Source organism: Okeania sp. SIO2F5 (assembly GCF_010692685.1).
In the GTDB taxonomy this organism is placed as follows: domain Bacteria; phylum Cyanobacteriota; class Cyanobacteriia; order Cyanobacteriales; family Microcoleaceae; genus Okeania; species Okeania hirsuta.
This window is the reverse complement of record NZ_JAAHGU010000003.1, coordinates 1-57,671: the sequence shown is the minus strand read 5'-3', so window position 1 is coordinate 57,671 and position 57,671 is coordinate 1. Positions and strand designations below refer to the sequence as shown.

At 38.1% G+C, this 57,671-nt stretch carries 57 protein-coding genes and 7 pseudogenes (1 of these 64 running past the window's edge); 30 read left to right on the top strand and 34 right to left on the bottom strand.

Going from position 1 to position 57,671, the window contains the following annotated elements; translation table 11 throughout:
* From F6K27_RS01320 to F6K27_RS01310, 3 genes are all read right to left on the bottom strand, one after another.
* On the bottom strand, positions 1 to 346 hold the 5' portion of the coding sequence (locus F6K27_RS01320) for a hypothetical protein (protein ID WP_287276911.1). Its footprint begins 278 nt before the window's first position; the window shows 346 of its 624 coding nt (coding positions 1–346); it begins with the start codon at positions 344 to 346; the stop codon falls past the left edge of the window.
* 293 nt (positions 347 to 639) lie between these two features.
* Positions 640 to 981: an MgPME-cyclase complex family protein gene (locus tag F6K27_RS01315; RefSeq protein WP_124143846.1), complete on the bottom strand. Its 342-nt coding sequence runs from the start codon at positions 979 to 981 to the stop codon at positions 640 to 642.
* 188 nt (positions 982 to 1,169) lie between these two features.
* Positions 1,170 to 1,892 (bottom strand): pyridoxine 5'-phosphate synthase, encoded by a 723-nt coding sequence (locus F6K27_RS01310; protein WP_287276913.1) that lies wholly within the window; start codon positions 1,890 to 1,892, stop codon positions 1,170 to 1,172.
* A gap of 716 nt (positions 1,893 to 2,608) precedes the next feature.
* On the opposite strand from F6K27_RS01310, the gene F6K27_RS01305 reads away from it, so the two are divergent.
* The 7 genes and pseudogenes from F6K27_RS01305 (at position 2,609) to F6K27_RS01275 (ending at position 9,219) form a co-directional block, all read left to right on the top strand.
* The gene (locus F6K27_RS01305) at positions 2,609 to 2,935 is read left to right on the top strand and encodes a lysozyme (protein WP_205127271.1); all 327 of its coding nucleotides are present in this window, start codon (positions 2,609 to 2,611) and stop codon (positions 2,933 to 2,935) included.
* Between the two features lie 35 nt (positions 2,936 to 2,970).
* The gene (locus tag F6K27_RS01300; protein ID WP_205127272.1) at positions 2,971 to 3,261 is read left to right on the top strand and encodes a hypothetical protein; all 291 of its coding nucleotides are present in this window, start codon (positions 2,971 to 2,973) and stop codon (positions 3,259 to 3,261) included.
* A 305-nt stretch (positions 3,262 to 3,566) separates the two neighbouring features.
* Complete coding sequence (ureC, locus tag F6K27_RS01295) at positions 3,567 to 5,276, top strand: urease subunit alpha (RefSeq protein ID WP_287276915.1); 1,710 nt, start codon at positions 3,567 to 3,569, stop codon at positions 5,274 to 5,276.
* A 573-nt stretch (positions 5,277 to 5,849) separates the two neighbouring features.
* A complete protein-coding gene (locus tag F6K27_RS01290) occupies positions 5,850 to 6,590 on the top strand; it encodes an IS5 family transposase (RefSeq protein WP_375339644.1) in 741 nt (246 codons plus the stop codon).
* 41 nt (positions 6,591 to 6,631) lie between these two features.
* Positions 6,632 to 7,662: pseudogene (locus F6K27_RS01285) on the top strand (IS5 family transposase).
* A 30-nt stretch (positions 7,663 to 7,692) separates the two neighbouring features.
* The gene (locus tag F6K27_RS01280; protein WP_287276917.1) at positions 7,693 to 7,911 is read left to right on the top strand and encodes a hypothetical protein; all 219 of its coding nucleotides are present in this window, start codon (positions 7,693 to 7,695) and stop codon (positions 7,909 to 7,911) included.
* Between the two features lie 396 nt (positions 7,912 to 8,307).
* On the top strand, positions 8,308 to 9,219 hold the full coding sequence (locus F6K27_RS01275; protein ID WP_287276919.1) for a spondin domain-containing protein: 912 nt from the start codon (positions 8,308 to 8,310) through the stop codon (positions 9,217 to 9,219).
* A gap of 70 nt (positions 9,220 to 9,289) precedes the next feature.
* Here the strand turns inward: F6K27_RS01275 and F6K27_RS01270 are convergent, their stop codons facing one another.
* Entirely contained in the window at positions 9,290 to 9,433 is a 144-nt protein-coding gene (locus F6K27_RS01270; protein WP_192901066.1) for a hypothetical protein, read from the bottom strand.
* Positions 9,434 to 9,504: 71 nt separating this feature from the next.
* Here F6K27_RS01270 and F6K27_RS01265 point away from each other — a divergent pair.
* Positions 9,505 to 9,861, top strand: a pseudogene (locus tag F6K27_RS01265) (hypothetical protein); the annotation flags it as partial.
* Between the two features lie 37 nt (positions 9,862 to 9,898).
* Here the strand turns inward: F6K27_RS01265 and F6K27_RS01260 are convergent.
* Both F6K27_RS01260 and F6K27_RS01255 read right to left on the bottom strand, forming a co-directional pair.
* On the bottom strand, positions 9,899 to 10,573 hold the full coding sequence (locus F6K27_RS01260; protein ID WP_287276921.1) for a DUF1295 domain-containing protein: 675 nt from the start codon (positions 10,571 to 10,573) through the stop codon (positions 9,899 to 9,901).
* A 187-nt stretch (positions 10,574 to 10,760) separates the two neighbouring features.
* Positions 10,761 to 12,161, bottom strand: coding sequence for a serine/threonine-protein kinase (locus F6K27_RS01255; protein WP_287276923.1), 1,401 nt, complete (start codon positions 12,159 to 12,161; stop codon positions 10,761 to 10,763).
* A gap of 110 nt (positions 12,162 to 12,271) precedes the next feature.
* Between F6K27_RS01255 and F6K27_RS01250 the strand changes: the two genes are divergently transcribed.
* Entirely contained in the window at positions 12,272 to 12,445 is a 174-nt protein-coding gene (locus F6K27_RS01250) for a hypothetical protein (RefSeq protein ID WP_161564384.1), read from the top strand.
* A gap of 456 nt (positions 12,446 to 12,901) precedes the next feature.
* Here the strand turns inward: F6K27_RS01250 and F6K27_RS01245 are convergent, their stop codons facing one another.
* The 3 genes from F6K27_RS01245 to F6K27_RS01235 all read right to left on the bottom strand — a co-directional run bounded on the left by F6K27_RS01245 (position 12,902) and on the right by F6K27_RS01235 (position 13,954).
* Positions 12,902 to 13,096 carry a hypothetical protein gene (locus F6K27_RS01245; protein ID WP_287276925.1) on the bottom strand — a complete coding sequence of 65 codons (195 nt, stop codon included), beginning with the start codon at positions 13,094 to 13,096 and terminating at the stop codon, positions 12,902 to 12,904.
* A gap of 437 nt (positions 13,097 to 13,533) precedes the next feature.
* Complete coding sequence (locus F6K27_RS01240) at positions 13,534 to 13,704, bottom strand: hypothetical protein (protein WP_161564385.1); 171 nt, start codon at positions 13,702 to 13,704, stop codon at positions 13,534 to 13,536.
* 82 nt (positions 13,705 to 13,786) lie between these two features.
* Positions 13,787 to 13,954, bottom strand: coding sequence for a hypothetical protein (locus F6K27_RS01235; RefSeq protein ID WP_353735910.1), 168 nt, complete (start codon positions 13,952 to 13,954; stop codon positions 13,787 to 13,789).
* 1,352 nt (positions 13,955 to 15,306) lie between these two features.
* On the opposite strand from F6K27_RS01235, the gene psbE reads away from it, so the two are divergent.
* From psbE to F6K27_RS01205, 6 genes and pseudogenes are all read left to right on the top strand, one after another.
* Entirely contained in the window at positions 15,307 to 15,591 is a 285-nt protein-coding gene (psbE, locus tag F6K27_RS01230; RefSeq protein WP_287276927.1) for a cytochrome b559 subunit alpha, read from the top strand.
* Positions 15,592 to 15,613: 22 nt separating this feature from the next.
* A pseudogene (gene psbF, locus F6K27_RS01225) lies at positions 15,614 to 15,757 on the top strand (cytochrome b559 subunit beta); the annotation flags it as partial.
* Positions 15,740 to 15,907, top strand: coding sequence for a photosystem II protein Y (locus F6K27_RS01220; RefSeq protein ID WP_287276973.1), 168 nt, complete (start codon positions 15,740 to 15,742; stop codon positions 15,905 to 15,907). The pseudogene psbF and the gene F6K27_RS01220, both read left to right, overlap by 18 nt.
* A 529-nt stretch (positions 15,908 to 16,436) precedes the next feature.
* The gene (locus tag F6K27_RS01215) at positions 16,437 to 16,910 is read left to right on the top strand and encodes a hypothetical protein (protein ID WP_124143852.1); all 474 of its coding nucleotides are present in this window, start codon (positions 16,437 to 16,439) and stop codon (positions 16,908 to 16,910) included.
* Positions 16,911 to 16,939: 29 nt separating this feature from the next.
* A complete protein-coding gene (locus tag F6K27_RS01210) occupies positions 16,940 to 17,683 on the top strand; it encodes a tetratricopeptide repeat protein (protein ID WP_124143853.1) in 744 nt (247 codons plus the stop codon).
* Positions 17,684 to 18,063: 380 nt separating this feature from the next.
* Positions 18,064 to 19,402, top strand: a pseudogene (locus tag F6K27_RS01205) (IS701 family transposase).
* Positions 19,403 to 19,418: 16 nt separating this feature from the next.
* Here the strand turns inward: F6K27_RS01205 and F6K27_RS01200 are convergent.
* From F6K27_RS01200 to F6K27_RS01160, 9 genes and pseudogenes are all read right to left on the bottom strand, one after another.
* Positions 19,419 to 19,607, bottom strand: a pseudogene (locus F6K27_RS01200) (IS1634 family transposase); the annotation flags it as partial.
* A gap of 182 nt (positions 19,608 to 19,789) precedes the next feature.
* Positions 19,790 to 22,132, bottom strand: coding sequence for a TIGR03032 family protein (locus F6K27_RS01195; RefSeq protein ID WP_287276928.1), 2,343 nt, complete (start codon positions 22,130 to 22,132; stop codon positions 19,790 to 19,792).
* Between the two features lie 633 nt (positions 22,133 to 22,765).
* Complete coding sequence (locus F6K27_RS01190; RefSeq protein WP_124143855.1) at positions 22,766 to 23,659, bottom strand: SUMF1/EgtB/PvdO family nonheme iron enzyme; 894 nt, start codon at positions 23,657 to 23,659, stop codon at positions 22,766 to 22,768.
* Positions 23,656 to 23,877 carry a hypothetical protein gene (locus F6K27_RS01185; RefSeq protein WP_287276929.1) on the bottom strand — a complete coding sequence of 74 codons (222 nt, stop codon included), beginning with the start codon at positions 23,875 to 23,877 and terminating at the stop codon, positions 23,656 to 23,658. The genes F6K27_RS01190 and F6K27_RS01185 overlap by 4 nt, the downstream gene beginning before the upstream one ends.
* A 308-nt stretch (positions 23,878 to 24,185) precedes the next feature.
* Positions 24,186 to 25,060, bottom strand: a pseudogene (locus tag F6K27_RS01180) (Uma2 family endonuclease).
* A 150-nt stretch (positions 25,061 to 25,210) separates the two neighbouring features.
* Positions 25,211 to 25,765: a GNAT family N-acetyltransferase gene (locus F6K27_RS01175; RefSeq protein ID WP_287276931.1), complete on the bottom strand. Its 555-nt coding sequence runs from the start codon at positions 25,763 to 25,765 to the stop codon at positions 25,211 to 25,213.
* A 220-nt stretch (positions 25,766 to 25,985) separates the two neighbouring features.
* A complete protein-coding gene (locus F6K27_RS01170; protein WP_287276933.1) occupies positions 25,986 to 26,258 on the bottom strand; it encodes a hypothetical protein in 273 nt (90 codons plus the stop codon).
* Between the two features lie 212 nt (positions 26,259 to 26,470).
* Positions 26,471 to 26,701 carry a hypothetical protein gene (locus tag F6K27_RS01165; RefSeq protein WP_287276934.1) on the bottom strand — a complete coding sequence of 77 codons (231 nt, stop codon included), beginning with the start codon at positions 26,699 to 26,701 and terminating at the stop codon, positions 26,471 to 26,473.
* Between the two features lie 153 nt (positions 26,702 to 26,854).
* Positions 26,855 to 27,130: a hypothetical protein gene (locus F6K27_RS01160; RefSeq protein WP_287276935.1), complete on the bottom strand. Its 276-nt coding sequence runs from the start codon at positions 27,128 to 27,130 to the stop codon at positions 26,855 to 26,857.
* Positions 27,131 to 27,515: 385 nt separating this feature from the next.
* Here F6K27_RS01160 and gvpN point away from each other — a divergent pair, with 385 nt between their 5' ends.
* Together gvpN and F6K27_RS01150 are read left to right on the top strand one after the other, a co-directional pair.
* Positions 27,516 to 28,379: a gas vesicle protein GvpN gene (gvpN, locus tag F6K27_RS01155; protein WP_287276937.1), complete on the top strand. Its 864-nt coding sequence runs from the start codon at positions 27,516 to 27,518 to the stop codon at positions 28,377 to 28,379.
* Positions 28,380 to 28,992: 613 nt separating this feature from the next.
* Positions 28,993 to 29,478 (top strand): gas vesicle protein K, encoded by a 486-nt coding sequence (locus F6K27_RS01150; RefSeq protein ID WP_287276939.1) that lies wholly within the window; start codon positions 28,993 to 28,995, stop codon positions 29,476 to 29,478.
* Here the strand turns inward: F6K27_RS01150 and F6K27_RS01145 are convergent.
* On the bottom strand, positions 29,443 to 29,682 hold the full coding sequence (locus tag F6K27_RS01145; protein WP_124143858.1) for a hypothetical protein: 240 nt from the start codon (positions 29,680 to 29,682) through the stop codon (positions 29,443 to 29,445). The genes F6K27_RS01150 and F6K27_RS01145 overlap by 36 nt on opposite strands.
* Before the next feature lie 148 nt (positions 29,683 to 29,830).
* Positions 29,831 to 31,498 (bottom strand): hypothetical protein, encoded by a 1,668-nt coding sequence (locus tag F6K27_RS01140; RefSeq protein WP_287284010.1) that lies wholly within the window; start codon positions 31,496 to 31,498, stop codon positions 29,831 to 29,833.
* Between the two features lie 271 nt (positions 31,499 to 31,769).
* Between F6K27_RS01140 and F6K27_RS01135 the strand changes: the two genes are divergently transcribed.
* The 10 genes from F6K27_RS01135 (at position 31,770) to F6K27_RS01095 (ending at position 40,867) form a co-directional block, all read left to right on the top strand.
* Positions 31,770 to 32,792, top strand: coding sequence for an AraC family transcriptional regulator (locus tag F6K27_RS01135; RefSeq protein WP_287276943.1), 1,023 nt, complete (start codon positions 31,770 to 31,772; stop codon positions 32,790 to 32,792).
* 580 nt (positions 32,793 to 33,372) lie between these two features.
* Positions 33,373 to 33,834 (top strand): hydrogenase maturation protease, encoded by a 462-nt coding sequence (locus F6K27_RS01130; protein ID WP_287276946.1) that lies wholly within the window; start codon positions 33,373 to 33,375, stop codon positions 33,832 to 33,834.
* Positions 33,835 to 34,100: 266 nt separating this feature from the next.
* Positions 34,101 to 34,364: a hypothetical protein gene (locus F6K27_RS01125; protein ID WP_287276948.1), complete on the top strand. Its 264-nt coding sequence runs from the start codon at positions 34,101 to 34,103 to the stop codon at positions 34,362 to 34,364.
* Between the two features lie 290 nt (positions 34,365 to 34,654).
* Complete coding sequence (locus F6K27_RS01120; RefSeq protein WP_287276950.1) at positions 34,655 to 34,981, top strand: hypothetical protein; 327 nt, start codon at positions 34,655 to 34,657, stop codon at positions 34,979 to 34,981.
* 517 nt (positions 34,982 to 35,498) lie between these two features.
* Positions 35,499 to 37,145, top strand: coding sequence for a hydroxylamine reductase (gene hcp, locus F6K27_RS01115; RefSeq protein WP_287276975.1), 1,647 nt, complete (start codon positions 35,499 to 35,501; stop codon positions 37,143 to 37,145).
* A 510-nt stretch (positions 37,146 to 37,655) separates the two neighbouring features.
* Entirely contained in the window at positions 37,656 to 38,657 is a 1,002-nt protein-coding gene (locus tag F6K27_RS01110) for a hypothetical protein (protein ID WP_287276952.1), read from the top strand.
* Between the two features lie 78 nt (positions 38,658 to 38,735).
* The gene (locus F6K27_RS01105; RefSeq protein WP_124143864.1) at positions 38,736 to 39,026 is read left to right on the top strand and encodes a hypothetical protein; all 291 of its coding nucleotides are present in this window, start codon (positions 38,736 to 38,738) and stop codon (positions 39,024 to 39,026) included.
* Entirely contained in the window at positions 39,019 to 39,129 is a 111-nt protein-coding gene (locus F6K27_RS33435) for a zinc ribbon domain-containing protein (protein ID WP_124143865.1), read from the top strand. The genes F6K27_RS01105 and F6K27_RS33435 overlap by 8 nt, the downstream gene beginning before the upstream one ends.
* Positions 39,130 to 39,759: 630 nt before the next feature.
* The gene (locus F6K27_RS01100) at positions 39,760 to 39,984 is read left to right on the top strand and encodes a hypothetical protein (RefSeq protein WP_124143866.1); all 225 of its coding nucleotides are present in this window, start codon (positions 39,760 to 39,762) and stop codon (positions 39,982 to 39,984) included.
* Positions 39,985 to 40,000: 16 nt separating this feature from the next.
* The gene (locus F6K27_RS01095) at positions 40,001 to 40,867 is read left to right on the top strand and encodes a NifU family protein (RefSeq protein ID WP_287276953.1); all 867 of its coding nucleotides are present in this window, start codon (positions 40,001 to 40,003) and stop codon (positions 40,865 to 40,867) included.
* Positions 40,868 to 41,542: 675 nt separating this feature from the next.
* Here F6K27_RS01095 and F6K27_RS01090 read toward each other — a convergent pair.
* Together F6K27_RS01090 and F6K27_RS01085 are read right to left on the bottom strand one after the other, a co-directional pair.
* A complete protein-coding gene (locus F6K27_RS01090; protein WP_287276955.1) occupies positions 41,543 to 41,752 on the bottom strand; it encodes a hypothetical protein in 210 nt (69 codons plus the stop codon).
* A 31-nt stretch (positions 41,753 to 41,783) separates the two neighbouring features.
* Positions 41,784 to 42,142 (bottom strand): annotated as a pseudogene (locus F6K27_RS01085) (IS630 family transposase); the annotation flags it as partial.
* A gap of 56 nt (positions 42,143 to 42,198) precedes the next feature.
* Between F6K27_RS01085 and F6K27_RS01080 the strand changes: the two are divergent.
* Positions 42,199 to 42,345, top strand: a complete 147-nt coding sequence (locus tag F6K27_RS01080; RefSeq protein ID WP_287276957.1) for a hypothetical protein — start codon at positions 42,199 to 42,201, stop codon at positions 42,343 to 42,345.
* A gap of 491 nt (positions 42,346 to 42,836) precedes the next feature.
* Here F6K27_RS01080 and rimK read toward each other — a convergent pair whose 3' ends face one another.
* The 4 genes from rimK to F6K27_RS01060 all read right to left on the bottom strand — a co-directional run bounded on the left by rimK (position 42,837) and on the right by F6K27_RS01060 (position 47,082).
* Positions 42,837 to 43,742 carry a 30S ribosomal protein S6--L-glutamate ligase gene (gene rimK / locus F6K27_RS01075; protein ID WP_287276959.1) on the bottom strand — a complete coding sequence of 302 codons (906 nt, stop codon included), beginning with the start codon at positions 43,740 to 43,742 and terminating at the stop codon, positions 42,837 to 42,839.
* A gap of 27 nt (positions 43,743 to 43,769) precedes the next feature.
* Positions 43,770 to 44,222, bottom strand: coding sequence for an ATP-dependent zinc protease (locus F6K27_RS01070; RefSeq protein ID WP_287245261.1), 453 nt, complete (start codon positions 44,220 to 44,222; stop codon positions 43,770 to 43,772).
* Between the two features lie 788 nt (positions 44,223 to 45,010).
* Positions 45,011 to 46,165: a glycine cleavage system aminomethyltransferase GcvT gene (gene gcvT, locus F6K27_RS01065; RefSeq protein WP_287276961.1), complete on the bottom strand. Its 1,155-nt coding sequence runs from the start codon at positions 46,163 to 46,165 to the stop codon at positions 45,011 to 45,013.
* A gap of 389 nt (positions 46,166 to 46,554) precedes the next feature.
* Positions 46,555 to 47,082, bottom strand: a complete 528-nt coding sequence (locus tag F6K27_RS01060; RefSeq protein ID WP_287276963.1) for a hypothetical protein — start codon at positions 47,080 to 47,082, stop codon at positions 46,555 to 46,557.
* Between the two features lie 173 nt (positions 47,083 to 47,255).
* Here F6K27_RS01060 and F6K27_RS01055 point away from each other — a divergent pair, with 173 nt between their 5' ends.
* Positions 47,256 to 47,576, top strand: a complete 321-nt coding sequence (locus tag F6K27_RS01055; protein WP_287276965.1) for a hypothetical protein — start codon at positions 47,256 to 47,258, stop codon at positions 47,574 to 47,576.
* A 45-nt stretch (positions 47,577 to 47,621) separates the two neighbouring features.
* On the opposite strand, the gene F6K27_RS34270 is transcribed toward F6K27_RS01055, so the two are convergent.
* The 7 genes from F6K27_RS34270 to F6K27_RS01025 form a co-directional block, all read right to left on the bottom strand.
* Positions 47,622 to 48,116, bottom strand: coding sequence for an IS630 family transposase (locus F6K27_RS34270; RefSeq protein WP_375339721.1), 495 nt, complete (start codon positions 48,114 to 48,116; stop codon positions 47,622 to 47,624).
* A 3-nt stretch (positions 48,117 to 48,119) separates the two neighbouring features.
* Positions 48,120 to 48,503, bottom strand: coding sequence for an IS630 transposase-related protein (locus F6K27_RS34265; protein ID WP_375339720.1), 384 nt, complete (start codon positions 48,501 to 48,503; stop codon positions 48,120 to 48,122).
* A gap of 636 nt (positions 48,504 to 49,139) precedes the next feature.
* Positions 49,140 to 49,250, bottom strand: a complete 111-nt coding sequence (locus tag F6K27_RS01045) for a universal stress protein (RefSeq protein WP_287244737.1) — start codon at positions 49,248 to 49,250, stop codon at positions 49,140 to 49,142.
* Positions 49,246 to 49,605 carry a universal stress protein gene (locus F6K27_RS01040; RefSeq protein WP_287279744.1) on the bottom strand — a complete coding sequence of 120 codons (360 nt, stop codon included), beginning with the start codon at positions 49,603 to 49,605 and terminating at the stop codon, positions 49,246 to 49,248. Before F6K27_RS01040 ends, F6K27_RS01045 begins: the two co-directional genes overlap by 5 nt.
* Before the next feature lie 1,171 nt (positions 49,606 to 50,776).
* Positions 50,777 to 51,295: a hypothetical protein gene (locus F6K27_RS01035; RefSeq protein WP_287279743.1), complete on the bottom strand. Its 519-nt coding sequence runs from the start codon at positions 51,293 to 51,295 to the stop codon at positions 50,777 to 50,779.
* Between the two features lie 297 nt (positions 51,296 to 51,592).
* On the bottom strand, positions 51,593 to 52,783 hold the full coding sequence (gene petH / locus F6K27_RS01030; RefSeq protein ID WP_287279742.1) for a ferredoxin--NADP reductase: 1,191 nt from the start codon (positions 52,781 to 52,783) through the stop codon (positions 51,593 to 51,595).
* Between the two features lie 592 nt (positions 52,784 to 53,375).
* Positions 53,376 to 53,528 carry a hypothetical protein gene (locus tag F6K27_RS01025; RefSeq protein WP_287279741.1) on the bottom strand — a complete coding sequence of 51 codons (153 nt, stop codon included), beginning with the start codon at positions 53,526 to 53,528 and terminating at the stop codon, positions 53,376 to 53,378.
* 763 nt (positions 53,529 to 54,291) lie between these two features.
* On the opposite strand from F6K27_RS01025, the gene F6K27_RS01020 reads away from it, so the two are divergent.
* On the top strand, positions 54,292 to 55,308 hold the full coding sequence (locus tag F6K27_RS01020; protein WP_124147399.1) for a phosphoribulokinase: 1,017 nt from the start codon (positions 54,292 to 54,294) through the stop codon (positions 55,306 to 55,308).
* A 599-nt stretch (positions 55,309 to 55,907) separates the two neighbouring features.
* On the opposite strand, the gene F6K27_RS01015 is transcribed toward F6K27_RS01020, so the two are convergent.
* The gene (locus tag F6K27_RS01015; RefSeq protein WP_287279740.1) at positions 55,908 to 57,398 is read right to left on the bottom strand and encodes a CIA30 family protein; all 1,491 of its coding nucleotides are present in this window, start codon (positions 57,396 to 57,398) and stop codon (positions 55,908 to 55,910) included.
* Positions 57,399 to 57,671 lie beyond the last annotated feature (273 nt).

The window sequence follows — 57,671 nt, the reverse complement described above, 5'->3', positions numbered from 1 at the left end:
TTTCTGGAGGCGCTGGCAATGAAGTATCTGATGGAGTTGTTTCTTCACTAGGTCTCACCACATAAGCAGACAACCCTACAATGTCCTGAATATAACGCGCCCAATCACTAGCCACATCTTTGTCATCAAAACCTCGGATACTACTAACAGTCTGGTCGATGTAGCGACAGACTTCGATGATAATATCTGGCGGTAAACTCCGTCTAACTATATCTTGAGCTGCTGATGTCTCTGTAATTATTACCAGTAAGTATTCGTCATTAGCAGGGGGTTGACAAGTTTCTACACCAAAAGCATAGTTAGTATCAATTGTCAAGGATGACAAAAATAAAAAAGCTGAGGCCATAAAAGTTTTCAAGCCCCCCAAGCAGAATTTATTGAGTTGCATTTGAGTCTGATTCATGGCCAACAACAAATTAGGGAGTAGGGAATAGTAAAGACGTTGGATGCAATGTCCCTACAGAGGAGGGAATAATTTGATATATTCTCAAGATAGATGAAGATCATTTTTATATAATCCGGTTATATCGTATGTGTTGATAATTCTATAATTACTTCAATATTCAACCTCCCCGACTCCCCGACTCCCCGACTCCCCGACTCCCCGACTCCCCGACTCCCCGACTCCTAACTCTCTCTTCAAGAATCTTTCACAGAAGCATCCTCAACAGAAGCTAAAGGTTCTGGGATAGAATCTGAAGGTGCTTGAAATTCACCTGTAATTACAGATTCCAAACGTAACTTTAACCAAGTAATAAATTTAGGGTTAGTAGAAATAATCGCTGCAGCAGGTTGAGGACATTTAGCCTTAATATTAGCCATTTCTGGAGCTTCTAAAAAAACAGGTTGAGGAACCAACCAAAAATCTATTTCTTTTTCCTTTTCGTGATAATCTCTGGTGCGTTCTCTAAAAACCTCTTCCAGGGGTTCTTCCTCTAGTAAAAATTTTTTACTAGCTAAAACATAATAATAGGTTTGCATTTCAATCAATAAACAAAAATTAGTAATTACCGAATAATTAATAATTAAATAATTAAACAATTCAGCTTACTCTGCCTCCCCTTTCAAGGGGGAAAAAATAAACTTTTTCCTTATTGGTCAATCTTCTGACTTTTAAGGAGAGGTAATTATCCATTATCCATTATCCATTATCCATTATCCATTATCCATTAATGGTTTTCATTAATGGCTTGTTTCATCTCGCGGACAGCTCGCTCCATACCCACAAGTACCGCCCTAGAAATTATTGTATGACCAATGTTGAGTTCTTCCATACCTTCTAGACAAGCAACTGGATAAACATTCCCATAAGTGAGGCCATGTCCAGCATTAACTCGGAGTCCAGCAGCGATCGCTATTTTGCAGCCATCTGCCAAAATCGTCAATTCTTGATGGCGAGTGGCCTCATCAGTAGCTTCTGCATAACATCCTGTGTGGAGTTCTATAAACTTAGCCTGAATTTCTGCGGAAGCTTCAATCTGGGCTTTTTCTGCATCAATAAACATACTGACAGGAATATTTGCTCCTTGCAACTGAGCTACTACCTCTCTCATACGAGGGATATTACTAGCAACATCCAAACCACCTTCAGTTGTTACTTCTTCGCGACGTTCTGGTACAAGAGTAATATAATCAGGCTTAATATCCAGAGCGATCGCCACCATTTCTGTAGTAGGTGCCATCTCCAAATTCAAATGAGTCCGCACCGTTTGTCGCAGAATATGGACATCTCGTTCCTGAATATGGCGACGGTCTTCCCGCAGATGAACAGTAATACCATCAGCACCAGAAAGTTCAGCTAAAATTGCTGCTGCTACTGGATCTGGTTCTACAGTTCGTCGCGCTTGTCTAATTGTGGCAACGTGGTCAATGTTGACACCTAGAGTGGGCAATTTTTGATTCTCCTGATTATGTAAGTCAATTTGCCATATTAGTTTAGTTGGAAATGTTCACTTGAGCAACTGTTTCTCAGGAATCTTGCTGTCCAGGCACTTAAAAATTTTACATAGGTAAGTCAATTCATTACCTCCGGCAATAGGGATGCGAGAAGATACAGATTTTTTTTTCTCTTGGTTGATTGGATATGGCGAGGTTTCCTCGCCATCCCACCCTACGGGAAGCTACGCTAACGACCGCTTTTTATCCTTTTCAAAGAGGAGGCTTAAGACCTTATTTTTTTGGTCAAACTAATATATAAATAAAATAATTGTGATGAGGCTTAAATTTTTCTCCCACTTCACACCTATATCTTAGTTTTATATTGATTTATGCCTACTTATTAGAATCCCTGTAAATTTAATTCACAGAGCAGTCAATGATTAGTATTTAAATCAACTATAGACTAAAAAATGTGATTGATGTTTGCATATCAGTTAATTTATGGCTAGCTAAATCAATTTAAACATTGATGAAAATTTAGATTTTTTATGACTATATAAATCAAGATTCAAAAACTGTAAATTGAAAGCTTATATTCTATAGAAACTAATATATTAGTTTGGAATCAATGTATTAGTTATAAACTCAATAATTTGGTACTTAATTAAAATTGCAAACAGCTATAACTAACATAAAATATGACTGTTTAGTTGTAAATTGGAGCTGTAGCATGGAAATATTACAAAATAGTCTAAACTTAGTCAAAAAATGGGAAGGACTTTTTCTGAATGCTGATCTAGACCCAGTAGGAATACCAACCATTGGGTATGGAACCATTCGTTACCCCAATGGAAAAAAAGTTCAGCTAGGAGAAAGAATTACAGAAAGAAATGCAGAATTCTATTTAAAGTATGAATGCGACAAAGCAGCAGAAGTAGTTTTGAGGCTGGTTCAAGTTCCTCTGAATCAAAATCAGTTTGATGCTCTTGTATGCTTCTGTTATAACGTTGGAACTGGTGCTTTTGAAAGTAGTACCATGTTAAGAAAGCTCAACTAAGGAGACTATCAAGGAGCAGCAAATAAATTTCCACGTTGGGTAAATGGAGCAGTAAATGGTACGTTAACGATATTATCTGGGCTGATGGGAGAGATAATTATTATGGTAATATTTTTCAGAGTGGTATAGGTCCAGTAACTGTTCCGTTAGATTATTTAGAACCTGGTACTACAGAAAGAAGTGCAATCGAAATTCATATTGACTGGAATCGCAATTATGGCTCGCCTGGCACTGTGGGTTGTATCGCGACCTACAATATAGATGACTATAAAAGTTTCATTACTTGGCTCAGGGACACAGACCCTCGCGGTCTTTATGTTGACTGAAAATTAGGGACTTGCCCTAAACCTTAGATTAAATAAGCAATCAGCAATCAGCACTCAGCACTCAGCAGTAAATGTTTAGAAGGAGATTTCAACCCTTCCTCAACCTTCCGGTTTATAGAAACCGGGGATTTAAACCCAGAGCTGCTAAAAACGGAAATGCTAATAGCTAATAGCTAGTTAATTTTCCTTTTCTCAATTTTCTGTATTTTCAACAGGCATCATCTACCTACACTCATAGATTAGTTATTTCTACGGAGAACAACTAATCTATGAGTGTAGGTTGTTCAATTTAGTAAAGAATAAATATGGCTTATAGAATCAACCGTCGTGCCTATGCTGAAACTTATGGGCCAACAATAGGCGATCGCGTCCGTTTAGCTGACACAGAATTATTTATAGAAGTCGAGCAAGACTATACCACCTACGGCGATGAAGTAAAATTTGGTGGAGGCAAAGTCATCCGTGACGGTATGGGGCAATCTCCCATTGCCAATGCTGACGGCGCAGTGGATCTAGTTATTACCAACGCTCTCATTCTCGACTGGTGGGGTATTGTCAAAGCAGACATCGGCATCAAAGATGGTAAAATCTGCAAAATTGGTAAAGCAGGCAACCCCTACATCCAAGATAATGTAGATATTATCATCGGTCCGGGAACTGAAGCTGTAGCGGGTGAAGGCATGATTTTAACAGCAGGTGGCATTGATGCTCACATTCATTTTATTTGTCCTCAACAAATCGAAACAGCGATCGCTTCTGGTATCACAACTATGTTAGGTGGAGGAACAGGTCCTGCCACAGGTACTAATGCGACTACCTGTACTCCCGGTCCTTGGAATATTCACCGAATGTTGCAAGCTGCTGAAGCTTTCCCGGTAAATTTAGGTTTCATGGGCAAAGGTAACAGCAGTCAACCCCAAGCTCTAGTCGAACAAGTATTAGCAGGGGCGATGGGATTAAAATTACATGAAGATTGGGGAACTACCCCGGCGGCGATCGACACCTGCTTAAATGTTGCGGACGAGTACGATGTGCAAGTTGCTATCCACACCGATACTCTCAATGAAGCAGGGTTTGTAGAAACCACCATAAAGGCTTTTAAAAACCGGACAATTCATACTTATCACACTGAAGGTGCGGGAGGCGGTCACGCTCCAGATATTATCAAAGTCTGCGGTCAAGCAAATGTTTTACCTTCTTCTACTAACCCCACTCGTCCTTATACTCTCAATACTTTGGAAGAACATTTGGATATGTTGATGGTGTGTCATCATCTAGACCGAAATATTCCAGAGGATGTGGCTTTTGCAGAGTCTCGCATTCGTCGAGAAACTATTGCTGCTGAGGATATACTGCACGATCTGGGAGCGTTTAGTATGATTGCTTCTGATTCTCAGGCCATGGGACGTGTGGGAGAGGTTATTATTAGAACTTGGCAAACAGCTCACAAAATGAAAATTCAGCGCGGACCTTTGAATGGAGAGTCTGGGGAAAATGATAATTTGCGTGCTAAACGTTATGTGGCAAAATACACGATTAATCCGGCGATCGCTCATGGTATTGCTGAGTATGTGGGTTCGGTGGAATTGGGAAAGTTGGCAGATTTATGTTTGTGGCGACCTGCTATGTTTGGGGTGAAACCGGAAATTGTGATTAAGGGAGGAGCTATTGCTTATGCTCAGATGGGAGATGCGAATGCAAGTATTCCTACTCCACAACCTGTGGTTATGCAGCCAATGTTTGCTAGTTTTGGGGGAGCGATCGCTGCTACTTCTTTGACTTTTGTTTCTCAAGCTGCTCTGGAAACTGATATTGTGGCTCAACTACAGTTGAGAAAGTCAGCAGTTGCAGTGGTAAATACTCGGCAAATTAGCAAACAAGAGATGAAATTAAATGATGCTTTGCCAGAAATAGAAGTTGACCCGGAAACTTATGAAGTTAGAGCTGATGGGGAGTTGTTGACTTGTGAACCTGCAACAGTTTTACCCATGGCACAGCGATATTTTCTGTTTTAGGAGGTTCGCTCAAAAAGGCTGTTATATCAAATCCGGTTGAATACTTATTATCAGGACTTATATCATGTCCGGATAATTAGTGATAAAAAAACTTTCTCTTTTTCTTCCTCTTCCTCTTCCTTCTTCTTTGTTCCCTCCTAACTCCTGTACGTCGCCAATCCGACAGCTCCCCTACCTGACTCCTGACTCCTGAGGACTCCGTCATTTATTTATAAGTATTCAACCGGACATAATATTACGCAAAGACACTATATATAGCGTATGCTAAATGATCGCGATCGCTTACAAAATTATAGCGATCGCCCAGCTTTGCTGATTCTATTCCTATTCATAAAAACTTAAACGACTATCATTTTAATTGTAGTATATTTGAGTTCAGATACTAGATATTTAGGCGTTGCTGAAGTGCGTGTATGATATTAATCCTAATTATTTAGGAGTCAACCCACCCGCGCGCCCCTCCCAGGAGGGGAAGTCAGTCAGACCGAGTCAGGAGGGAAGAAAGAATAAGAAACCCCCAGTAGAAGGGGCTTTGTTGCACAAAGAGAGCTTAGAGGGTAAAAATAACAGTGCGTGGCACAACAAACCTATATCAACGTAGACATGAGTAAGTCCCAATCTAAGTCTAAGTCTAGGTCCAAGTCTAAGTACCGAGTCAGTAACTGGTCTGAGTATGATGCTTCCTTAAAGCAAAGAGGGAGTCTGACATTTTGGCTCACTGACGAGGTAATAGAGCAGTGGGTCAACCACAAGAAGACCGGACGTAGGGGAGCATCGAAAACCTATAGTGATGTGGCTATTGAATTAATGGTGGCTCTCAGCAGCTTATTTGGATTAGCAGGACGACAGACAGAGGGATTTGTGGAATCTATATTTGACTTGATGGGACTAGATTTACCAGTACCAGACCATAGCACTGTATGCCGTAGGGTCAGAAAACTAAATATTGCAATACCAGTGATGCCAAGGACAGAAGGGATTCACTTGGTGGTAGATTCTACAGGAGTCAAAGTATATGGAGAAGGGGAATGGAAAACTAGGATTCATGGTGTAGGTAAACGCAGAACATGGCGTAAACTGCACCTAGGTGTGAATGAGGCCACAGGGGAGATTGTCACGGCAGTGGTCACAACTAATAACCTTAGTGACGACCAAGTATTTGATGAGCTATTAGATGGGGTAGAAGGTGAAATTACCCAAGTATCAGGTGATGGAGCTTATGATCAGCAAAAGTGTTATGAAAAAGCCAGTCAGCTAGGGGCAAAAACGACAATTCCACCGGGCTTTGTTGCACAAAGCAAGGAAAGAGGGTAAAAATAACAGTGGGTAGCACAAAATCCTGCATTAACCTAGATATGAGTAAGTCCAAGTCTAAGTCTAAGTCTAAGTCCAAATCTAAGTCCAAGTCTAAGTCCAAGTCCAAGTACCGGGTTAGCAACTGGTCTGAATATGATGCCTCCTTAAAGCAGAGAGGGAGTCTGACATTTTGGCTAAGTTATGAAGTGATAAAACAGTGGGTAAACCAATATAAAACTGTCAGGGAGCATCGAATACCTATAGCGATGTAGCTATTGAACTAATGGTCACTCTCAGTAGTTTGTTTGGATTACCAGGGCGACAGACAGAGGGATTTGTAGAATCTATATTTGATTTAATGGGATTAGATTTACCTGTACCAGACCATAGCACTGTATGCCGTAGGGTCAGAAAACTAAATATTGCGATACCAGTGAGACCAAGAACAGAAGGGATGCATTTGGTAGTTGATTCTACAGGAGTCAAAGTCTACGGTGAAGGGGAATGGAAAACCAGGATTCATGGTGTAGGTCAACCTAGGACATGGGCTCATTTACATCTAGGTGTGAATGAGGCGACCGGAGAGATTGTCACAGCAGTTGTCACAACCAATGATGTGAGTGACAACCAAGTATTTTCTGACCTATTAGATGGAGTAGAAGGTGAAATAGCCCAAGTTTCAGGTATGGGGCTGATGACAAATACAAGTGCTATGAGACAGCTCACCAACGAGGGATAAAAACGACCATTCCACCGCGTAAAAATGCTGTGATTAGGCAGCATGGCAACTGTAAAGCCCTACCTGCTCCCAGAGATGAGAACCTCAGACGAATTCGTAAAATAGGACGCCAGAAATGGAAGCATGAAAGTGGATACCATAGACGCTCTCTATCTGTTTGCGTTTGCGTAGCATCCCGTAGGAAAGCATTCCGTAGGAAAACCACTATGTTTAGGCTCAAAGTTTTATTTTGTGGGAAGTTACGAAGACGATCATTTGATAATCAAGCAGTGGAGTTATTCATTCAATGCGCTAGCCAGCAACCGCATGATACAGAATGGTAAACCCGAAAGTTATCAAGTACACATCTAGAACTGCATCTCCCCAGGGAGTTATCTGCGATTGCAACATTCATGCAACAAAGCCGTCACTAAGCGTAAAGTGGCTGGTGGTTCTCGCTTTTTGCCTGGGTTTCGTCGTTCGGCAACATTGTTGAGCGTCATACAGTCTTGTCGCGCTCAGGGTCGCTCTGTTCTTGATTTATTGAGGCGATCACTTTCTTTGGCAATGCGATCGCGTTCTCACGAATTATCTCTCATTCCTATTCCTATCTCTGAGTAATTGGGATAATTTTGTCAACCCCTACACCTGAATGCTTACCACTAACCTATCTATTTTTTGGAATTATAATGAGAGGATAAAAAAAATAATACTTTATATAATCTATACATATTAATTTTTTAAAGATGAGTAAAACTCGTTGTAATCACAGAGAAAATATAAAAAACTAGAGTTTTATGAAGATTCAGTAAAGATTTTAAATGTGGGGTTGCTTTGGCTAATGAAACATATGAAACATATTAAGAATTTATTAACAGGGGTGACCTTCTTAAAAGTTTAATTGTATTATAAGCAGCGGAGAACTGAGAAAAACTTTATAAATCTCTCAGAGAATTCTCAGATAGTCTCATTAGACTGATGACGAGATAATTGATTAGATTGTGAATTAATTCTGCCATGACCAACTTATTCAAAAATAGTAAAGCATTATTAACACTTGTAAGCGTTAGTTCTGTTATCACTACAGCATCTGTTGCGCAAGCATTAACCTTAAAAGTAGAAGTAGAAAATCTCGGTCCCGATGGTGGTGTGGCCTTGACCCCTGTTTGGGTGGGATTTCATGACGGTAGCTTTGATAGTTATAACGGGGGACTTCCCTCCGAGAAAGGGTTAGAGAGGATTGCTGAGGATGGCAATACTATGCCCATCTCCATAGACTTTCTCGCCAATAAAACCTATGTTCAAGGTGGTATGAGTGGAGTGTTCGACTCAACTCAAGTGGGAACCCGTGTTGATGGTGCCATTGGTGGTGGTCCTATCACCGCAGAAACTATGGCTATGAGTACATTTGACGTAACCCCCGATGAATCTAATCGATGGTTCTCTTATGTATCGATGGTTCTTCCTTCTAATGATTATTATGTTGCCAATGGTAATCCCTTTGCTTGGGATTTAATGGATTTATTTACAGGAAATCAAAGCCAAATTTCCTTTAACATTGGACTCCCCGGAACCGTTAATGATGCTGGAACAGAAGTCAATAATTTTTCTACTTCTGCCGGTAACGGTTTGTTTCCAGAATTACCTGCCGGACAAGGGGGACCAAATCAGGGGGCTGATGAAAATGGAGTTAATGCCAATGTTGCCGATCCTTATGCTAATTTCCTCAATAGACCAGCTAATTTTGATACGGCTTTTGCTGACCTCGATTTCAATGATACAACTCTTTATCCCAATGGGATTGCTAGTATCACCATTAGTGTGGAGTCTCAATCCGTTCCCGAATCATCTACCACTGTGGGCTTAATGGCCATGGTCGGATTATTCGTCTTTGGTGGTTTACGTCGTCGCAATCATCACTTTAACTAATTTTTCTCGACACATAACATATCTTTATCGTATCCACTCAATATGATGGGGTAGGCAATTATGATAGCTGCTAAGACCAACCAAGAGAATTAACAGAAGAGCGATCATAAATAATAGTTGCCAGAGAGGGAATATTCCCTCTCCTCAAAATGCGATCGCGTACATATTCAAAAAAGCTCAATCCCAGTTTACGAGTCGTAGTAACAAGGGACATAAAAGTATCCCAAGCTCTCGTCCCTTCAATCGTCTGAGTTCCATAACTGATATTGCGTCTCCTCACCATAGTCGGCAAAAACGACAATTCCACCGCGAAAAAATGCGGTGATTTGGCAACATGGCAACTGTAAAGGGACTCCCCATCCCAGAGATGAAAACTTGAGGTGCATTCGCATCTGTGGCCGCAAGAAATGGAAGCGTGAAAGTGGCTACCATCGACGTTCCCTATCTGTTTGCATTTGCGTAGCATCCCGTAGGGAAGCATTCCGTAGGAAAACTACTATGTTTAGGCTCAAAGTGATATTTGGAGGACAATTGCGACGACGAAAATTTGATAGTCAGGCAGTAGAGTTATTCATACAATGTGCCATGCCCAAGCGTATGATTCAAACTGGCAAACCCAAAAGCTACAAAGTTGAGAGCTAGTTAACTTCCACTAAGGGAGTTTCTACGAACGCTACTTTCATGCAACAAAGCCATTTTTTTCTGCAAATTTTTTGGCTTCCGAAGTCAGAGAATTTTTGCCAAACAGTTGAGGAATAATTAACCCAGAACTAGCTTGATATTCTGCAAATTCTGGATAGCGAGATAGAGACTTATCTTTTTTCAACCAGTTGGGAATCCATACCCCTGCTGCGAAAGCTCCTATAATTAAATAAGGCAACCAATGCTGTGCTAACATTGCAAAAGAAAGATAGATAAATGCTTCTCCTAAATAGTTAGTATTTCGACAGCGAGCAAAGAATCCTTCTGTAATTAATCCTGACTTATATTTAAGCGTATAATATTTTTGAGAATCGCTACTGTAATGGAGGAAAACTCCAAAAATATTCAGAGAAATTGCAGCAGCTACTAAAGGTATTGGAGGTTCAGTTCCACTACTAATTAAAATATAGGGAGCTATCCAATATAAGCAGACTATTCCAAAAATTATAATACCTTGTAGAAAAGGAACTTCTTGTTCCCATTGCTTATCTGGATAAATACGGTCTTTCAGTAACCATAAAATTCCATAAGTACCATGTAGGGATAGATATACCCACGCAACTAAAGAAAAATTTTGATAGGCTATCATCAGCGTCAATATAAATATAAAAGTTGTCGCTTTAGATAGATTAATTGGATGTTTTACTTTCATAATTAGTGCTATTTGTCTTTTTCAAAAACTGCTTATAGCTTATATAGGAATAGAGAGGTAGGACACCGACATAGAGTGATGACGATCCGAATTAGGGGAAATGTTTTTCCCACTATTCCCTATTCCCTACTATATAATACATAGGATTAATTTAAAAGTCAAATTATATTAGAGAAAACCCACCTTTCTAACCAGCAATAAAAGCAGCAATAACAAACAGAAATAAAATCACTAAAATCCCAATAATTACGACACTTGAAATTAATAATAAAGAGATAATCGACCATATTCTCTGATGCTTTCTAAATTCAGCAACATTTTTCCATTTCCGGCTTTTCCAAGCCCACTCATTTCCTTTAAGACCTAAAATTATTCCTGTCAGCAACCATCCCATACCTAAGGTAACAAAACTTAAATCAATCCAGGCAATTAATCCTATCCAAACATGATTAGTTAAACACCAAAAACCAGGCAATAAAAATGCCCCCCAATTCCAACCAATAATTTCTGCTGGTACGTCATTTGAACTATGAATAATATTTCCGAGTTTTGGAATAGAAGCTATGGCTGTTTTTGTCTCTATTTTTTGATTCTTTGACTCAGTTTTACTGATTTGAGTTAGTGCAATAATTTCCGGTTCTTGAGGTTGTAGCTGTACTAATATTTCCTCCGCTGACTGGAAGCGATCGCCAGGAATAAAAGCCAACATTCTATTTAAAATACCATCAAACTTCGGACTTAATTTTAGTTCTTTACTCCATTGCCACTGCATTGTTTTTGTATTAATTAACTCTGAGGGAAGTTTACCAGTCATTAATACTAAACAAGTCACTCCTAAAGCATACAAATCACTATGTGGAGCAACTATTCCTAACCGCATTTGTTCGTCAGGAGCATAACCAATTTTACCTAATTTAGTGCCAGAATAAACAACATTTTCGGAACTATCAGCTTTGTGAGAAACTTCGGCAGCAATTTGTTTTACTCCACCCAAATCAATTAAAATTGGTAACCCATCTTCTGCCCGACAAATAATATTATCAGGAGCAATATCTCGATGAATAATTCCTCGACTATGTAGATAATTTAAAACTGGTAAGATTTGACGAATAAAGTCAATTATTTCAACTTCGCTAAAAAATTTACCTTGTCGCCGACGTTGACTAAGCAGAGATTCATAAGTTTGCCCTTCAATAAAATCTTGCACCAAAAACAAACATTTATTTTCCCGAATAAATTCCCAAAAACGGGGGATTTGAGGATGATTAATTTGATGTAATATCATTGCTTCTCGGTGAAAAAGTTCCTCCGCTTTTTGTATAAATTCAGTGCCTTGGTTTCCTGGTGTTAATTGTTTTAAAACTACTGCTTGCTTAAATCTACCTGTGTCTTCTGCTAAGTAAGTTTTGCCAAATCCACCTTGACCTATTTGACGAATAATTATGTAGCGGTTTCTTAATTTACTTCCTGGTTTTAATTCCGTAGATGCTGTTTGAAAGGGTTTTATTTCCTCTAGAAAAGCACCACAGTTAGAGCAAAAGCGAGAGGCAATAGTATTGTTATGTCCACAGTTTGTACAAGTAGTCATATTTATTAACTCGAAGGAATAAGGAAGAAGGGTAACTAATAATCCCAATATTAACTTTATGCTTGGCCAACATCTGAATACAAGCATGGTTTATGAGATATTGATATCCCTTGGTATGGCAATGGGTAATTACCAATATTATAGCTTTGCCTATAGGTTTATCTATTTTGGGGGTCGTTACTTTTGCTGCATTTGTGATTATTTTTGAAGTGCCTTTACAAGAAAATGACTGGCCTCCATACCCATTACCATTAGGTTATTTCTTGAAAATTTTGATAACTTGAGTAATTTTAACTGCTTTACAATGGTTTTTGCTACGACAAAAAATTACTTATGCTTCGTGGTGGGCAACATTCAAAAATTAATAATTAACAGTTAATAATTAATAATTACCTCTCCTTGAAAAGAAGATGATTGACGCAGTAGGGAAAATTTTTTCTTCTCTTGATTCGATTGGATATGGCTCCGAGACCCGCTCTTGACAGAGCCGCTCCGAAGATCGCCATCCCACCCTACGGGAAGCTACGCTAACGACCGTGATTGGATATGGTGAGGGGACCTCGCCATCCCTCAACCGCTTTTTTCCCCTTAAAAGGGGAGGCTTTAAACCATAATTATTTAATTATTAATTATTAATTATTCGGTAAATAATACAGTTCAGTTAATAGCATTATTTCTGTTTTTGGGAAGTAAATTTAATTATCCGGATTTTATATTAAACTTTAATTATTCGGTAAATATTAAGCTAAATTCCGCCACCTATTATTTTCAATACTAGGGGAAGTTGGATTCTCCTTACTTTTATTCATTAAATCTTCTAAATCTGGAGGAAGAAATCCTCCGACCACACTTTCTAGTTCATATTCTTGTAATGCCACTAAACCATTCTCTACTTGATTAATTTTTTGATTTTTCTTGGCTTTAATTTTCTTCATACTTAATATTTATCTCTTTGTATTGAGGAATTTAGACTCAGTAGAGAAGCTGAGTGGTCATACCAGATTCGGTTATCAAAGATACTTTATGAGGATGCAAGATTCAACCTTTTCTCATCTACCCTAAACTTTCTCTCTGTAAAAGTTAGTATGTAAGCATTCAGCGGTCAGCCATCAGCTATTAGCTATTGCTTTTAGTTTAGGATCAAAGCTTTATTCATTGTCTTACTACAAAAGTTGCCTTCCTTATCCTTAAAGTCTATATTAATTTAAACACTGTCCTATATGAGAGAGTCTTGTTGCTGAAGTCCGCAGTTCCTCCGGAGGAGGCTAGCTGACAGCTAATAGCTGAATGCTTACGTTAGTATAATGTAGGGATGTTCTATGAAATATCCCTGCTCACTACCTAATACTTAATACTTGACTTAAGCTTTTACTTAACACTTAAAAGAATTATTTGTTTCATTACTTTTGTTTAGTGCTTGTTCTAAAATTTGTGACCGGATAAAAGTACGTTGTTGATACAGTGCATAGAGTAATAATTCTTGCTGTTTAATCTGCTCTTGTGTTTTTTGATAAAGTATCTTCCAATCATGTTCTGCTGACATAATAAAGACTCCTTTAGATATCAAATATGAAGTTTAATTTAAAGATAGAGCTTAAAAAATGAAAGAAGAAAAAATTTTATTTTTAGTAAATCCCCTTGTTTTTTATTAATTTTTGAACAGGGGAAAATAGAGTAACTTCATGCCCACAGCAAACTAATTCATCTGTCAAGGAAGCTACTATTAATTCAATGCCACTATAGCCAACGGGAAAAATTTTTTCCCATAAAGGAGTAACTTGAGAAATCCGCATATAAAAATCTCCTAAGTCCTGAGATGAAAATTTTTAGAAGTAATATTTTTGCTACACAGTTTTACTCAGCTATAAGCTGTAAATTTTGATAACAAAATATTAATTAAAGTTTTTGGTTATTGCCAAGGTCGATATAGCCGTTCAAAAGGTAGGGATATCTACACTTTGGTATAATACCTCAGAACTTTAGAACTTTATTCTCATTAGTTAAGCGGACATAATATATAGCGTTTCTCAAATTAGTGAGATACAGTTATCTTTTTATCTTTTTATTCCCTGTTCCCTCAAACCTAAAATTTTGTACCTCACCAGTATAGGAATTGCTATAAAACTTTAAATTAATACTTAATTTAAAGTTCTACTTCACACTTATAATCATTTTTTTTTCCATAATTTTCCATAACTCTGCTTGTACCTTTTCAACTACTTCTTGCTACTCCCTTGACTGAGATTGACGGAATAATTTCATTGTGGGATACCAAGAGATATTTTCTACTTCTTGTAACCAACGCCAATCAGCATTCGTACATACCAAAATAATCTGCTGACATTACTGTTCTAAAATTATAGTAATCAGGAAGCAGACATTCCTCTATATTTCTACTCCCTGCTCCCTTTTTATTCAAATTTATAGCAATGAGCGCTGGTATATTTACAAATTGCAGGAGGGGCTAAATAGCTAAAAGTTTTATATTATTCCTTCGGAATGCTGCGCAAACGGCAATTTATTCCCCCAGATGAGCTGTTGCCTCTCTTGGTGCGCATTCCCTCTCTTGGTCAGCATTCCGCAAGCGAGCTGGCGTCGTCGCGGGGTCTGACCGCAAGCGAGCTGGCATCGTCGCGGGGTCGCACCGCTGTTGCCTGTTGCCTGCGCACAGCGCTATATTGTCCTAACCAAAGAAAGTACTGCCATATATGTCTTGTTCTGATGAATGAGTGACTTGTGTTACATTTTGTACTTCAAGATGTGGATTAAAATTATTGCCCTCGAAGCAAGAACTCCACATTTACCTAAAAATTGTTAAGAAATATTTCTAATAACTTTACTGTTATGGCACTCTGGATTGGGCAGAAAATATAATAAAAATACTCTGAAAATCTTTTATAGCAAAGTTTTACAAACTTGTTTAAAAGCTAAGTCAATAATCAAAAAAAAATTTTATCTCCAAACTTATTGATAATAATTATTATTTAATCTATAGTATATCTATTACAAAATTTGTAACTCTGATATTCCATATCTAGGCTGGCAATTTGATAAGAAGTTAGAACGTTCTATCGAAAATACAAAATTTTCCAAATAATTGTTCCAGCAGGTTTTCAAGTCAATTTTAAAAAGCAGGAGAAGATTTATGGCAGGTTCAACTGGAGAGCGTCCTTTAGGAGATATTGTAACCGATCCACAGTTTTGGTTACTGCACATTGTGAATTTTCCAGCAATTTTCTTGTCTGGCTGGTTATTTGTGGGAACAGGGCTTGCCTATGATGTATTTGGTACTCCCCGTCCGAATGAGTATTACCTCATGACGGGTCAGGAGAATTTGCCAATTATTGAAAATCGGCTTGAGGCAAAAAAGCAACTCGATCAGTATTTTTTGCAACAACAAGTTGATGAGCAAGCCCCAGCACTGAAGTAAATTAATTTGAGGATTTAATCTTATGACAACTAACGTTCCGATTCAACCCAATAAACCAGCAGTAAACTACCCGATATACACAGTTCGATGGCTAGCAATTCATGCCTTAGGTATTCCGACTGTCTGGTTTCTAGGAGCTATTGCTTCTATGCAGTTTATTACTCGCGATGACTGGTTGCCTATCCAGATTGAAGTTTTTGGGCTTGATTCCCGTTTATCACTGGTGTTGCTTCCAATTATCATTTCGATTATTTGGAATGTAATCAACTTTGGTAAGCCAACACTTCAAGAGTTGCAGAGCTTCTTTACTCGTTAACCAATTAGCGATCGGGTTGGGTTAAGGTCATTTCATTATCCATTAATGAATAATTAATAATGGATAATTACCTCTGGTTAAAACTGTTACGGAATTAAATATAGGGAAATCAGATTTCTTCTCTTGGTCGATTGGATATGGTTAGGAAACCCATCCATCCCTAGACCGCTTTTTTCTTCTTAAAAGGAGAAGCTTTAAACCTCTGGGGATTAATTATCAATTGGTAACTTGTGCCTCCTGAAAGATAACTTAATATCCGAAGTTTCGGTAAATATTTGGTTTGATGGGTTCAGCCTAACCTTTAGAATCTATCTTTGTCAGCAGGGGAACGATCGTTGAATTCGTCAAACCTAGTTTTGTCGAGGAAACACTTGAGGAAATTGAAATAATGAGTTGTGGAGACTTTTAAAGTATGTTTAGTCGATGCTTTAGGAGATTGCTTGCGATTGCCATTTCTTTAGTATTGTGTCTGACACTGGATATTACATCTGCATCTGCAAAAACCCTGTCATTTAAAACAGAAGGGAATATGAAGCGAGACGGCCTCCTAACAGGTCAACTTATATTCAGTGATACAGCTTTACAGGAAGCATTGCGTGAGATGTCGGATCAGCAAGGGTTAGGAGAGCCTATTCCCTTGAGTAGGATTGAAGGAGCTAAGTTCACATTTAAGTATGTTTCTCCCTATTCTGGAGCTGAACATACTGAGGAAACACTGTGCGATAAGAAAGTTTACGATATCAGTGAATTTCAAGATATACCTTTGACTGGGGGAGGTGAACCAACGCTAGCGCTGTCTGGAGGTCAGCCAGAATTTGTTGATTTTAGTTCGTGCATTGAAAAGTTGAGTAGTGTTTCATCTAAGATTTCGTCAGTTGATTCCAGAGTTTTTTCTAGCACAGTAGATTCTCTATTTGGTAAGCTGAATGTATATGATAAAGATGAGATGGGTTATGTACTCTATAAAAGGGTTCGACCGATAAAGTTTGTGTTGAAACCTTAGAACCTGTTTGTATTTTTTATGTAATAATTATGGGGTTTCTGATGAGAACTATTGCAGGAACATGGATAGTGCCACTCACAGTAAGTTTATGGTTATTTTTCACTTCACACGTTCAAGCCATCAATGCTCAAGTTATTAATGCTCAAGTCTTTCATCACTTCTTCTCAAATGACTTAAATTCAGAGGTAGTTATTTCTCGCCTATCTGAAGAAAATTTGTCTCAATTAAAAGAGTCATTTATAGAAGATCGGTTTGATTTTGTTAATACTCTAAGAAGCGATTGTTTGGAATCATCCGATCTGACAGAAATTGAAGACAATTATTGTGCAGTGATTGCCCATTCATTTGATTTTGTGGCTTGGAATAATTTAGGGCAAAAATTGTTTGTTCGAGGACGTGATAAGGCAGCTCTTATGGCTTACGATCATTCACTGTTAATTAATCCAGAATATTCCCTTGGATTAGCTAATCGGTGTGGTGTATTAAGTCGTTTAGGGGAATATAATCAAGCTCTTGTCTCTTGTGAATTAGCCCTTAAGGGGGATGGTCGTTGGGGAATACGAGGAGCTGCTTTAGCTTGGAATAACAAAGGAGACGTTTTATTTAACCTGAAACGTTATCAGGAATCGTTAAGTTCGTTTGATCGCGCGTTGGCAATTAGTCATAATTATGCAGGTGCCCAACGGAATCGAGCAGTTGTTTTACACCAGTTACAAAAAATTACTCAAGAACAAGGAGAGGATAATGATATTCGATTTTCTGAATCTGTTTGATGTGCGCTGGCTATTAGTTTTTTCACCCATTACAAGTGCTATCGCTTGGGGGATGATCGTCTATACCGAATTTGACCCCTGGAACCCTTGGCAGTTCTAAGCTGGAGTTTAGACCAGGGTAAACGCATCTTATTTTGAAGTTCTGACAGAGTCAAAAATGTCAGACTTCTCAGTATTTATATTTAGGGCTTGCTGATTAAATCTAAAACCCACATTCCCCACGACAAAATGTAGTACATAAAGAGAGGGAAACTTGAGTAAGTATTTAGACTTATAGTATAGGGTAAGAAGCCGGGACTTTAGTGAAAAAAAGGTAAAAAAAAGGTGATAATATATACCTGACAAGTCTTTTACGTTAATTACTCCCTGGGGAAAGTCCAATGAAAGAAACAACTTCAGTGGCCATGCCCTCTTGTTTCCATGGATGGTGCGTTCGCGGTAGCGTTGCGTAAGCAAATCACTTTAACAATGTATTTAAGACAAAAGCTCAAAAAACAGGGTTTAGAAACTATATAGGAGGATTATTAGGAGAAAGCCAGAGAAAAAACTTGTCTCAGATATCAAACAACACGATAGGTCTGTCATACCACAAATTACGACATTTCCTAGTTCGAGCCAACTGGTCAGTAGATGCTGGTATGGGAGCGTCGTCTTCAAGTGATGTGGGAATGTCGCCAAACAAAACCTTCTCGTTCATTTGCTTTAATTATAGACGATTCAGGCCACAGAAAAAGCGCACCGCCTGCGCCGAGGAAACCTCGGCGTAAAGACGGAGCAAGAAGTGGTAATTTAACTGCAGGAGTAGGGCGACAATATATAGGAGAAATAGGAAAAACAGATAATAGTATAGTCGTGGTGACAACTCATCTTTATGATGGAGTTAAAAGTCTACCTTTAGACATAGCTTTGTATCAGAAAGCTGATTCTTTTCCAAAGGGAAAAAAGACCCAGAATTTGTCAAGAAACCAGACTTAGCAATGTCTCTAGTAGATCAATTTTTGTCTAGAGGAAACAAACCAGAAATTGTGTTAATTGATGGAGGCTATTATAACAATACATCATTCTTAAATCAACTAGAGAAAAGAAATTTAACTTATATAGGAGGATTAGCTAAAAATAGAAAAGTAATCATCAAAAAACAGGATAACATTAAAGAAGAAATTAGATTAGACAAGCTAGCATAAAGTATACCTCAAAAAGCTTTTCACTTAGTTCAACTAAGTACAAATCATACTACAGAAGTTTTGGTGGCCACATTAAAAGTAGAACTGTCTCGGATGTCAGGTCAAAAAACTATAGCTATCGTTATGAATGTCAAAAGTTTTTCTGATGCCACTAATATTAACTATTATATTACTAATATAGAACACAAATGTGTAACTTCAGATTGGATATTTTCTACTTACTCTCAGAGAAATTGGGTGGAAGTTTTCGTGATTAGAAGCCAAAGGATGGCTAGGGCTAAGAGAATATCAAGTCAGAGATCAAAGAAGCTTGAAAAGGCATTTTACTTTAGTATTTTGTGCTTATACATTTATTATCTGGCATCAGTTAACAGGAGGCATAAGAAGGCGTTGAGCTAACAAAACTTTAGAGACTTTTACTGATACTTTAGAAGCATTTCATACAGCGATATCTTACCGTTTTATCAAGTGGTTAGATGAAAACATCGACGTATTTACCGCTCATAAAGAGAGGTTGGGGTTTGTTTGGGTTTGAAATTTGCTAAAGTCCCGCTATCTGCCACCATTAAACTGTCAAAATTTAACTGATTTTTAAACTCTTTCATGGCTAGTACAAACTGTTTTTGGTCAGATTCATTTCCCGACCCAATTCTCATCCACAATGGTACATCTCCATCGTTTGCGCAAATTAAATCCATGATAAATTGCTTTAAATCGGGTCGTTTATCTCTTGAATATCCAGGGGTCCTCAGTCCTCACAAGTTTCGGAAATTCAAGAACGAGAATAGGGGAAAAAGGGGATGCAGTCCCGCGATGTCGCACGGCGCACCTAGTAGCGCACCAAGCAGGTAGAAAAATGCTCCCATCTCCCCATCTCCCCATCTCCCCATCTCCCCATCTCCCCATCTCTTAATTTAAGGTTCTACTTCACACTTATAATCATTTTTTTTCCCATCATTTCCCATAACTCTACTTGTACCTGTTCAACTACTTCTTGCCACTCCCTTGACTGAGACTGACGGAATAATTTCATTGTTGGATACCAAGGAGTATTTTCTCCTTCCTGTAACCAACGCCAATCAGCATTAAAACATAATAAAGTCCATACAGGTTTACCTAATGCTCCTGCTAAATGTGCCACAGAAGTATCAACAGTAATTACCAAATCTAGTCGATCTATTACTGCTGCTGTATCAGCATAATTATTTAACTGAGAACTCATATCTTCTATCTGAATATTGGCAGATATTTTAGTTAATTCTTGAGTTCTTTCTCCTTTTTGCAGACTATGAAATTTTACTCCAGGTACTTGCAAAATTGGTAAAAAGTCAGTTAATTTACAGGAACGATTATGGTCATTTTTATGAGTAGGACTCCCTGCCCAAACAATACCTACTTTATATAGCGCGTCGGGAAGGTTAATAGAGTTAGTATTGGGGTATCTTAAATAAGGAATTTCAACAGGAATTGTTTCTAAAGTTGTGTCAAAAATATAAGGTAAACTCATCAAGGGTACATAGATATCAAATTCTGATAATTGTAGTTCTCCTGGTGGCATTAATTTATCAATTCCTGGAACACTTTTAAAAATAGGAATTAACTCTGGCGTACATACCAAAATAATCTGTTGACAGCGTTTTGCCACTAGAGGAATATAGCGAATAAATTGAATAGCATCTCCTGCTCCTTGTTCGGTATGAATTAGCAAAGTTTTATCCATAATATCTTCCCCTTTCCATCGGGGATGAGGACATTGAAAGGGAGTAAATTCTGAAGTTTTCCAACGCCATTCACATTCAGCAAATCCCCGTTTAAAATCTCCATTTTTCAACAATGTCATGCCTAAATTAAAATGAGCTTTGGCAAAACTACCATTAAGATTAATTGCCTCTTCATAATGTTTAATTGCTGCTGCTAATTCACCTTTTTGACTATAAGCATAAGCAAGACTGTTATGAGCATCCGCATTATCTGGCTCTGTCCTAATTACCTGTTGTAAAACATTAATTGCTGCTTCATACTGTTGATTATCTCCTAAAGCTACCCCCAAATTATATTTAGCTCTCGTCAAATCCGGTTGTAACTTCAAACATTCTTGATACTCAGCGATCGCTTCTACTAATTTACCTTCTTGATAGAACTGATTTCCTTTGATTAAATGAGTTTCCGATTTGGCTATTTCTGAAGCTGGTTGTACTGTTTCTGCTAAAGCTTCATCCGGTAAAACATAAGAACTAGCAAGTAAATTTTCATCCCATTCAATAATTTCAGGAAAGCGAATATTCGGCAAAACTGCCACAGAAAATATTTCTTGAACTCCTTCTTCAAATCTTAAAAAAGCAATAGTTTCTCCAGTTAAAATATTTACTACCCATACCCCACATATTCTTTCCTGAAGTTGAGTAATTGGCATCCCAGTAAAAACAGCAGTTTCTCTAACTTGTGATAAACCAATAAATGCTAAATTTCCCCAAAAATCTATACCACGAGTAAACCCAGGCAACTTAGCAATAGTTTCTAATTTTCTCTCGTTTAAATTAACTTTTGCCAAACTCCCATTTCCTGATTCTAATAACCATAATTGTTCCTGATACCATCTAGGAGAATGAGGCATAGATAAACCCCGCATCAATATTTCATTTGTTTCTATATCCATTAATATCCCACCATTAGCTTTATTATTTCTCCAACCAGCAGCAATATCAGTTTCTCCTAAAGCTGTAGCATATTTTGGTAGGTCATTTTTTAAACATAATCCATTCAAATGACAGCGGTCTGTTAAGTCATATCCACTAATAAAAGGAGGTCTCCATCTAGGTACAAAACTATTAGGATGACCAAGAGTACAGAGACAAGAAAAACGAGTATTAATAAACCATAATTCATTCTTTGCCCAAGCCATTTCGTGAATATCAATATCTCCAGTTATATGAATATTTCTCGGTAAATAACAAGCATCATGTTTACCTAGTGGTTCGATTTTTTCTGCCACTGCTGGAACGTTGCGAAAATCCCAAATTTGATAAGCAGTTCCCAGGGCAATTTTTTCGTGAGTTGCTGCTAATCCCATGGGTTTATTAAAGGTGCGAAAATGAGTATTAATTACCCTATTATCGGCACGCAATACGATTAATTTACCTGCTTGATAAGTGGAGACAACTAAAGAAATGCCTAACTGGTCTAAAATTTTGGGGAAGTTATTTGTGTGTACGCTTCTTAATAAATAATTGTCGGTATTAACAGGAGCATTAGTTTGATTATTCATTGTCAGGTGATCTAAAGTTAGGGTCAAAATAGGTATAACTATATTAAACAATAAAAATAACTCTGAATCCGGACTATTACCAAACTCCAGACGAATTCCTATATAAAATTTGGTGATTTTTAATTTCTAGAACACTTAATACCAAGCGTGAAAAAATAATGCTACAAAAAAAGGCTGCAAATTATATCTAAAAATAACTTCTCCAATCCTAATAATACCAATTTCGATTGTTTTTCCTTTTTTTCTCGATTTGTTTATTACTTCTTCCTTTATTTGTGCTGAAATTCAAAGCAATATCTCTGTTGGAACAGGGTACTATAGTGGATGAGCTATAGTTGGTTCAATTTCAAAATGTGTTCCGGAACAGTTTTCTATTTTTGGTTATTTATCGCAACAGGTTACTATCGCAGATTAGCTATAGTTGGTTCAATTTCAAAATGTGTTCCGGAACAGTTTTTTATTTTTGGTTATTTATCGCAACAGGTTACTATCGCAGATTAGCTATAGCTGTCTCAACTTCAAAATATGTTCCGGAACAGTTTTCTATTTTTGGTTATTTATCGCAACAGGTTACTATCGCAGATTAGCTATAGCTGTCTCAACTTCAAAATATGTTCCGGAACAGTTTTCTATTTAGTGAGAGGGATTTTCAAACATAATGGCTTGATATTGGTTTTGAGTAACAGGGTATTTACTTATATAAAAAGGTTGCAGAGTAACTTTATGTTGAGGACTTTCGCCATATATTCCGACTTCATTTTTCGGCGAACCCATAAGAAAAGTACCACCAGGAATAGCCACCATTTCCAACACCATACCATTACCCAAATCTTCAGTAAAAAATACTGCTTCATTGGAACGACGCTCAATTTCTTCACCTTTGTTATTTACCGTTATCACATCAAATTTTTCTTGGTAAAAATAAGAAATAGCAGGAGGCATTTGAGGCCAAATTTTCTTCAAAGCTTCTATAGAAATAGCTAACCCCTCCGCTCCATCTTTCTTCATATTGGTAGCTATACCCAACACATGACCAGTTCCCCAGTCAACAACAGGTGCGCCACTATAACCTCTACGGAGGCGATCGCCTTCATCAACTAACAAATTCCAAACTGCCACTCTTTCATCATTTTGACGAACGAAACGCTTTTTCCCAAAAGTTCCATCAACAGTTTCCAGCAAGATTTTTTTCTCTTCACCATAGAGATAATGACCTGCTGTCCGAAAGTTTCGATTTTTTGCTTCAGATAAACTTATTAAATGGAAAAGTGGCACATTCAGCTTTTCAACTCCCAACACTGCTAAATCAAAACCCGTAATATCTCCTATTGCTAAAACTTTTGCTGGAATATTATTAACCAAAACATTTTCCTCACCACCCACATCCTCAATAACATGAGCGCAGGTTAGCAAATAAGTATAATTATCCTCTCGATAAAAAGCAAATCCAGTGCCAATAACATCTGCTTTGAAAGAGTTGTCACTAGCACTGGTAATTAAAACAATAAATTCTTCTAAATTACTCATTCTCTGACTTTTTCAGCTTGTTCAATTTCCATATCTTTATTAATTTCTTGCCAAGCTTCAGCAATAGGACGACTAATACTAATTAATATAGGTTTAACTTTAGCAAAACTAGACTTAACTTCTTTAATAAGATTAGTAGAAATAGGTTTGGCTTCATTCTCTGGGACTTCTGCCTCAACTAAAATACCATCTTCTAATTCAATTAATCTGGTGGCCATATATAATTCTTGGTAAATTTAACTGCTATTCCATTCCAGGACATCATATTAAATCCGGATGATTTGTTATTCCAAGTCATTGCGACGGTTACTCCGTGGAAGGAAGCAATCTCAGGGGTTGTGCGAGATTGCTTCCTATCATCACAATGACAACTTTTCAGCAGGATTCTATATTACTCTAATTTTCAGGATAATTTCTAGGTACAGGAAAATTTAACTTGGTGGCAACTCACCCTCAAAATAGAGCGATCGCCCAAGTTCTGATTATTAAACTAAAGAACTTAACTTCTGACTTCTGGTTTCTGACTTCAGCTATAACTGTCAGAAATTTCTCTCACTTCCTCAACAGTGAAATTAAGAATTTGTGCAACTTGTGCCACATCCATTCCTGTTGCTAATAGTTGAGAAACAGCATTTATTCGTGCTTGTTCAGCTTGTTCAGCTCGTTGACGTTCCTGTTGAGCCTGTTGTTCAGCTTGTTCAGCACGAGCTTTTTCTAGTTCTGCCCTTTCTGCTCCTGTTAACAACAAATTACCATCTTTGTCCCACCAACGTAACCAAGATAGAGTTTGATTTTGATAGGAACCGTGCCATATCCCTAATTCTACTCCCAGAGGTTCAATGAAATAGTGCCCCCGTTCGTTAGGAGACATTTTTTTATAACCACCATTACCAAAACAATACATTTGTAATTGATTGTTTTTGATAATATATACTCCGTAGTAGGAAATTCTAATGATGCGTTCGTAAACCCAAAATTTACCTGGTTTTGTTGTTTCTCCCTCAGCAGAAGCCGATAAAGGAGTTTTGTCTAATTCTTCTGAACCATCACCACTGGAAAATTCCAGAGCAAACAGAGGAGCAATATATTCTCGCCACAAACAATAGAAACGACGAAACTTATCATTCAATAAAGGTGGTACATCAGGAATATAAAACCAATATGGTGCTTCCGCGCCTTTTTCTGGAGGTTCCGTTTCTGCCAATAGATGCCACAGTCTTGCCCAATAGCATAATTTCCATCGGGGTGTCGCTGTTGTAAAATTTGTCCGATGGAATCAGTTAACAGAATACTTTGGGGATGTTCCTGGAAATTTTTCACAAAGGTTCCGTCTTCATCTGGTAATTGAGTATGGTCTGGAAAAGGTGGTGGTAGTTCTACTTTTACTGTTGTTTCGCTCATAACTAATCCTACCTTTAGTTGTTCTTAATACCAATGCTACCAGATTTTATCTGGACTTACGCACGGACACTAAATCTAGTGAGGACGCCATTCGGAGCTTTGCGGAGCGCAAATGCCATTCGCCCCTACTGACTTCTGACTTCGTTAATCCTATTCCCGCCAATATTTAGGATCATCCAAACTATCTGCACAGATAATTTTTCCACTGAAATTTCCAATCATTCCCGGACGCAATTCTTGAACCATCCAAGCATCTGCATTTTTTTCTGGTATGGAATAGGAAGGCTCAAACCCAAGATTCCCTGCTGGTTTAAATCCGAAACGTGGATAATATGTGGGATGACCGAGGACAAAAACTAAATCCACTCCAAATTTCGATAAAATATTTAATCCATTTTCAATAAGTTTACCGCCAATACCTTGTTTTTGAACATCAGGCATAACTGCTAGGGGACCAAGAATTGAAATTGATAAGGGAGCGTTGGGTTCTAGACTATCTGTGTTAGGTTCCAGACGAGCTTTACTGAACATAATGTGTCCTACAGCTCTATTTTCTTGGAAAGCTAACAGGGAAATAATAGGTTTAGCACTATCGTCCCCAAGAAGCAGTTGCACAATTTCAACACACTCGTCTGAATCAAATGCCGCGTGTTCGACAGACAGAACATCGTCTAAATCAGAATCTAAAGCTTTTCGTATAATCATTATTTGTTAATGCTATAGTTAATCTCTACCTTGTATAGCTGTAAGCATTCAGCTATCCGCTATCAACTCAAGTCAAAACTATTGGTTGTAAAAGATCTCAATTTTATTAATGTCCTAACCTATTTGCGTAGTGCTATATTTGAACAACTAGACCAATTGAAATTTAGAGGAAAAGAAATTTCCATCCCACGGAATTAATTTGGAGTGGAAAAATATCAATCTAATAACGGCGCATCTCATTCAGGAATTTATTCTGATAACGCAAAAATTCTCTCCGAGACTCCCGGAAACGACGTTTATGATATTGATAAATAGACTCACGCAAATTTTCTAGTTCCCGAATTCGACGTCGCTGATCCTTGAGAAACTCTTGCCGATATCTGAGATATTCTGTACGCCACTCATTAAAACGACGTTGACCATCACGAACTAACATTTGACGATAATGTTCGTGATTCAGCAAATGTATCGGAACATTACTAAGATCCCTCATCACTCAATACCTCTCAAATAAACATCTAAATCCTAAAATTTTAACATTTTAGTTATTTGATTTAATATATCACAAAGGAATCAGGAATAAAGAAGAAGAAATAAATATTAAATCAAAAAAGGTAAATAATGATAAAGATAGGTAGCTTATACAATTTTAAAAACTTATTATAGGTAAAAATTGATTACTTTCTTTCATTCTCTAACTCAAATTTAAGACATTTTATTTATACTAGGATGCAATTTTACACTCATTCCAGCCCAAGGAACATTATGTTCTGTATAAGTTACCAACCTTGCTTTACCAGTAATTAAATCGTACTTAAAAAATTGACTATTAAATATAGCAAATAATTCATCACCATAAAAATCTAGACTACCAGAATTTTTAATTCCACTAGCACCACCAACAGCAATAGGAGTACCATTATGATTAAGTCGCATCAGGTATCTTTGCCGATTATTATTATTACCAAAATCTGAATATGCTCTGCCCTTACTATCAAAAGCTAAACCACCAAAATAAAAAGGAGAATAAGATTTATCAGACCTAATAACTCTTCTTGCACCAGTCTTTACATTTACTATTAATAATATTTAATAGCCCATTGCATAGAGAGTTTTTCTATGTTTATAAAAAGCTAAACTAGCTACTTTACTATTACCTAATTTACCAATAATTGTAGTTTTGGCAGTAGTGGGATTTATTCTGACTAAATCTGTTGTTTTTTGGTCACGCCACCGAATACCATAGAGTATATTTACACAAAAAGCAATATCAACTATATGCATACCTATAGAACCAATTAAGACTGTTTTTCCTGATTCTATATCTAGGGTATAGAGATTACTTGCTTTGCCTTTAGAGTACAAATCTTGAATATAGATTAATCCTTTAGTATTTTTATAGACTACGTCTAAATAATTGATAATTGATAATGGATAATTGATAATTACTTGTTGTTTTTCATCCTTGATTGTTGGTATTATAGGGGTTTTGTTAGAAGACGTAGGTTGGGTTGAAGAATGAAACCCAACACCATTAACATTTTGTTGGGTTTATCCTCCGGATAAGCTGCGCTTTTCATGTCGCGCAGCGAAACGCTAACGCTCAACCCAACCTACATCTCATAACTATTCCCTATTCCCTATTCCCTATTCCCTGTTATAACTGATAACTGAAAATGACTACTGTACTTAATGTCTCACCCAACAATTTGTCAGCACCCCCGGTGTTGAACGTGTAGCTCAACGTGCTTTGCGTTATTTAAAATCTGGCTATTCAGTTCATTTACGGGGTCCCGCAGGAGTAGGCAAAACAACCCTTGCATTACACCTTGCTCATCTACGTCGTCAACCCATTGTTTTAATGTTTGGGGATGACGAATTTAAAACCTCAGATTTAATAGGTAATCAATCTGGATATACTAGGAAAAAAGTTGTGGATAATTATATCCATACCGTATTAAAAGTTGAGGATGAACTGAAACATCATTGGGTTGACTCTCGATTAACCTTAGCTTGTAAAGAAGGTTTTACTCTAGTTTATGACGAATTTAATCGTTCCCGTCCGGAGGTAAACAATATTTTACTCTCCGTTTTAGAAGAGAAAATGTTAGTTTTGCCACCTAACCAAGACCGCTCGGAATATATTCAAGTTAATCCCAGATTTAGAGTAATTTTAACTTCCAACTCTGAAGAGTATCACGGAGTTCATTCTACTCAGGATGCTTTATTAGACCGGGTGGTTACAATTAATATGGGAGAACCTGATGCTTTAACTGAACAGGAAATAGTTATACGGCAAACAGGTATAGACGCTGAAAAAGCTGAAACTATAGTTAACCTAGTGCGTACTTTTCGCACAACAGTGGGGGAAGAAAAATTAGGTGGTTTGCGTTCCTGCCTAATTATTGCCAAGGTTTGTCACGACCATGATGTTCCTGTGAATGCTCAAGATCCTAATTTTCAAGATATTTGTGCTGATATATTAATATCGCGAGCTAGTTTACCCAGGGGGGAAGCTATGGAGAAACTTCAAGAGGTTTTACAAGAGTTTTTTCCAGTAGAAGTTGAACAGAAAACTGTGAAGCGGAGTAGTCGTCGTACAAAGAAGTCTTAATGAAGTCAGAAGTCAGAAGTCAACCCACCCCTCGCCCCTCCCCCTCCCAGGAGGGGAAGTCAGAAGTTGTTTTTGTATAGCGCTACTTGAAGAGGGAATAGGGAACAGGGAACAGGGAACAGAAGACTGTAAAAGGGTTTTCCTACGGAATGCTGCGCAAACAAGATTTAAAAATGTCCTAACCTATTTGCGTAGTGCTATAAAAGATATTAGAGCAACATTCCAAAAACATTTCGCCTTCAAAGAACGTTTTAGAATTTAGAATTTAGAATTTAGAATTCAGAATTTAGAAGTAATTCCTGACCAGAAAATTAGGTCAATAGTCTCCCCTTTCAAGGGGATTAAAAAAAAAGAAAATTCACTATTTTCTTGTCTCCCTATTCCATTGAGGTACTGATAACTGATAACTGATAACTGATAACTGAAATGACGCTCATTTTCTTGGTTAGCAAGGGGAAAAAAATTACCGAAAAATTTGGCTCTAAAGCCTCCCCTTTTTAGGGGATAAAAAAGGGAATATTGTCAGATTTCAAGCTTCTTGCTTCCGCCAGAGGTACTGATAACTGATAACTGATAACTGATAACTGAAATTACTCCCCACACTTTATTTCTTATGTCTCCACAACCATCTCCAGAAGAACCCTCAATAATTCCTATTGGCAAATCAAAAAGTAGCTCTGAAGCAGGGTTAGCTCCATTGTTGCTAACAGTTATTGAGTTGGTACGGCAATTAATGGAAGCTCAGGTGATTCGGCGAATGGATGCAGAAATGTTGAGTGATGAAGAATTAGACCGTGCGGCTGAAAGTTTGCGACAGTTGGAAGAACAGGTGATTAAACTGTGCGAGGTATTTGATATTGACCCCGAAGATTTGAATTTGGATTTGGGTGAAATTGGTACTTTGTTGCCCAAGTCGGGAGAGTATTATCCAGGAGAAAAATCTGAAAGTCCTTCTATATTGGAATTATTAGACCGAATCATTAATACTGGGGTGGTTTTGGATGGCAGTCTAGATTTAGGTTTGGCGGAGTTAAGTTTGATTCATGCTCGTTTACACTTAGTTTTAACTTCTAAACCGATCGATCAAAGGAAAAAATAAGTGGCAGTCCTGCAACCATGTTCTTTCAGGAACAAACTTAACAGGTTTGCCAATCACAACAACTTCTGCTTTCTGAAAATTTCGAGCTGCAAATACCCCTTTTCCCTCATGAGTATTTTTAACTAGAACATCTAAATCAACGACATTTGCAACCGTTGCAAAATCAACTTCTGCACTTTGTAGCTTTTGTGTTGTTTGTGTCATACTCTTTAAGTCCTAAAACTAAATTGTTTGAAGATCGGTTTTTGTAAAGTATGTTGTCTTGGTAAAGAGAGTGGGCAATGCCCACCCTCAAAGCTAGTTCAAGCAATTGCGATAGAGGATCGCGCTAGTGAACAGGTAATGGAACTGGTTATGACTTACACGGAAAAGCCTCGTCAAACTGTTCAGGAGTCTTATAATATGTACCCTGGGGGAAATACTCACCCATAACCTCCGGTTCGTCACCAGGGATTTTGGTCTTTTGGGGTGCGTATTCAAACTCATTCATCTGCATTTGCCAACGGTTCCGGAGCTCGCCTAGGTACATATCCCCAAACCCATCACCGGCTGCTGGAAACTCTAACCAGGCATAACCACATTCATAATTTGCATTCTTCGGACGATAGGATGGGCGACTGACAACTACGGTATAATAACCGTTTTCATCCACTGGCATCTCTTCGTCAAAGACGCTATCAATAACTCGTGATCGAGACAGAGGCTCGTCTGTAGACCAAGAAAAATAGCGCATTTCAGCATCCCTCGTGGGATTAAAGATTTTATTACCAAAATAGGTCTTGGGAGTCTTAGGTTTTTTGCCTCGCAAGACCAAGATTTCCCCAAAATTGCGATCCATCCACGTCGTCAGATAAACCGTTGTCGAATTGATAAATCCGCCGGAACCAACATTCGGATCTGTAGGTTGAGGGCACTGATCTGCGTTATCGGGGCCTTGCTCAAAGTTAGCACAGAAATTATACTTTGCAGTCCACTCGCGGATGATGTAGGGAGGATCTTGGGCAGGCCAACTATCAGGTCTGTCTTGGTTGTACCACTCCGTGCGATCGCGCTCTGCCTTATAAGCAACTGGATCGAATGCTGGACTTGGATAAACACTACCCATACTGCCTTTGAACTTGGAGTATTTGTTTCTGCAGAGTGCATCGCCCTCAATGACCCTACCATTTTCCCTGATAATTTTCGCCTCGGGTAATTCCGTATCCCCCAGCAGGTTTGTTCCCTTATCGGGGACATAGAGTCGCATTACTACGATATACCCAATATTGGGGAACTCTTTCTCCCCAAGGTATAAAGTATTGGGTTCGAGCTTCAATTGTTCTGCTTTATCGGGGAAAGCATCGCTAAATAATTCTTCAAATTCAGGAAGATCCTCGGGAATCTTGGGCAATTTTTCAACCAACTTGGGTAAGACTTTAACAAGTGCCTCTTTGAAGTCTGGAGAATTTTCGGGGATCTGTTGCAACTTTTCCCCCCAGTTTGGGAAAGCCTCTGCAAAGCGTTGTTTGAATGTTGGCAGGTTCTCGGCCTTCCATGTCATCGTATAGGAACGATCGTTGGCCGTGCGATTCCTCCCGTTTCTGAAAGGGTTCGTCGATCCCTCGTCGGGTTCGATCTCATAATCGACGATCTGATGATCTCCGCTAACTAAGGTATCTGAGTCTGGATCATAAAAGTAGGCGCTAAAAGTCATCGAACGAGCGTGAGGAAATTTACCCGTTATTTCAACGTGACTGTTCTCGGGCAGAGAAAATAAAGCAACGGGATAGGCACTGTGTGCATCTGGATAAAAGGCGTTGTGATAGGGGTCGGCACTAAGAGTCGTTTTCCAGAAACAGTTTTCTATCGGGAGGCCCGGGTCAAACTCCCGACCGACACTGGCCGGATCTCCATCGCGATCAAAGGTATTTTCTGTTTTTTCAGCAAGAACAGGGCCTGTGGGTAATATGATATTTCCCAGGAGGAGAGAGGTAGCGATCGCCACTACCACTATCATTCTCCCAATTCGATTCAAAATCATCGGTAAAACCTGATAAACAAAACTAATATTTGGAAACTTTGTTGTTTAGCTTTTCAACAAAGCTAATTTTCCTGGCCTTACAAGGCCATAATTCAATCACGGTGGGTCATCCCTACTCTGTGACTTAAAAGTTACTTTAGTAGTAAGCTATCTCTGTGAATGAGCGAAAATTATAACTTTCTCAGTTATATAAATTAAATAACTAATTTTTTCAAAAAATTAGCTTTGCTTATAGGTTGTTTGATTATTTTTTTGAAAAGGTAGTCCAAAAATGAGTGTGTTGAGAGATACAAACAATAGTAGAATTGTCCAAGCTGAAGATGTTCCTGGGATGAGCAATCCGAAGATTATCTCCAAATCCTTTAGAGATGTGGAGAATTTCAAAGAGTTTTTTGAGTATAAAAATAAGGAAATAATACAACTCACCCCTGGTTCTGTTAAAGCTGAGTTTTTGTCGATTCAGGTTGGTGACTTATTTTTCGTATGTAATCAGGTGAACCAGGGATTTCAATTTTCAGGTGAGGGTAGAAAGGAATACATATCTTTTGCGATACTTTGGTCTGAGAATGAAAAGGAATATTACTCCTTCCGTCACCCTGTCGCACCTCAAAGGACTGTTTTTGGTTTCAATAACACTGAAGCACACGACATATTTCCTCAAGGTGGAGCATTGACACACATTATTATCCCTGTTAAAACTTTTGATACTTATGCAGACCAACTACAACGCCACGATCTAGACGATAATTTCCGGAATAAAAATCATGTGAATTTGCCTCTAACTGGGATGAAAGAAATTAAAGATTATCTGAAACCACTGATTTGGTTAGCAGTACACCAACCGACTTGGTTTCAAAACCCTCATATTGAAAAACTCATTACTGATGATTTCGTTCCTTTGTTAATTAGTCAGATTCCTATCAAGTTAAATTCTAAGTCTTTCCTCAAACCTTCCCGAAGAGCAAAGTTGATTGCCCAAGCAGAGCAAAAAATGTTAGCAAACTTGAAAAAACCTCTGACTTTAAAACAACTAGCTGAAAATTTAGGCTCTAGCAGTTGTGCGTTATCTTTTGGTTTTAAAGACTTATTTGGCGTGAGTCCGATGCGCTATCTCAAGATACGACGACTTAATGCAGTGCGACAACGCTTGAAAGCAAGCGAACCGGAAAATTGTTCCATCGTCTTCCTTGCTAATGAATTTGGGTTCTACTGTCCGAGTCATTTTACTAGAGATTACAAAGCGATGTTTGGGGAGTTGCCTTCAGAGACTTTAGCAAAACACTACAAAAGTTAGCTTGAGTATTAAGCGATAAATATATTCGGAATCTAAAGTTTTTCTTATAATAATTATCTTTTTAAGAATTTAATGCTATTGCTTGCTTCCCAATATATTCCGTAGATAGAGCGATCGTGAATATTCTCAAATTTTCCTGCTTCAGTCACAGCAATAAATTAACTTCTGACTTCTGTACGGGCGAATGGCCATTTACTGACGCAGAGCTGCCGCTAACGCCCCTACCAATTCTGACTTCAAATATATGTTACCAGATTACAAAAACAGTTTAAAAAATGGGTTAGTGTTGAGGACGTAAAGTTAATAAATCTAGATAAAATCTACTTTTCAGCACATCTAATACCCCACTTGAAATAGCAGTCAGCGCTCAGCGGTCAGCTATCAGCTCTCATGAGGAGGCTTTAATGAATATAGACTGTTTCAGCCAGTTTTTATAGTAAGTATAAATTCTGACAATTAGTCAAGCTTTGATCTCAAACTAAAAGCAATAGCTGATGGCTGTTTGCGTAGCATCCCGTAGGGAAGTGCTGACGGCTGTTTGCGCAGCATTCCGGAGGAAATGCTTACTAACAAATAAATAATGTTGACAATTATTGGTTGCGGTAATCTTAACCGTAGTGATGATGGGGTAGGAGTAATTATTGCTCAACGCTTGCAGCAATATTTGACTGAACATCCTCATCCGAATGTCCGGGTTTATGACTGCGGTACTGCGGGAATGGAAGTGATGTTTCAGGCAAGGGGAACTCAGCAATTAATTATTCTGGATGCTAGTGCTACAGGTTCTGAACCAGGTGCAATATTTAAGGTGCCTAGTTCCGAGTTGGAAGCACTGCCAGAACCCAGTTATAATTTGCATGATTTTCGTTGGGATAATGCTCTGGCGGTGGGTCGAAAAATCTTTCGGGAGGATTTTCCTGAAGATGTAATTGTCTATTTAATAGAAGCTGAAAATTTGGATTTTGGTCTAGAACTTTCTTCTGTAGTTCAGCATTCTGCTGAGAAGGTTTTTCAAGAACTTATATCAACTTTAATTGATTAAGTACCCGTGCAAAATTAATTTAAAATTTTGGCATGAGGGAACAGAGAACAGGAAATATAACTGAGCAATAAATATACAAATATTGTTCTTATTGACTTAGTTATCAATTACTGGAAATTGAGAATTAGGAGTGGAAAGTTTGTCTTTTCAGCTTATTTCTTCTTCCTTAAATTTAGCCATCTATCAGTTTTTCTGAAAGTAAAGTAAAGCCAAAGAAAAAGCTGATAACTGATGGCTGACCACTACTTTAACACAAGGAAATTATCATGGACGAACAAAGAACAGAACAATATTATGAATTAATTGATAAATTAGTACAATGTCCTAATGGAAAAGAGCCTGATGTTTTAGATGAAAATATTGAATTAGTTGATGCTGGTTTTGTGTCAGTTTTAATGCAAGTTGGTCAAGCACAAATTCATCATGGAAATCAAGATGGTGCTAAGTTTTTATTCCATCTTGCTCGTGAATTAGCTAAACAATTAGGATTATATCCTGACCCTGAAGCTGCTGCAGCACCTGCCCATTGAAGAAGGAGTCAGTCCTCAGGAGTCAAGAGTCAGGAGAATGGAGTTGATGGGTATTCTCACCCCACCAACCGCATTTGCACCCCTGGTGACGGTGGGGTATTAAACCCATAAGGGTTAATGAAGTCAAAAGTTAACCCACCCCCTAACCCAACCCACCCCCGCCCCTCCCAGGAGGGGATCCAGGAGGGGAAGTAGGGAATTTGAGCTTCGCTCCAAAAATATTTCGCCTTAAAAAGCGGGGTTGCGCGACCCATATTATTTTGATAAAGATCATGTAGATAGTTAATGTTATGTTTTCTCAGACAGAAGCAGAAAAATTAGCCATTGATTTTTTGGGGAATGATTGGGAAATTCCCCAGACAGAACAAGAATGGTTTACTATTAGAAATACGAAACAAGAGCCTAATTGGTATATTGTGGAAGTAGCAATAGAAGGATATCCTGATTATTGGATTCTTCAGGTTTATGATACGGGTGAATGTGACCCTTGTTATACTTTTGTCTCTCCTTTAAGTGGTTCTCAAGATACAGATGATTTGCAGGAATTACCAGAATCTATTGCTAATATGATTAGCTTTGAGCGTAATTCACAAATGTCTCAAGCAGCAAAAGTTTGAATATACAGCGTTTCCCGTTGTTATGAGGTACAAAATTTTAGGTTTAAGGGAACAGGGAACACCGGAGCTGGGAACAGAAAAGAATAAAAACAACTGTACATCATAGCTTCGGAAACTGCTGTAAAATACTAAATCAAGTTCGATATCTTGGGAATATTAATAGTTGAAATCGGTTATTTATTCTGATTTTTTTACTATTAAAATACATCCATCGAACTTGATTTTGTTGTATATAGAAATATTAAGTTTTAATGAAATTAAGTCCTTTGAAGAAATATAATAGTTTATAGCTAGTCAATACAGCTAGTCAGTAGTAGACTGACACAGCTAAAACTGTGCAATAGATTTTTGTTTCTAGGTGTCTTGAACCCCTCATCTCCCATCCCCCCATCTCCCATCTAATGCAACATTTAAAGTGTGTCAGGCCAGTAGTCCAGTAGGGTGTGTTAGCGGTAGCATAACGCATCGAAAGGAAACTACAGTACAGAACACCAAATAGGAGAAAAAAATTATGTCTATGTTTTGCGAACAATGCGAACAAACCGCCAGTGGGCAAGGATGTCATCAGTGGGGAGCTTGTGGTAAAAGTCCAGAACTTAATGCTATACAGGATTTATTGGTTTACTGCTTGCGTGGGTTAGCAGAAGTCAGACTCCGAGCAAAAGAATTAAATATTCCCACTAGAGAAATAGACGTTTTCATCTGTGAGTCTATATTTGCCACAATGACAAATGTTAACTTTAACAAAAAAAGTTTTGCTGAATATATTAAGCAGGCGATCGCTCACCGGGAAAATCTGAAAACAAAAATCCAACAAACTAATACATCTATTCAATGGTCTGCTTTAGCTAACTACCAACCAGACTATACAGAAAGTTTATCCCTCCAAGGTGAAAATGCTTCCCTGAAATTTATTACTCAGTCTGGCAGTAACGTTGATATATTCTCCCTAAAACTCACCGTTATTTATGGCATCAAAGGTGTCGCTTCCTACAATTTCCATGCTCAGGAACTGGGAGAAGAGGATGAAAAAATTTATGACTTCATCGCCGAAGCATTAGTTGCCCTAGATAACCCAGACCTTACTCTTGATGACTGGGTAAACCTAGCATTGAAAGTGGGAGAAATTAATCTCAAAACAATGGAACTTTTAGATGCAGGTCATACCAAAACCTACGGTCATCCTGTTCCTACCTCTGTACCTTTGAACCCCCGGAAAGGAAAAGCAATTTTAGTTTCCGGTCACGATATTAGACAACTCGCAGAAATCTTAAAACAAACTGCTAATACTGGCATTACCGTCTACACTCATGGGGAACTTTTACCTGCCCACGGTTATCCGCTTTTGAAGCAACAATATTCTCACTTCTACGGTCATTATGGCACCGCTTGGCAGAATCAGACTAAGGATTTTGCTAAATTTCCTGGTCCAGTTATCGTGACAACTAATTGTTTGATGCCTCCCCATGAAAATTATGAGGATAAGTTGTTTAGTATTGGTCCGGTGGGATATCCCGGAATGACTCATTTGGATGCGGAAACAGATGGTATCCCTGATTTTACTTCTGTAATTCAAAAGGCGTTGTCGATGCCTGGGTTTACTGAAGATGGGGAACCGAAACAAGTAATGGTTGGTTTTGCTCGGAATACAGTTTTGAATGTTGCTGATACTGTAGTAGAAGCGGTGAAGCAAGGAAAAATTCGTCATTTCTTTTTAGTCGGTGGTTGCGATGGAGCAAAACCTGACCGCAATTATTATACAGAGTTTGTGGAAAAGGTTCCAGAAGATTGTGTGGTTTTGACCCTTGCTTGTGGTAAATTCCGCTTTTTCGATCAAGAAATGGGTATGATAGGGGAAATTCCTCGGTTGATGGATGTTGGTCAATGTAATGATGCTTATTCAGCAATTCAAATTGCTGTAGGTTTGGCAAAAGCGTTTGATGTGGGTGTGAACGAGTTGCCGTTGTCGATGATTTTGTGTTGGTATGAGCAGAAGGCGGTAGCTGTATTGTTGACTTTGTTATATTTGGGAATTCAGGATATTCGGTTGGGGCCAACTTTACCAGCGTTTATTTCGCCCAATGTGTTCGAGTTGTTAAGCCAAAAGTATAATTTACAGGCGATCGCTACTCCGGATGAAGATTTAGCTGCTTGTTTAGGTTGATTGGGATGTTTATCGTATAGCTAAGGAGTCAGGAGTCAACCCACCCCTCGCCCCTCCCCCTCCCCTCCTGGGAGGGAAGAAAGAAGAAAAAAGAAGGAAGAAGGAAAAAGCAAGAGCAGGAAAAGGAGAAAGTTTTTTGGTCGCGTAAGTGGAACGGAGTTCTATCGTGCTCTTATCCGGACATGATATAAGTAACCAAGATAACAGTTTTTTTTAGTAGTAAATGGTATTTAAAGTATCGTTTTCATCAAAAAATTAGTCTGCTCTGCTTCCTCTCTAATCCCTCTGCCTTCTTCTTTACCTTCATCAATATTGGTTATGTCGAACGCCGGATTTAGCGTAGTATGCGATCGATAATATTACTCAAATTCGGCAAAAATATAAAAAGAGTATAAACAATAAGAGGGGAATTAAGAATATTGATAAAATAAAAATAACTTGAAAGTTAAACTTGGATAATCATAAAAAAAACAACATATTTTTGTTAAAAATACTAATTTATTAAAAATTGTGCTTCAAACTATTAGTGATACCTCCGTTAGAGCAGCACTGAATGCCATTGAATCTGAATCAGCAAATGTTTCAGAAAAAATTCAGATGCTGATAGAAATGGCAAATGGGTTGCAACAAAAACCAAAAGACCCTAAACAACTGGATAATGCTATTGGCCTATATCAACAAGCGATAGAATTATCCAGCAACGATTATCCTCTGCTGCAAGCAAGAGCATTGGTAGGAATGGCAACAGCCTTAAGAGCTATGCCAGGAGAAGGACCCGATCTATTGCTAGAGGCAAGAGAAGCTTATGAAACTGCCCTAGAAATATTAAGGGAAGAAGGAATACCTGAAGAAGTTGCAGAAGCAGAAATGAATTTAGGCTTGGTATTACAAGCATTAGTTAGTTTTAACTTGGCAACAATGAAACAGGTAATAGAAGCATATCAGCGGGGGTTACTAATATTTACCGCAGATAAACACCCACAAGAATATGCCATATTGCAGAATAACATCGCGATCGCCTATCTCTCGATGACCCTATCTCCCGAAAGAGAAGGTATGCGACAAGCAATGGCAGTACAATCATTTGAGGAAGCATTAAAGGCAGTTAACCTCATCGAACATCCAAACGAATATGCGATGTTGCACAATAACTTGGCCAATGCCTTACAATACCTCCCCAGTCTGCACCCGGTAGATAATAATTTGCGGGCATTAACTGCATACAATGAAGCCTTGAAAGTCCGTACTGCAAAAGATACACCATTAGAGTATGCAGCTACAATCTCTAATAAAGCCAACCTGCTATTTAACTTACCAGATAATCCAAAACACCCAGAAGCAGGAAATCAGCAAAATCTACTCCAGGCAAAAATGCTCTATGAAGAAGCTCAAGCAATTTTTTGTCAGTATAGCGAAGTAGAAAGAGCAACAATAGTTTCCGAAGCATTAGCAGCAGTAGAAAGCGAACTATCACTTTTTGATTTTGACCGGAAAATAGGGTCTCAAGCCTAGGCTCGGTAAAAATATCCTTGCCTAACAGCCGGAGAGGATGTCAATCAGCAGTTACTACTAGATAGGAGAATAAACAAAATGAGCGGTCTAATTACCGTTGTCAATACTCTGATTACAAACTTGGAAGCTATACCCAGCTTTCAAATTTTTATCAGTAACTTAGTTACTGGAGAGATTACAATACTAACAGCCATATTCTGGCTAGGAGTTGCTAGCGGAATTTCGATTATTGCTGGTGCTATTGGTGGAATATGGTTGGCAGGAAAAGATTTAGGTTATAGTCTAGCTGCCATGATTGGTGGATTGTTTGGCCCTGCTGGTGTGATTCCGGCAGTTATTGTTGGCTTGGCAATTTTAAAATTTGTTTAGGAGCTTTGACTGCCCTGAGTGTGGGATATCTATAGACCGCGATCTGAATGCGAGTATTAATTTAAAAAATGCGGTCCGCTTGACCGTCAATGCCTGTGTATGAGTAACCGCCAACGGTCTCAGTTGTTTGCATAGCATTCCGTAGGAAAGCAGGAAGTAAACATTAAAATGTCACTAATTATGCGGTGCGACCCCGCGTCGGCGCAAGACGCAAGCGGTCAGACCCCGCGACGACGCCAGTCGCAAGCGGTCGGAACCCGCGTCGGCGTCAGACGCAAGGGAATGCCGACCAAGAGAGGGAACGCGCACCAAGAGAGACGTTTTATATCGGTTTTATGAAGCAGCAAGACATTGATTTAGGTAAGATGCACAGATGTTGAGCGTCTCCCTCGCTGATGGATTCGTATATCAAATCTGCTGCATCATATTTGTAAATCTTTGAAAAGATTTTAGTGGTTGGCAACGACAGGTTTGACAATCAGGTAGTCCTACTTGTGTAATGGTAGATGGGGATGAACAATGGTGCTTCATGGGAGCAAGATACGAGCAAGGAAGCATCTTGCTTCCACTGCTTTTGTCCTTGACCAAAATAATTAAAATAGACCACCATTACAATGCATCACTACCTAAATGTTTGAGTATTTGTTACAAACTTCAAACCATGCAATGAACATAAATGAATATATTCGTGCAACCCTACAATAACTAACAGTTGAAAAAAGGATAAACAATTATGCTAGAAGTCGGTTGGTTTAGTACCAAATTATTATTCAAAGGAAAACTACTACGAAATCCATTTTATTTTTTCAAACAAGTAGCCATAGGTACTTCTTTTGGTGCTCTATTACTAATAGTAATGGCACAAATGGGAACAACACTATTGTTTCCAATTATTATTTCTAGTTTGGCAACTGGAATCTCTATGCCATTTTTGCTGAAAGATTTGAAGTTGCAATAGGAAGAAAATAATAAAAATGACTCAAGCCAAACTTCCCTTGCAAGAGTCTGTGAGTCTAGAATCTCTAGTATCTGATATTAATCATTTTGAGCAGGTGATCGCTCATTGGGATGAAAATCAAAAAGTAGTGGTTGAAGGGTTGAAAAATGCCATAGAAGCATTACACAAAGAAGCTTTAACCCGATTAATTCGTAGTGTTAAACAGGAATCTATGCCAGCATTGCGTCAGGCAGTGCAAGATGAAGTAGTTTATAGTCTACTGCGCTACCACGAATTGATTAAACCACCTACGCCTTCTCTAGAAATCAGGGTTCAACAGGCATTAGATAGAGTGCGTCCAGGTTTGCAAAGTCATAATGGCAATGTGGAATTACTTGCCATAAAACTACCGGATACCGTGGAAGTAAAATTAGTGGGAAACTGTAGTAATTGTCCTGCTTCAACCTTAACCATGAAAGATGGAGTCGAGCAGGCAATTAAAACCCACTGTCCGGAAATCAAAAATGTGGTTTCGGTCAATACTCCAGTTACTGGAAAAACAAGCAATACTATTGCCAGTCCCTTTGCTGCACAAGAGGAAACAGGTTGGGTTGCTTTAGCAAATATTGACCAGATACCGAAAGGTGGTATTTTAGCTGTTGATATGGATGGGTTGAAATTAATTTTGACTCGTGTGGGTAATGATGTTATTGCCTATCGTAATAGTTGTAGTCATTTAGCCAAACCTTTAGATGAAGGAGAAGTAATAGAAGGTATTCTCACTTGCCCATTTCATAACTTTAAATATAACTTAGCAACCGGACAATGTTTGACTGCTCCAGAAATGACCTTGCAACAGTATCCGGTAACTATAAGAAGCGGTCGAATTTTGATTAAGTTTTAGGTAGAGAAAAGTTTCAAGTTTTGAAATTAGATATCTGTGAAAAAGAATGTAAGGACGCTCCTTGGAGTGTCCCTACAATTATTTTAGGAAATGCTGGGGCACATAAATATTATTGTGCCCTATTTTTATAGATTATGTCCCCTAGAAAACCACTTGATCTAGCAATTAGATGAGAGAAGAATCACTGATATTAGTTAGCGGGTAGTGGGTGGGTAGATGGAGAGATGGGGAGTGTGGGGAGATGGGGAGATGGGGAGATCGAGTCCGTTGGTATCGTTTGTGTAAATCTAAGGGTGAATATCTACAGGAAATTTAAGTTTTTTTTCAGCCTTTTAAGCCTTCTTCTCTTTTCCTTCTTCCTTCTTACTTTCCCTTACAATACTGATGCTATCAGACTTGATTTGAATATGCTTTTTAAGCTTTTTGAGAGTTCCTCGCAGATCAAACAGCAATATGCACGATCGCATCACCTTGATTAACCAGAGGATTTTGTAAACTACCGATAACTATTCCTGCACAGGAAGCATTAACAGTAGTATTTTTTTTCTCCAAAAGCATCTGAAATTATACCTAATATCAAATCCGGTTAAACAACCATAGAATGGTTAAGTTAGGAGTCCTCAGGAGTCAGGAGACAGTCCTCAGGAGGAGAAAGAATTACAAAGATGAGGGTAGTTATGACGATTGAAGATTTTTTTTATGTCCAATTAAACGGATTTGATATAAAACTTGCTTCTTAATAACTTTCTGACCTAGTTTGACATATAGTCTCAAAATTCCACTATTAGAAGCTCTCACCCACTTAGTCTCATAAACTTGTACCGTTGGTTGTGGATCTATGTACGTTTCTTGTTGATACATATTTAATGCTCCCATTACCTGCATAATCCCTTCTACTCCTACTAGCGCGTCTAGACTAAAATTGTGGGTAAAGATGATGTAGCTTGACCCTAGCATCAGCAGTAGAAAAGCGCCAATGAACCTTAGCTTGAGAAGCATTGCGTTCATCCTGCCATGCTCGAAGTTCTTGCTCTAGTATGCGATAGCTCCGAATCTGGCGATCGAGACATTGTTGATTAAGTACGCTTCTATTTCTGCGATATTTAGCCAACTACCATTGCGTGGGGTATGGTGAATTTCAAGGTGTCGAGCTAATTGATCAGCTTCTGATGCAGGAAACGCTTGATACAAAGAAGCAATATGATCAGTGTTAAGATTGTCGCAGACTAACTTGACCTTGCGTGCATTTGGATAGTCCACTAATAGGGTAGTCCTGTAAAAGTAATGATAGTGGAGTAAAATGAGGAAAATAGTCAACCATAGTTACCACTATGCCCAACTGCCCTCAATGTCACGGTCAACCCGTTGTCAAAAATGGCCAGCTCCACATTGTCAAAGTTGATGCCATATTGCTCAATTTAGAAACAGCTGTTCCTTGTGGATTACTGATTAATGAACTTCTGAATGAATGCTTTTAAACATGGTTTTCCTGACCAAAGAGTAGGAAAGGTTCAGATTGCGATGTTTAAAGATGTTAATCAAAAATTAGTATTTGAAGTATGTGATAATGGTATTGGAATACCTTCAAAAGTTAATTAGGAAACTTCTAACTCTCTGGACCTAAAACTCGTCCGTCTTTTGGCGAAACAGTTAAATGGAACTATTACTTTTGATACTTCTAACGGTACATCTATTAGCTTAATTTTCTCAGAGTTAAAGTACAAAAAACGGTTTTAAAATGTCAATTATATTATCTTTGGAGGTATGACAATGAAAATCCCTCTACCTCCTCTAAATTTCCCATTACTCCTGAGTTATAACTCCTGAGTTCTGACTCCTACCCCTGCCAAAAGACTTTTTCAGCAAACCCTAATTATTAATTATTAATTATTAATTATTAATTGTTGAAACCTACCACCTAATAAATTTACGGTCGCTAATTATCCGGACATAATATAACTACAACTTGTCAATCTTCAATGCGATCGCGCACTTGACCTTTTTCTGCATTCTTCTCTAAAAACTCAATTATCTTGCCAGAAACATCTACTCCTGTAGCTGCTTCTATTCCTTCTAAACCGGGAGAAGAATTCACTTCCATTACCACTGGGCCATGATTAGAGCGTAACAAATCTACTCCAGCAACTCTCAACCCCATTGCTTTAGCTGAACGCACAGCAGTTGAACATTCTTCAGGAGTTAATTTAATCTTTTCTGCTTTACCACCTCGATGCAAATTTGAACGAAATTCTCCCTCAGCTCCTTGTCTTTTCATAGATGCTATTACTTTATCTCCTACTACAAAACACCGCAAGTCTGCACCACCTGCTTCTTCAATAAATTCTTGCACTAAAATATTAGCATCCAAGCCACGAAAAGCTTCAATAACTGACTTAGCAGCTTGATAAGTTTCTGTTAAAACTACTCCTATTCCTTGAGTTCCTTCTAATAGTTTAATGACCAAAGGAGCACCTCCCACGGTATTAATTAAACCATCAATATCTTTAGTGGAATGAGCAAACCCAGTTACAGGTAATCCAATTCCTTCTCTAGCTAATAATTGCAAACAATGTAATTTATCACGAGACCGATAAATGCCTTGAGAAGGATTTGGGGTAAACACTCCCATCATTTCAAACTGTCTAACTACAGCCGTTCCATAAAATGTTTTAGAAGCACCAATGCGAGGAATTATAGCATCAAATCCTTCCAAAGGTTCACCCATATAAATCACTTGAGGCTTCATTGAAGTAATATTCATATAACACCGCAAGTAATCAATAACTTGCACTTTGTGACCTTGTTTTTTCCCTGCCTCTAGCAATTTTTTAGTTGAATAAAGAGTTGAGTCAGTGGATAAAATAGCGATTTTCATTTTGTTCTTTTCTACAATTTTTTCCTCTTATTTTTGACTATTTCTTGGGTTTTTATCTAAATAGGATTTGCCTGGGTCAATCAAGAAAAATTCTCGCACTGCTTGTCGCCCTAATAACATTCTAAATCCCATTAATTCCCGATTAGTTAATGTTAACTCAACTTGCCATTTTTTTTGCATTAAATGTACTTCTGTGAGAATAACAGGCCGTAATTCTGCTTGCCCACTAGAACTACGAACATGACGTTCATCTATTAATTGTGCTTCAGCAATTACCGTTTGATTCGTATCTCGTTGTTTAGGATGAATTTTAAATCTTACTCTTGGTTTATGATCAATTTCAAAGGTCTCAATATCAAAAGCGTGTAAACTAGAAGTACGAGCGCCAGTATCGATTTTTGCCTTGATTTTAGTAATGCCAATTTCCGGTAATTTTATCCATTCGCGCCAGCCAATAATTGGTAATTCTTGATGTTTCATTTTGAGTTTTAGGGAATAGGGAGTAGGGAGTAGGGATTAGGAGTTGTAGGGTGCGTTAGACGGTTAAAATTTAGACTGCGAAAACATTTAACAATCCGTCGTAACGCACCATTTGAGTTGTGTCACTCTACTACATACTATTACTTTTGACTTTTAAGTTTTAACTCATATCATAAGATGGTGCGTTACGGCGCAATTTTACGTTTTGAAGTACAACCATATAAATGTGGTTGCGCCTCACGCACCCTACTGGACTGATACAGCTAAAACTGTGCATTAGGGGGTAGGGGAGTAGGGAAGTAGGGGACCCACCCGCGCGCCCCTCCCAGCAGGGGAGTAGGGGAGTAGGGGAGAAAGATTGTTGTTGGGTTTATCCTACGGATAAGCTGACGCTAACGTCCCTCAACCCAACCTACACCTATTGCACAATTTAAGATGTGTCAGTCTACTACTAGCGTGTCTAGCTTGAAAATGTGGGTGAAAAAAAATTAACCTCCCAACCCCCTTCCCTACTAGCGTTGGGGGGATATCTCCCCTCTCGGAGCAGGAGAGGGGTTGGGGGAGAGGTCTTCGCTGGTTGCTCGCTCCTAAGCCACAATTTTAGTTTAGACACGCCACTACACTACTAATAAATATAGGGTGGTGGTGCATAGTAATGGTAGAGAGAGTGTGGGGAGATGGGGACCCACCCCTAACCCCGACCGTGGAGGGGAGTATGGGAGAAATTAAAAAATATATATCTTCACCAAAACCCATGCAGGACTACCAAATATAGTTGTAATTTTTCCCTATTCCCTGTTCCCTATTCCCTGTTCCCTATTCTTTCTATAAAAGGGTCGCTTAACAACAATAGCTGCATAATTTTTACCCCTAACTTCTACCTCCAATTTTTGACCTACCTTAGCTAATTTTTTAGGTACATAAGCTAGAGCGATCGCCTTTCCTAAACTTGGAGACTTAGTACCGCTGGTAACTTCCCCTACCACTTTGCCATCACTCAAAACAGGATAACCATGACGAGCAATAGAGCGATCAAGCATTTCCAAACCCACCAAACGTTTTGAGACTCCTTCTGCTTTTTGTGTTTCCAATACTTGACGACCAATAAATTCACCCTTTTTATCCAGATGAACTAACCAACTTAAACCCGCTTCCAGAGGAGTAGTCTCAGTATCAATATCTTGACCGTAAAGTGCCATTGCTGCTTCTAAACGTAGAGTATCTCTTGCTCCCAAACCGCAGGGAGTAACGCCAGCATTCAACAAATTGCGCCATAACTCCACACCCACGGAGGAATCTACCATAATTTCAAACCCATCTTCCCCAGTGTAACCAGTTCTAGCAATAAAACCAGGTTGCTCCAATACAGTAATATCTGAATGTCCGAAAAATCCAATTGCTGCCAAATTTTCCTTGACAAATTGTTGCACATAAGATTCTGCTTCCGGACCTTGTACAGCTAATAACACTTTTTCCTCAGAGACATCTTGAAATTTAACACCACTAGCTTCTAAATGACTTAATATCCATGCTTTATCATTAGCTTTAGTGGCAGCATTCACAATCATAAAACCCCGTGCTTCGTTGGTGAGGGGGTCATCACTTTGACGATAGAAAATGAAGTCATCAATAATGCCTCCCTCAGAGTTTAATAAGACAGTATATTGCGCTCTACCAGGTTCTAAACTGCTTAAGTCGGAAGGTACTAAATATTGGATTTTCTCAATTAGATCGTGACCTTGAGCGATAAACTTGCCCATGTGGGAAATATCGAACATTCCTGCTTTTGTGCGTACTGCCTCATGTTCAGTGCTGATGCTAGTGTATTGTACTGGCATTTCCCACCCAGAAAATTCTACCATTCTGGCCTTGAGTTCGGTGCATAAGTCATATAGAGGTGTGCGAGAAAGAGGTTGTGTATTGGATTCCGTTGACTTGGCCACTTATATGTCCCTAATTTAGAATAAACTTTATTGATTTTAGGATATTGTGGTTATTTACAGAGGTTATGAGTCATGAGTCAGGAGGGAAGAGTCAATAGTCATGGATCATCCTGATTTCAATTCACCAGGTAAGTTTGCCGGATGGGGGTACTTTAGGGGAAGAAGACTATATAGAACCCCTAACCGTATCTTCATATAAATATCAAGTTTTTTTGACTAGGAGACAGCTATACTGGAGACAGGAGACAGAAGGTAAAAGAGAAAAGGTTAAGAGGGAAGATTTGGGGAGAGATAATACAAAAAATTCAACACTCCTTCAACTGAATTTTCCTCAAAATTAATGCGCGAAAAGACTTGACTACCATAATTATATAGATCTCAAATGGGTTCTATACAAAATTAAACTGGTCTGAATTTAAAACTAGCTCGGTATGGTTTTGCACAAGAGCGATCAATTCTGGTTGGTTCTGATTCGCTATAGAAAAGATTTGTGTATGTTGTTGGTTTTCGCTCAGTTGTAGTTGATAGTCATCGGCATTACCATGTAATTGAATCCGGTCGCGATTTGGTTCAAAGTCATAAATAACTGCTAGGTCTTCAGCACCTGTGGTATTTGTTTGACCATCATCGTAATAAACTACATCTTCATCTCCTAAGACGAAGATATCTGTTCCTCTGTTACCCCAGATGTCATCGACTTCTCCTCTACCTGGAGTATTACTATCAGGATTGACACCAATTAACAAATCATTACCTTGACGACCTGTAATTTGGTCATTTCCTTCATTGCCAATGAGGGTGTCATTTTGGTTGGTGCCGATAATTTCTTCGTCTTCTGAAGATTCTTCCCAATTCTCAACTCCAGTTTGGTCTGTGCTAGCATTGAAGTTACCTACAGCATTTCCTGTACCAATCACATTATTACCACCACTGATAAAAGAGTTTTGTGACTGAGTAACAAAATCAATATCGCTATTTTCATTATCAGCAACAGTGCTAAAAGTAATAGTGGGACTTACACAACTTAACTGGCCAAATTAGACTATAATGCTTGTAAATCAATAATTTTACGTCGAAGCGATCGCAAGGAATGAAAGAAACAACCCCTACTGCAATGCCCCCTTGCTTTGAAAGGTGGTGTAAACAGTTTGATGATTGTTGGAAAAACCCACCCCAAAAAACAGGATTCCGCCACTATAGCAATGAGCGCTGGCACGCTTTACATACTACTAATGTCTTAACATGTAGTATTAAGTTCTGCTACATGACCGATATTTTTGATCTGCGATCGCAACTCAGTTCCTCTGTCGTGAGCCAAATATGCTTTGGCATGCCATATCTGACATCAGAAGGTCTGCGATCGTGTCTCGGTTTCACCCCATCCAACCATGCTGATCTTCAAGTTTTATAGACTCGCTCCTTGAAATTTAATTCCTTGGAATAATTGATTTAACTACTACGGAAAAACTTCAGGATTTTCCATGAAAGCTGCATCCACACAGTCTCTAAAATTCTTTGAGAATTTGAGTCTTTGTCTCATCCAATTTTTTAAGACAAACCACCAACGTTCTATCTTATTAAAATCTGGTGAGTAGGGTGGTAAATACCAAATTTCACACCCTTGCTTGGCCACTAATTCTTCTATATAAATTGATTTATGAAAGGTTGCATTATCCAATATAATAACTTGTCCTGGTTTTAATTTTGGTAGTAAAAATTTTTTTAACCAATTCTCAAACAAATTACGATCACAACTTCCTGTAAATCTTAAAGGAGCAAACATTTTTGATTGATTTATAGCTGCAATCCAACTTACTCTCTCAGTTCTTTTTCCCGACTTCATACCTGGTACTCTTTTCCCTTTCACCCCATAACCATAAGGATAATCTTCTCTATTATCTATTCCAGCTTCATCTACATATACAATATTTCTTGGGTCTATTTGATTCAATTTTCAGGCAAATTTTTCTCTTTCGCTCCTCATCTCTTTCTTGATAACCAGAGGTTTTTTTTTACGAGTCAAACCAAGTTTTTTTAAACTTCTACTAATAGTAAAACGACTACAATCCCCCCATTTTACAGCCATTTGTTTTTGAGTTTGATCATCATTAGTCTCAACAAATTTCTCAAATTTTTCCCAGTCTTTAATTTTAGGTGCTTGAGGAGGAGGTACACTTATTTTAGGGACTGTTGAACCTGTTACTAAATATTGGTCTCTCCACTTATGAAGAGTAGGTCGGCTGATCTTTAAGAGACGACTTACACGATTAATAGACATACCATTATTAATGAGATTAAGAGCACGTTCGCGTAAATCTTGACTATAAGGATGTACCATAACACTCACTAATTCTTTTCAGATTATTGATGATCAATTATTAACTGTAAATTGTAAATACCTGAACAGGCATCCTGAACATTTTGACAAAGACGCGATCGCGACAGCGTCACGGAGTTCGAGCGCGTAATTTATGAAAAATATAGGTCATACAGTCGCTGTAATACTATTATAGATTTGTATGTAGTATGTAAATATACCAGCGCACATTGCTATATTTGTGACATTATTTTTTCATGCATGGTATCAAATTTTCAGGTGAGTGGGATTGCACTTTCGTTCCGCTGTCGCGATTGCCGGAGGCACAGCGAAGCTATCGCATATCAAAAATGTCGGTCATGTAGCAAGTTTTATACTACACACAAAGACAGTAGTAGTATGTATGCATTGATGCCAGCCCTCACTGCTATAACATAGCACTCAAACTTTATTTGAATATATTAAAGTAAACAATTTCAAGCTATAAACTGTAAATTATCAATACCATTACAGACATCCTTAAAACTTTAAGGTTTAGCGATCGCCTAATTTATGAAAAATACAGCTCATACAGTTACTTTTATATTACATTGCAAATATCTATGTAACATGTAAAGATGCCAGCGCTCATTGCTATATATCCTATTCAATACTACTTCAATTTTCTAGTGTTTCTGGCGATCGCCAACTAGCAGGAATTACCAAAACTGGACAATGGGCACCATGCAAAATACCCTCACTAACACTACCCGCAAACAATTTCTCAATACCACTGCGTCCATGAGACCCTACTATAATTAAATCGGCAGCTAATTTTTTTGCCTCTCTCTGTCAAAATAGTCTCTACTGTAGAACCTTGAGTTAACAAAGCCACCGCATCAAGACCTTTTTGCCGTAGCTCCTCTACCAAATCTTGAATCTGTTGATGTTCTCTACGAAACTCTTGCGCCCAGCGATCGCGCTTAGGCTGAGGTCCAGTCTTAAAACCAACAAAATCAGGATCTGGTTCAGCAATATGAATTAACCATAATTTGCTGTTAAAAGCTTGGACTAAAGTTTCCGCTTGAGTAATAATAGCAGGAGTTATTTGAGAAAAGTCGAGGGCAACAACTATATTTTTCATTGGTAATTTAGGTTTTTAATTGAATATAGTTTCAGATATTATTGTTCTGATTAAGTTATACTAATTTACTCAAATAATGTTACCAAACTCTGCTTATTTGCCTTCTAAGGAATAGATATTTGTAGCCAAAATTTATCCAAATACTATTATATCATCTTTAATTTAAAATTAGTATTCAATGTGAAGAAACAGAAGAGTACAATCAGCATGGGAATAGAATAAATTAATATTTTTTAAGAAATTATAAAAAATACTACAGTTATATTTTTAAGCTGATATAATCATATATCAATATATTATATAGCAACGATAACAAAATGACACACATGATGGCAATGAATTGTGCTTGCGAATCCTGTTCATGTATTGTTTGTCCGATGGTGGCCCTAACGATAATCCCGATATTACTCATTGCGTTCAAGAAAATGATGAGTGCGATAAGTAGCGAATCACCTATAAGTAACAATACAAGTAGCGTCTGATTATAGAATTCAATCTTCTATATTTTTCTATGCTTACCTAGTATCAAGAACATCCTCATGTTACTAGAGTTGAAAATATCGCTGCGCCATCGGTAAAATTGTAGCAGATGCACAATTCAATAACTTTTTATCCGCTTTCACTTCATAGCTTTCAGGGTCAATCTATATTTTTTTTGGTAAAGCATCATTTAACTTCATATCCTGATTTGCGGATTTGCTATTACTAGCGCGTCTAGCTTGATTTTGTAGGTAAGTTTTATATCTCAGACCGATGCAAGTATAAACTTTACCTTGCATTTTCATTTCATAGATGAGCATAGAAAAAATTGTATCGTAGCATTATAACGATAAAATTATAATGAATAAAACCTGTATGCGCAACCACTAGTATTAAAAGCTGTCCTTCTAGGACGGGGTTTTAGACCTCAATTATCGGTAATATTACTTGTAATTATATAGTTACTAAAGGTAGAATCTTTACTATTGCATTACCAATTGTGTGATACCATATCTGGTTATTATAGGAATGTGTAGGGTTAAAATACCCTGGCTCTCATTTTCAACTAATTTTTTGATAGTGGTGCATTCTTGTGGCAGATGCAAAACTCAATTACTAATAGTTTAGCTAGTAATTCTATTCATCATTATTACCAACTATACACCACTACCACTTAATTTCTAAATTTAAGTTATCCGACTGGAACTAAATCAACTTCATCTGCACCACCAGTTTCACCTTGACCAGATGTAATTTGTTCTCCATTAACTTCAACAGCTAAATTTGTACCGTCTAAGTTAACATTATAGTCAGTAGCATCAGCAGTATATCCTACACTAGCAACCATTTGCCTACCTGCATCAGTGTATTGGAATCCCATCAATTGATTTTTTTCTTTTTCGTTATCGTAAGACCATATTACCATGTATTGTTGGTCTTGATATTCAAATACTTTAGGTGGACGAGTAGGAACATAACGACCTGGAGCGCCAAAACTGGCATCAAGGAAAGGCTGTACTGACTCAGGTTCCACAGTCGCAAAAGCAATATCATCAGCTTCTAGCTCTACTTCTGCGTCTTCAGTTGCTTCTGGATCGGGTTCTTCTTGATCGCGGTTCTGGAAATAATCTACAGCTTTTTTTACACCATACCCAGTAGCTGCTACACCAGCAACACCAGCGACAATTTTAGCAAGATTACCAAAGTTCATTTTGTTCTCCTAATTTGGATTTTGCATTAATTAAATTTAAGAGAAGTGACACCAACCCAAATATTGGGAGAATATCTAGGCAATTTTTGTCCCCTGTCTCTATTTATTAGTAACTCAACCAACTTGATACTAGCAGAATTTGTTTCTCACGAACAATTCTGAGGCAGATGTTTTTTGTCCCTAAAACCGAAAAGGGAGAGGTTTATTTGATACCTCTCCCTCGGTGATCGAAAATGAATTGATGATTAACTTACTATTATAGCATAACTGCTAAATTTTGATGAATGTACACCAGTATTAGTAAGTTTCAACGTGCCAGCGGTCTTCTTTTTTCAAGGTCTTTTGATAATCACTCCAATTAACATCAAACTTCTCGGTAACAGCAGACATTCCTTCATCAATGCCACCTTCCATACCTTTTAAACCACAGATGTAAGTGTGAGTACTTGGCTTTTGAATCTTTTCCCACAATTCATCAGCGTGTTCTTGAATTCTGTGCTGAATATACATTTTTCCACCATCTTTATTCTTTTGTTCGCGGCTAATAGCATAAGTTACGCGGAAATTATCAGGGAACTGACGTTGCAGTTCTTCAAGCTCTTCTTTGTAAAGAATATTGGGAGTGTAAGCACAACCAAAGAATAACCAGGCCAAACCTTTAAACTGATAATCAGGGTTTTGTTCTCTTTCCTTAAACATCCGCCAGATAAAAGCACGGAAAGGAGCAATTCCTGTACCTGTTGCGATCATAATAATAGTTGCGTCTTCATCATCAGGCAGCAACATATCCTTACCTACTGGCCCAGTAATGGCCACATCTGCACCTGCTTCCATACCACATAGGTAAGAAGAACATACGCCATAGATTCTTTCGCCTGTTTCTGGGTGATTGTATTCTAGACGACGCACACACAGAGACACAGTTTGATCGTCAAGATTATCGCCGTGACGAGTAGAAGCGATGGAGTAAAGCCTTAACTTATGAGGTTTACCCCTATCATCTGTTCCCGGTGGAATAATACCAATACTTTGACCTTCTAGATAGTGCAAGTCGCTACCAGAAAGGTCAAATACTAAGTGACGAACAGTACCTTCACCACCTTCACGCACTAATTCAGTGCTGGAAAGACATTTGCCGATGAATGGTTTTTTGGGGCGATAGATATTTGCCGGAACATCCTTATGTGACTTAGGTTTAGCTTGAGTCATGGGTTTAGTTGTTTCTCCTGTAGTTGTTTGACCGTTAATTTGAGAGCTTTCACTCAGAGCTTTAATGCTGATAATTTTGCCTCCCATCCGTGTAATCCTTTGCATTTCTTGGTTCATGCGGTCATAAGGTACAGTGATATAAACAGTTCCACTGCGACGGATGGGGCTATTTGTTTTGTCAGTAATTTTACTCTGACGTAAACCTTCGACTTCGTATACAAAAGTACGACTACCGTATTCTGTATTGGTTTTTACTCCCAATGCAGTTTGAGTTTTCATTAGTTGATTTCTCCATTTAGATAAAGTATATTGCCAAGAGATGATGAGTCTTTTTATTTAAGTGTTTTTTAAGATACTCTGGTATAATGGCCAGTAGGTTTTAAGTCTATATTTCAGAGATTTAGTGCTGAAAATCTTGTTTTCCTTATGGCATCTTGTTTATTCACTAATTCATTCTATGATTAGGAAGTAACCTAAAAGTAGAACTACAATAGGATGAGTAAAACTAATATTTTTTTCAGTTGTTTACTCTGATGTAGCTTCTCAAGCTTCAATAAAAAGAGGCAGTATAGTGTTCTGTATTGTTTTTACACTATGACTAAGTGCTGTTTGAATTGTCATTATTGACCGATCTTTGATTATGGTACAAATACACTTTTCACCCACAAGAATTTCACTTTTATTACAGCTTGAGTCTCTATATAAGATGCTTTTAAGTATATGGCCAATACAGAAACATCTTTTTTCACTCTTTATTTATCTCTAAGACATTGTTAATTCTTGGCATTAATCAATTCTGACTATTTTACATATAAAATGCAGAGTGGTCTTAATTTCTTTTAAGTTCTGTAGCTAATTATTAAATTAATAGTCAGTAGTCAGTAGTCAATAGCCAGTAGTCAGTAAAACTGAGAGTGCTTTCTATGGAGATTCTCAACCCACCAACCCCATTGGCACTGCGGGTGACGGTGACGGTAAGGATTAAATTCACAAGAGTTGAAGAAGGCAGAAGGGAAAATTGCATGGGGATGTTTTCGACAAACCACTTCGTGTCTGATAACCCCAACCAATTTTAATCACCGTGTAGATGGTGGGGTATTAAATCCATGAGAGATAAAGATAAAAATAAAACAATATCATCAGTCCAATTTATCTGACTTAATTCATATTTTTTATGAAAATTGGCGAAAATAAATCAACCAAATACAATCACTAGGATTTATAGGTGGAGAGGTAAAAATGCTTACAGAACTGAAAGTCCCTTGATTTATAACGTTTGGCTTTCCAAAAAATGACTTTTGTCTATAGAACTCATTCCAACAGAGTACTGTTGATTAAGCTTTTATTTTCTTTGATCCTTGTAGGGAAGATCCCATTCTGATATGATATTTTACAAAAGTTAGTAATAAAGACTTTAGAGTCAATAGCTTCAAAGTCTGTCCAAAAGTCCAACGACAGTGAGCTGTCTTAGCTTTTTACTGTGTAGCAAAGCAACACTTTCAAGTGAAGTTGTTTTATGTGGACACCAAGTTCATTAGACTTGTCTATTGATTTAGCTTAACCCGCCAGAAAACCTCAAGTCCCTCCTCATTCAGAGGATGTGGCCAGGAAAATGGGTCAGTTTATGATTAAATTTTGATAGAGTAAGTCTAAATGGAGCATTACAGGAATCAACACAGCTCAAGAAATGCTCAGGAACTTGTCCTGGACTCACTCAGAAGCTGAGACTCACCCAAAAAAAAGTATGGGATATGTCATTAAACTTTGTTTTGTGTTAGAGGGGAACTATTGTGAAAAAACCAGATAGAGTAGTATTAATTGGAGTTGCCGGAGATTCTGGATGCGGAAAATCTACTTTTTTGCGTCGTGTAACAGATGTATTTGGAGAAGATTTTGTTACAGTTATCTGCCTGGACGACTACCATAGTCTAGATCGTAAGCAACGTAAAGAAACAGGAATTACTGCTCTTGACCCAAGGGCCAATAATTTTGACTTGATGTATGAGCAAATTAAAGCTCTAAAGGAAGGTCAGTCTATTGATAAGCCAATTTATAACCACGAAACTGGCATGATTGACCCACCGGAAAAAGTTCATCCCAATCATATTATAGTGATTGAGGGTCTTCATCCTCTATTTGATGAGCGCGTGCGATCGCTACTTGACTTTAGTGTCTATCTAGATATTAGTGATGAAGTTAAAATTGCTTGGAAAATCAAGCGCGATATGGCAGAAAGAGGCCATCGTTACGAAGATGTACTTGCTTCTATCAATGCTCGTCGTCCAGACTTTGATGCTTATATTGACCCACAAAAAGCTCATGCAGATGTGGTCATTCAAATTTTGTCCACCAAACTTATTCCTGATGATCAGGAACATAAAGTCTTACGAGTACGCTTGATCCAACGTGAAGGTGTAGAAGGCTTTGAACCAGTATATCTGTTTGATGAAGGATCGACTATTAACTGGATTCCTTGTGGACGTAAGCTTACTTGTTCCTATCCTGGAATTAAAATGTTCTATGGCCCAGATGCCTATTTCGGCCATGAAGTTTCTGTCTTAGAAGTAGATGGTAACTTTGATAACCTGGAAGAAATGATTTACGTTGAAGGACACCTCAGCAATACTGCCACTAAATACTATGGTGAGATGACCCACATGATGAGGGAACACCAAGACTATCCAGGTTCCAATAATGGTAGTGGACTGTTCCAAGTTTTAGTCGGTCTGAAAATGCGTGCAACTTATGAGCGTTTGACTGCTAAAGTTTCTCCAGATGAAAAGGTAGCAGCAGTAGTTTCATAAACATCCAGAAGAAAATTTTCTATCTGAAAAAAAACGCGAGTGGTTAATTTCACTTCGCGTTTTTTTGTTTGATAGATATATAGCAGAAGGAAGAAGGAATAAGGCGTTTAGTTATCTAGGCGATTAGTTATAGCAACTGCCATAACTGTTAGGACGCTTGACGCAAGACAAATTCCATAGCATCCTGTAAACACTTCATATCTTTTAGGCAGCGACGAATTCTATAGCAACCGCCTGGTTGGTGTTTGACAATTAGTGCGAGGATCTTGCTCGCGTTATCAATCATCATAATTACCCGATGTCCTAACTATAGTGGCGACTGCTATATCTACCAGAGAAGGAAGAAGGAAAAATCTGGCGTTGTCTGAGTTTTAAGCTTTTTGATAGGCTAGGGCTTTAGCCAGTAATATCAAATTGCACATAAATCCAATCAGGTAATAATCAGGGTTTTAAGCTATTGATTTTGAGGGCATTTAACCGGATTTGATATGAGATATCTATCTTATTGCTCAAGCCCTACTACGAGAGCTTCTAACTTATAACTATTCAACCGGACATGATATTACCCACGAGGTTTGTGAACAATTGCTAAATACTTTTTAAACTGTCACAGTTAATTTATTTTTATCAGCTTCTAAACTATTAAATAACTTCTGCCAATTTTCAGAAGTTGCTTGATTTTCCTTATCTCCTTTTGCCTCAAAAGTTGTATTGCAAGCCTGTATTTCTTCTAAAACTTTAATACAAAGTTCGGCAATATCATCCCGACTAACAATACCTTTAATATTATCACCTTGGTCAAATATTAATGCTTGACCGCCTGGTTGTTCAGTCATTCCACAAGGTCGAATAACAGTGTAATTAATCCCACTAGAACGAATAACTTCTTCTCCTTTTAATTTCCAATTCAACAAACCTTTTAATTGGTCATTAAACTTCACTGCTGGAGGTTGTTCATCTAAGTTTAAACCTGGTCGCCCCGGACGAGTTACACCTGCCGAACTAACCAATACAAATTTAGGTAATTGGTCGCTACCATAAGTTTTAATTGACTCAATTTCTAACTGAAAAAATCCTGGTGTAAATTTAGGATTAAGTTCTCGGTTATATTCAAATTTACTCAACATTAATTGGTAAGAATAAATTTGACTGGGATTAAATGGTTGAGCATTTTCGACAACTTTGGCACGAAATACTGGAGTTAAATCTTTAAATGGAATGCGAATAGTTGTCCAGATATTGTAAACAGTGTCAAAAGAATAGCAGTAACCAACTCCATCCCATTTGTCTTCACAGCGCAGGAAAAATTTATAACGTTTGCCATCTCCTTTCACTCGGAGTTCAATACCAGCAGAACCCAATAAATTCATTGGAGGGTCGAAGTTACGGGTACGCACGGAGACGAAACCGCCTGAGTTTTCTGTGGAGACATTACCAGAGAAAACAGCACCGCTGTCTGTGAGACGAATAGAACTTTCGCTGACTCCCCCCATAACAACATCATCTAATGCACCCCAAGTTTGTTTGAGGTCTTGGGTAGGGTTGGTGAAGTCAAACAGGATTTTTTCGTTGCTTGGTTGTAGTTGTGGTTTTGCTGCTGCTACTAAATTTTTCATACCTTCGTATTCGACGAGTTGGGGGTCTTCCACAACTTCTGGCATGAAAAATTTGATGCCTTGATAATATTTTTCCCGGTTTGGGTTGTCTCCCTCTACAGGTTGTACTCGCGTTCCTGTACAACAGATGATTTTGCTAACGTTTTTGAATATTTCGGGGGTGAGGGTTTCTGGTTTGGTAATGTCGGCAGTTACTATTTCAACGTTTTTGCCGAGAACTTTCTGAGCTTTTTTGGCATCTCGAACGAGCGATCGAACTTGATAACCCCGCTTCAGTAGTCTAGGTACAACTCGTTTACCAACTCCACCATTAGCACCCACTACTAATACTACTTGTGATTTTTCTGGTGTTTTGGGTGTCTTTTCACCAAATAATTTTTGTAGCCATTTAAAACTCCCAACAAAGGGAACAACCCCAAAATAGGCTAGGGTCTGAAATAGTCTATTCACTTTAGATGTTTGGTTATCAGTCATGGCCATATCCTTAAACTCTAAACTTTTCTTTTACAATATATATTAAGATATATTAAGAAATTTTGCCGAATGGCCTTATGGAGAATTAATTTTTTGATTTTAGGAGGATAGACTATGAGTAACTGGGGTAATACATTTAAAAATAAGGCGTTGCTGAATTAAGGTATGATTGTAGAAAAGTAGCGATCGCGCTCACTATCAAATAATTTATATTATTTGAATAAGGAGTTGGCACATCTCTAAATTTGAGAAGCGTGAATTAATAATTGAATA

What these genes read in the sequence shown, in the direction of transcription:
- F6K27_RS01315 (WP_124143846.1), bottom strand. Translation starts at nt 981, where the DNA reads ATGCAAACCTATTATTATGTTTTAGCTAGTAAAAAATTTTTACTAGAG.
- F6K27_RS01305 (WP_205127271.1), top strand. Translation starts at nt 2,609, where the DNA reads ATGGAAATATTACAAAATAGTCTAAACTTAGTCAAAAAATGGGAAGGA.
- ureC (WP_287276915.1), top strand. Translation starts at nt 3,567, where the DNA reads ATGGCTTATAGAATCAACCGTCGTGCCTATGCTGAAACTTATGGGCCA.
- F6K27_RS01275 (WP_287276919.1), top strand. Translation starts at nt 8,308, where the DNA reads ATGACCAACTTATTCAAAAATAGTAAAGCATTATTAACACTTGTAAGC.
- F6K27_RS01270 (WP_192901066.1), bottom strand. Translation starts at nt 9,433, where the DNA reads ATGTCCCTTGTTACTACGACTCGTAAACTGGGATTGAGCTTTTTTGAA.
- F6K27_RS01260 (WP_287276921.1), bottom strand. Translation starts at nt 10,573, where the DNA reads ATGAAAGTAAAACATCCAATTAATCTATCTAAAGCGACAACTTTTATA.
- F6K27_RS01255 (WP_287276923.1), bottom strand. Translation starts at nt 12,161, where the DNA reads ATGACTACTTGTACAAACTGTGGACATAACAATACTATTGCCTCTCGC.
- F6K27_RS01245 (WP_287276925.1), bottom strand. Translation starts at nt 13,096, where the DNA reads ATGAAGAAAATTAAAGCCAAGAAAAATCAAAAAATTAATCAAGTAGAG.
- F6K27_RS01240 (WP_161564385.1), bottom strand. Translation starts at nt 13,704, where the DNA reads ATGTCAGCAGAACATGATTGGAAGATACTTTATCAAAAAACACAAGAG.
- F6K27_RS01235 (WP_353735910.1), bottom strand. Translation starts at nt 13,954, where the DNA reads ATGCGGATTTCTCAAGTTACTCCTTTATGGGAAAAAATTTTTCCCGTT.
- psbE (WP_287276927.1), top strand. Translation starts at nt 15,307, where the DNA reads ATGGCAGGTTCAACTGGAGAGCGTCCTTTAGGAGATATTGTAACCGAT.
- F6K27_RS01220 (WP_287276973.1), top strand. Translation starts at nt 15,740, where the DNA reads ATGCAGTTTATTACTCGCGATGACTGGTTGCCTATCCAGATTGAAGTT.
- F6K27_RS01215 (WP_124143852.1), top strand. Translation starts at nt 16,437, where the DNA reads ATGAAGCGAGACGGCCTCCTAACAGGTCAACTTATATTCAGTGATACA.
- F6K27_RS01210 (WP_124143853.1), top strand. Translation starts at nt 16,940, where the DNA reads ATGGGGTTTCTGATGAGAACTATTGCAGGAACATGGATAGTGCCACTC.
- F6K27_RS01195 (WP_287276928.1), bottom strand. Translation starts at nt 22,132, where the DNA reads ATGAATAATCAAACTAATGCTCCTGTTAATACCGACAATTATTTATTA.
- F6K27_RS01190 (WP_124143855.1), bottom strand. Translation starts at nt 23,659, where the DNA reads ATGAGTAATTTAGAAGAATTTATTGTTTTAATTACCAGTGCTAGTGAC.
- F6K27_RS01185 (WP_287276929.1), bottom strand. Translation starts at nt 23,877, where the DNA reads ATGGCCACCAGATTAATTGAATTAGAAGATGGTATTTTAGTTGAGGCA.
- F6K27_RS01175 (WP_287276931.1), bottom strand. Translation starts at nt 25,765, where the DNA reads ATGATTATACGAAAAGCTTTAGATTCTGATTTAGACGATGTTCTGTCT.
- F6K27_RS01170 (WP_287276933.1), bottom strand. Translation starts at nt 26,258, where the DNA reads ATGAGGGATCTTAGTAATGTTCCGATACATTTGCTGAATCACGAACAT.
- F6K27_RS01165 (WP_287276934.1), bottom strand. Translation starts at nt 26,701, where the DNA reads ATGCGACTTAATCATAATGGTACTCCTATTGCTGTTGGTGGTGCTAGT.
- F6K27_RS01150 (WP_287276939.1), top strand. Translation starts at nt 28,993, where the DNA reads ATGTCTCCACAACCATCTCCAGAAGAACCCTCAATAATTCCTATTGGC.
- F6K27_RS01145 (WP_124143858.1), bottom strand. Translation starts at nt 29,682, where the DNA reads ATGACACAAACAACACAAAAGCTACAAAGTGCAGAAGTTGATTTTGCA.
- F6K27_RS01140 (WP_287284010.1), bottom strand. Translation starts at nt 31,498, where the DNA reads ATGATTTTGAATCGAATTGGGAGAATGATAGTGGTAGTGGCGATCGCT.
- F6K27_RS01135 (WP_287276943.1), top strand. Translation starts at nt 31,770, where the DNA reads ATGAGTGTGTTGAGAGATACAAACAATAGTAGAATTGTCCAAGCTGAA.
- F6K27_RS01130 (WP_287276946.1), top strand. Translation starts at nt 33,373, where the DNA reads ATGTTGACAATTATTGGTTGCGGTAATCTTAACCGTAGTGATGATGGG.
- F6K27_RS01125 (WP_287276948.1), top strand. Translation starts at nt 34,101, where the DNA reads ATGGACGAACAAAGAACAGAACAATATTATGAATTAATTGATAAATTA.
- F6K27_RS01120 (WP_287276950.1), top strand. Translation starts at nt 34,655, where the DNA reads ATGTTTTCTCAGACAGAAGCAGAAAAATTAGCCATTGATTTTTTGGGG.
- hcp (WP_287276975.1), top strand. Translation starts at nt 35,499, where the DNA reads ATGTTTTGCGAACAATGCGAACAAACCGCCAGTGGGCAAGGATGTCAT.
- F6K27_RS01105 (WP_124143864.1), top strand. Translation starts at nt 38,736, where the DNA reads ATGAGCGGTCTAATTACCGTTGTCAATACTCTGATTACAAACTTGGAA.
- F6K27_RS01100 (WP_124143866.1), top strand. Translation starts at nt 39,760, where the DNA reads ATGCTAGAAGTCGGTTGGTTTAGTACCAAATTATTATTCAAAGGAAAA.
- F6K27_RS01095 (WP_287276953.1), top strand. Translation starts at nt 40,001, where the DNA reads ATGACTCAAGCCAAACTTCCCTTGCAAGAGTCTGTGAGTCTAGAATCT.
- F6K27_RS01090 (WP_287276955.1), bottom strand. Translation starts at nt 41,752, where the DNA reads ATGCAGGTAATGGGAGCATTAAATATGTATCAACAAGAAACGTACATA.
- F6K27_RS01080 (WP_287276957.1), top strand. Translation starts at nt 42,199, where the DNA reads ATGCCCAACTGCCCTCAATGTCACGGTCAACCCGTTGTCAAAAATGGC.
- rimK (WP_287276959.1), bottom strand. Translation starts at nt 43,742, where the DNA reads ATGAAAATCGCTATTTTATCCACTGACTCAACTCTTTATTCAACTAAA.
- F6K27_RS01070 (WP_287245261.1), bottom strand. Translation starts at nt 44,222, where the DNA reads ATGAAACATCAAGAATTACCAATTATTGGCTGGCGCGAATGGATAAAA.
- F6K27_RS01055 (WP_287276965.1), top strand. Translation starts at nt 47,256, where the DNA reads ATGAAAGAAACAACCCCTACTGCAATGCCCCCTTGCTTTGAAAGGTGG.
- F6K27_RS34265 (WP_375339720.1), bottom strand. Translation starts at nt 48,503, where the DNA reads ATGGTACATCCTTATAGTCAAGATTTACGCGAACGTGCTCTTAATCTC.
- F6K27_RS01040 (WP_287279744.1), bottom strand. Translation starts at nt 49,605, where the DNA reads ATGAAAAATATAGTTGTTGCCCTCGACTTTTCTCAAATAACTCCTGCT.
- F6K27_RS01035 (WP_287279743.1), bottom strand. Translation starts at nt 51,295, where the DNA reads ATGAACTTTGGTAATCTTGCTAAAATTGTCGCTGGTGTTGCTGGTGTA.
- petH (WP_287279742.1), bottom strand. Translation starts at nt 52,783, where the DNA reads ATGAAAACTCAAACTGCATTGGGAGTAAAAACCAATACAGAATACGGT.
- F6K27_RS01025 (WP_287279741.1), bottom strand. Translation starts at nt 53,528, where the DNA reads ATGCAATTTTCCCTTCTGCCTTCTTCAACTCTTGTGAATTTAATCCTT.
- F6K27_RS01015 (WP_287279740.1), bottom strand. Translation starts at nt 57,398, where the DNA reads ATGACTGATAACCAAACATCTAAAGTGAATAGACTATTTCAGACCCTA.